This window comes from Streptomyces sp. NBC_00344 (genome assembly GCF_036088315.1).
Lineage (GTDB): Bacteria > Actinomycetota > Actinomycetes > Streptomycetales > Streptomycetaceae > Streptomyces.
Genome location: NZ_CP107996.1, coordinates 5147031 through 5204422, shown reverse-complemented (window position 1 = coordinate 5204422; position 57392 = coordinate 5147031). Strand labels below are relative to the sequence as shown.

Annotated in this window: 51 protein-coding genes (1 of these 51 only partly in view); 28 read left to right on the top strand and 23 right to left on the bottom strand. The window is 69.4% G+C overall.

Features of this window, described 5'->3' with window-relative positions; genetic code table 11:
- The 4 genes from qcrB to ctaE all read right to left on the bottom strand — a co-directional run.
- A protein-coding gene (gene qcrB / locus OHS16_RS23470) for a cytochrome bc1 complex cytochrome b subunit (RefSeq protein ID WP_328539215.1) crosses the window boundary here: on the bottom strand, window positions 1–876 show its 5' portion. 750 nt of this gene lie to the left of the window's left edge; 876 of the gene's 1626 nt are visible here — the first part of the coding sequence; it begins with the start codon at window positions 874–876; its stop codon lies beyond the left edge, outside the window.
- A complete protein-coding gene (qcrA, locus tag OHS16_RS23465) occupies window positions 873–1934 on the bottom strand; it encodes a cytochrome bc1 complex Rieske iron-sulfur subunit (RefSeq protein WP_328539214.1) in 1062 nt (353 codons plus the stop codon). The genes qcrB and qcrA overlap by 4 nt, the downstream gene beginning before the upstream one ends.
- Entirely contained in the window at window positions 1931–2740 is an 810-nt protein-coding gene (gene qcrC / locus OHS16_RS23460) for a cytochrome bc1 complex diheme cytochrome c subunit (protein ID WP_328539213.1), read from the bottom strand. Before qcrC ends, qcrA begins: the two co-directional genes overlap by 4 nt.
- 65 nt (window positions 2741–2805) lie before the next feature.
- Complete coding sequence (ctaE, locus tag OHS16_RS23455) at window positions 2806–3426, bottom strand: aa3-type cytochrome oxidase subunit III (protein WP_328539212.1); 621 nt, start codon at window positions 3424–3426, stop codon at window positions 2806–2808.
- Between the two features lie 186 nt (window positions 3427–3612).
- Here ctaE and OHS16_RS23450 point away from each other — a divergent pair, with 186 nt between their 5' ends.
- Entirely contained in the window at window positions 3613–4029 is a 417-nt protein-coding gene (locus OHS16_RS23450; RefSeq protein WP_328539211.1) for a hypothetical protein, read from the top strand.
- 64 nt (window positions 4030–4093) lie between these two features.
- Here the strand turns inward: OHS16_RS23450 and OHS16_RS23445 are convergent, their stop codons facing one another.
- The 4 genes from OHS16_RS23445 to ctaC form a co-directional block, all read right to left on the bottom strand.
- A complete protein-coding gene (locus tag OHS16_RS23445; RefSeq protein ID WP_328539210.1) occupies window positions 4094–5353 on the bottom strand; it encodes a L,D-transpeptidase in 1260 nt (419 codons plus the stop codon).
- A 110-nt stretch (window positions 5354–5463) separates the two neighbouring features.
- The gene (locus OHS16_RS23440; RefSeq protein WP_328539209.1) at window positions 5464–5862 is read right to left on the bottom strand and encodes a cytochrome c oxidase subunit 4; all 399 of its coding nucleotides are present in this window, start codon (window positions 5860–5862) and stop codon (window positions 5464–5466) included.
- A complete protein-coding gene (gene ctaD, locus OHS16_RS23435; protein WP_328539208.1) occupies window positions 5859–7595 on the bottom strand; it encodes an aa3-type cytochrome oxidase subunit I in 1737 nt (578 codons plus the stop codon). Before ctaD ends, OHS16_RS23440 begins: the two co-directional genes overlap by 4 nt.
- A complete protein-coding gene (gene ctaC, locus OHS16_RS23430; protein WP_328539207.1) occupies window positions 7592–8557 on the bottom strand; it encodes an aa3-type cytochrome oxidase subunit II in 966 nt (321 codons plus the stop codon). The genes ctaD and ctaC overlap by 4 nt, the downstream gene beginning before the upstream one ends.
- Before the next feature lie 261 nt (window positions 8558–8818).
- Here ctaC and OHS16_RS23425 point away from each other — a divergent pair, with 261 nt between their 5' ends.
- Entirely contained in the window at window positions 8819–10222 is a 1404-nt protein-coding gene (locus tag OHS16_RS23425; protein ID WP_328539206.1) for a cysteine desulfurase/sulfurtransferase TusA family protein, read from the top strand.
- Window positions 10223–10373: 151 nt separating this feature from the next.
- Here OHS16_RS23425 and OHS16_RS23420 read toward each other — a convergent pair whose 3' ends face one another.
- The gene (locus tag OHS16_RS23420; protein WP_328539205.1) at window positions 10374–11348 is read right to left on the bottom strand and encodes a carbohydrate kinase family protein; all 975 of its coding nucleotides are present in this window, start codon (window positions 11346–11348) and stop codon (window positions 10374–10376) included.
- Window positions 11349–11477: 129 nt separating this feature from the next.
- Here OHS16_RS23420 and OHS16_RS23415 point away from each other — a divergent pair, with 129 nt between their 5' ends.
- Both OHS16_RS23415 and OHS16_RS23410 read left to right on the top strand, forming a co-directional pair.
- The gene (locus OHS16_RS23415) at window positions 11478–11675 is read left to right on the top strand and encodes a hypothetical protein (RefSeq protein ID WP_328539204.1); all 198 of its coding nucleotides are present in this window, start codon (window positions 11478–11480) and stop codon (window positions 11673–11675) included.
- A 130-nt stretch (window positions 11676–11805) separates the two neighbouring features.
- Window positions 11806–13272, top strand: coding sequence for a hypothetical protein (locus tag OHS16_RS23410; protein ID WP_328539203.1), 1467 nt, complete (start codon window positions 11806–11808; stop codon window positions 13270–13272).
- A gap of 130 nt (window positions 13273–13402) precedes the next feature.
- Here OHS16_RS23410 and OHS16_RS23405 read toward each other — a convergent pair whose 3' ends face one another.
- Complete coding sequence (locus tag OHS16_RS23405; RefSeq protein WP_328539202.1) at window positions 13403–13759, bottom strand: HesB/IscA family protein; 357 nt, start codon at window positions 13757–13759, stop codon at window positions 13403–13405.
- A gap of 312 nt (window positions 13760–14071) precedes the next feature.
- Here OHS16_RS23405 and nadA point away from each other — a divergent pair, with 312 nt between their 5' ends.
- Entirely contained in the window at window positions 14072–15253 is a 1182-nt protein-coding gene (gene nadA, locus OHS16_RS23400) for a quinolinate synthase NadA (RefSeq protein ID WP_328539201.1), read from the top strand.
- Window positions 15254–15336: 83 nt separating this feature from the next.
- Here the strand turns inward: nadA and OHS16_RS23395 are convergent, their stop codons facing one another.
- The 5 genes from OHS16_RS23395 to OHS16_RS23375 all read right to left on the bottom strand — a co-directional run bounded on the left by OHS16_RS23395 (window position 15337) and on the right by OHS16_RS23375 (window position 21819).
- Window positions 15337–18495 carry an efflux RND transporter permease subunit gene (locus OHS16_RS23395; protein ID WP_328539200.1) on the bottom strand — a complete coding sequence of 1053 codons (3159 nt, stop codon included), beginning with the start codon at window positions 18493–18495 and terminating at the stop codon, window positions 15337–15339.
- Between the two features lie 156 nt (window positions 18496–18651).
- Complete coding sequence (locus OHS16_RS23390) at window positions 18652–19332, bottom strand: response regulator transcription factor (protein ID WP_328539199.1); 681 nt, start codon at window positions 19330–19332, stop codon at window positions 18652–18654.
- Window positions 19329–20630 (bottom strand): sensor histidine kinase, encoded by a 1302-nt coding sequence (locus tag OHS16_RS23385; RefSeq protein ID WP_328539198.1) that lies wholly within the window; start codon window positions 20628–20630, stop codon window positions 19329–19331. Before OHS16_RS23385 ends, OHS16_RS23390 begins: the two co-directional genes overlap by 4 nt.
- Window positions 20631–20751: 121 nt before the next feature.
- Window positions 20752–21030, bottom strand: coding sequence for a PspA-associated protein PspAA (gene pspAA, locus OHS16_RS23380; protein WP_328539197.1), 279 nt, complete (start codon window positions 21028–21030; stop codon window positions 20752–20754).
- Between the two features lie 9 nt (window positions 21031–21039).
- Window positions 21040–21819 (bottom strand): PspA/IM30 family protein, encoded by a 780-nt coding sequence (locus OHS16_RS23375; RefSeq protein WP_328539196.1) that lies wholly within the window; start codon window positions 21817–21819, stop codon window positions 21040–21042.
- A gap of 232 nt (window positions 21820–22051) precedes the next feature.
- On the opposite strand from OHS16_RS23375, the gene OHS16_RS23370 reads away from it, so the two are divergent.
- Together OHS16_RS23370 and OHS16_RS23365 are read left to right on the top strand one after the other, a co-directional pair.
- The gene (locus OHS16_RS23370) at window positions 22052–22648 is read left to right on the top strand and encodes a DUF3043 domain-containing protein (protein ID WP_328539195.1); all 597 of its coding nucleotides are present in this window, start codon (window positions 22052–22054) and stop codon (window positions 22646–22648) included.
- A gap of 41 nt (window positions 22649–22689) precedes the next feature.
- A complete protein-coding gene (locus tag OHS16_RS23365; protein WP_328540957.1) occupies window positions 22690–23442 on the top strand; it encodes a methyltransferase domain-containing protein in 753 nt (250 codons plus the stop codon).
- A 55-nt stretch (window positions 23443–23497) separates the two neighbouring features.
- On the opposite strand, the gene OHS16_RS23360 is transcribed toward OHS16_RS23365, so the two are convergent.
- A complete protein-coding gene (locus tag OHS16_RS23360; protein ID WP_328539194.1) occupies window positions 23498–23728 on the bottom strand; it encodes a hypothetical protein in 231 nt (76 codons plus the stop codon).
- An 84-nt stretch (window positions 23729–23812) separates the two neighbouring features.
- On the opposite strand from OHS16_RS23360, the gene OHS16_RS23355 reads away from it, so the two are divergent.
- The 11 genes from OHS16_RS23355 to OHS16_RS23305 all read left to right on the top strand — a co-directional run bounded on the left by OHS16_RS23355 (window position 23813) and on the right by OHS16_RS23305 (window position 40726).
- Window positions 23813–25015 carry a bifunctional adenosylcobinamide kinase/adenosylcobinamide-phosphate guanylyltransferase gene (locus OHS16_RS23355; protein ID WP_328539193.1) on the top strand — a complete coding sequence of 401 codons (1203 nt, stop codon included), beginning with the start codon at window positions 23813–23815 and terminating at the stop codon, window positions 25013–25015.
- Between the two features lie 70 nt (window positions 25016–25085).
- A complete protein-coding gene (gene cobT, locus OHS16_RS23350) occupies window positions 25086–26225 on the top strand; it encodes a nicotinate-nucleotide--dimethylbenzimidazole phosphoribosyltransferase (protein ID WP_328539192.1) in 1140 nt (379 codons plus the stop codon).
- 192 nt (window positions 26226–26417) lie between these two features.
- Window positions 26418–27182, top strand: coding sequence for an adenosylcobinamide-GDP ribazoletransferase (locus tag OHS16_RS23345; RefSeq protein WP_443042680.1), 765 nt, complete (start codon window positions 26418–26420; stop codon window positions 27180–27182).
- Window positions 27183–27513: 331 nt separating this feature from the next.
- Window positions 27514–29025 (top strand): leucyl aminopeptidase, encoded by a 1512-nt coding sequence (locus OHS16_RS23340; RefSeq protein WP_328539191.1) that lies wholly within the window; start codon window positions 27514–27516, stop codon window positions 29023–29025.
- Window positions 29026–29338: 313 nt separating this feature from the next.
- Window positions 29339–30727: a dihydrolipoyl dehydrogenase gene (gene lpdA / locus OHS16_RS23335; RefSeq protein ID WP_328539190.1), complete on the top strand. Its 1389-nt coding sequence runs from the start codon at window positions 29339–29341 to the stop codon at window positions 30725–30727.
- A 54-nt stretch (window positions 30728–30781) separates the two neighbouring features.
- Window positions 30782–32464 carry a 2-oxoglutarate dehydrogenase, E2 component, dihydrolipoamide succinyltransferase gene (sucB, locus tag OHS16_RS23330; protein ID WP_328539189.1) on the top strand — a complete coding sequence of 561 codons (1683 nt, stop codon included), beginning with the start codon at window positions 30782–30784 and terminating at the stop codon, window positions 32462–32464.
- 357 nt (window positions 32465–32821) lie between these two features.
- Entirely contained in the window at window positions 32822–33511 is a 690-nt protein-coding gene (locus OHS16_RS23325) for an ABC transporter ATP-binding protein (RefSeq protein ID WP_328539188.1), read from the top strand.
- A complete protein-coding gene (locus OHS16_RS23320; protein ID WP_328539187.1) occupies window positions 33508–35850 on the top strand; it encodes a hypothetical protein in 2343 nt (780 codons plus the stop codon). The genes OHS16_RS23325 and OHS16_RS23320 overlap by 4 nt, the downstream gene beginning before the upstream one ends.
- A 369-nt stretch (window positions 35851–36219) precedes the next feature.
- Window positions 36220–36843 carry a GntR family transcriptional regulator gene (locus OHS16_RS23315; RefSeq protein ID WP_328539186.1) on the top strand — a complete coding sequence of 208 codons (624 nt, stop codon included), beginning with the start codon at window positions 36220–36222 and terminating at the stop codon, window positions 36841–36843.
- 206 nt (window positions 36844–37049) lie between these two features.
- A complete protein-coding gene (gene aceE / locus OHS16_RS23310; RefSeq protein ID WP_328539185.1) occupies window positions 37050–39713 on the top strand; it encodes a pyruvate dehydrogenase (acetyl-transferring), homodimeric type in 2664 nt (887 codons plus the stop codon).
- A gap of 41 nt (window positions 39714–39754) precedes the next feature.
- Window positions 39755–40726, top strand: coding sequence for a helix-turn-helix transcriptional regulator (locus OHS16_RS23305; RefSeq protein WP_328539184.1), 972 nt, complete (start codon window positions 39755–39757; stop codon window positions 40724–40726).
- A 13-nt stretch (window positions 40727–40739) separates the two neighbouring features.
- Here the strand turns inward: OHS16_RS23305 and OHS16_RS23300 are convergent, their stop codons facing one another.
- Complete coding sequence (locus OHS16_RS23300; RefSeq protein ID WP_328539183.1) at window positions 40740–42251, bottom strand: sodium:solute symporter family protein; 1512 nt, start codon at window positions 42249–42251, stop codon at window positions 40740–40742.
- Window positions 42248–42448, bottom strand: coding sequence for a DUF3311 domain-containing protein (locus OHS16_RS23295; protein ID WP_328539182.1), 201 nt, complete (start codon window positions 42446–42448; stop codon window positions 42248–42250). Before OHS16_RS23295 ends, OHS16_RS23300 begins: the two co-directional genes overlap by 4 nt.
- A 200-nt stretch (window positions 42449–42648) precedes the next feature.
- Here OHS16_RS23295 and OHS16_RS23290 point away from each other — a divergent pair, with 200 nt between their 5' ends.
- Window positions 42649–42795 (top strand): hypothetical protein, encoded by a 147-nt coding sequence (locus OHS16_RS23290; RefSeq protein WP_328539181.1) that lies wholly within the window; start codon window positions 42649–42651, stop codon window positions 42793–42795.
- Here the strand turns inward: OHS16_RS23290 and OHS16_RS23285 are convergent, their stop codons facing one another.
- Window positions 42796–43719, bottom strand: a complete 924-nt coding sequence (locus OHS16_RS23285) for an SDR family oxidoreductase (RefSeq protein ID WP_328539180.1) — start codon at window positions 43717–43719, stop codon at window positions 42796–42798. It abuts the gene before it with no gap.
- Window positions 43720–43762: 43 nt separating this feature from the next.
- On the bottom strand, window positions 43763–45748 hold the full coding sequence (locus OHS16_RS23280; protein ID WP_443042788.1) for a hypothetical protein: 1986 nt from the start codon (window positions 45746–45748) through the stop codon (window positions 43763–43765).
- 156 nt (window positions 45749–45904) lie between these two features.
- On the opposite strand from OHS16_RS23280, the gene OHS16_RS23275 reads away from it, so the two are divergent.
- Window positions 45905–46423 (top strand): DUF4240 domain-containing protein, encoded by a 519-nt coding sequence (locus tag OHS16_RS23275; RefSeq protein WP_328539178.1) that lies wholly within the window; start codon window positions 45905–45907, stop codon window positions 46421–46423.
- 61 nt (window positions 46424–46484) lie between these two features.
- Here OHS16_RS23275 and OHS16_RS23270 read toward each other — a convergent pair whose 3' ends face one another.
- On the bottom strand, window positions 46485–46982 hold the full coding sequence (locus OHS16_RS23270; RefSeq protein ID WP_328539177.1) for a GNAT family N-acetyltransferase: 498 nt from the start codon (window positions 46980–46982) through the stop codon (window positions 46485–46487).
- Between the two features lie 62 nt (window positions 46983–47044).
- Between OHS16_RS23270 and OHS16_RS23265 the strand changes: the two genes are divergently transcribed.
- Together OHS16_RS23265 and OHS16_RS23260 are read left to right on the top strand one after the other, a co-directional pair.
- Window positions 47045–47935 (top strand): TIGR01777 family oxidoreductase, encoded by an 891-nt coding sequence (locus tag OHS16_RS23265; protein ID WP_328539176.1) that lies wholly within the window; start codon window positions 47045–47047, stop codon window positions 47933–47935.
- A gap of 209 nt (window positions 47936–48144) precedes the next feature.
- The gene (locus OHS16_RS23260; RefSeq protein WP_328539175.1) at window positions 48145–49455 is read left to right on the top strand and encodes an NAD(P)/FAD-dependent oxidoreductase; all 1311 of its coding nucleotides are present in this window, start codon (window positions 48145–48147) and stop codon (window positions 49453–49455) included.
- Window positions 49456–49559: 104 nt separating this feature from the next.
- Here OHS16_RS23260 and OHS16_RS23255 read toward each other — a convergent pair whose 3' ends face one another.
- A complete protein-coding gene (locus OHS16_RS23255) occupies window positions 49560–51056 on the bottom strand; it encodes a regulator (protein WP_328539174.1) in 1497 nt (498 codons plus the stop codon).
- A 221-nt stretch (window positions 51057–51277) separates the two neighbouring features.
- On the opposite strand from OHS16_RS23255, the gene lipB reads away from it, so the two are divergent.
- The 4 genes from lipB (at window position 51278) to OHS16_RS23235 (ending at window position 54330) form a co-directional block, all read left to right on the top strand.
- The gene (gene lipB, locus OHS16_RS23250; protein ID WP_328539173.1) at window positions 51278–52075 is read left to right on the top strand and encodes a lipoyl(octanoyl) transferase LipB; all 798 of its coding nucleotides are present in this window, start codon (window positions 51278–51280) and stop codon (window positions 52073–52075) included.
- A gap of 121 nt (window positions 52076–52196) precedes the next feature.
- Complete coding sequence (gene lipA / locus OHS16_RS23245; protein ID WP_328539172.1) at window positions 52197–53150, top strand: lipoyl synthase; 954 nt, start codon at window positions 52197–52199, stop codon at window positions 53148–53150.
- Window positions 53151–53408: 258 nt separating this feature from the next.
- Window positions 53409–53615, top strand: coding sequence for an SCO2195 family GlnR-regulated protein (locus tag OHS16_RS23240; RefSeq protein WP_328539171.1), 207 nt, complete (start codon window positions 53409–53411; stop codon window positions 53613–53615).
- Between the two features lie 19 nt (window positions 53616–53634).
- A complete protein-coding gene (locus OHS16_RS23235) occupies window positions 53635–54330 on the top strand; it encodes a DUF4191 domain-containing protein (protein WP_328539170.1) in 696 nt (231 codons plus the stop codon).
- 195 nt (window positions 54331–54525) lie between these two features.
- Here OHS16_RS23235 and OHS16_RS23230 read toward each other — a convergent pair whose 3' ends face one another.
- Window positions 54526–54993, bottom strand: coding sequence for an RDD family protein (locus OHS16_RS23230; protein WP_328539169.1), 468 nt, complete (start codon window positions 54991–54993; stop codon window positions 54526–54528).
- 217 nt (window positions 54994–55210) lie between these two features.
- Here OHS16_RS23230 and glnA point away from each other — a divergent pair, with 217 nt between their 5' ends.
- Both glnA and OHS16_RS23220 read left to right on the top strand, forming a co-directional pair.
- Window positions 55211–56620 carry a type I glutamate--ammonia ligase gene (gene glnA / locus OHS16_RS23225; protein WP_328539168.1) on the top strand — a complete coding sequence of 470 codons (1410 nt, stop codon included), beginning with the start codon at window positions 55211–55213 and terminating at the stop codon, window positions 56618–56620.
- A 449-nt stretch (window positions 56621–57069) separates the two neighbouring features.
- Entirely contained in the window at window positions 57070–57390 is a 321-nt protein-coding gene (locus OHS16_RS23220; RefSeq protein ID WP_328539167.1) for a GYD domain-containing protein, read from the top strand.
- Window positions 57391–57392 lie beyond the last annotated feature (2 nt).

The following is a 57392-nucleotide window of genomic DNA, read 5'->3' as shown; positions in this document are numbered from 1 at the left end:
GCCCATCTCCCAGATCGGGTTGATGGAGGCGATTCCCGCGATGATCGCGATGACACCGAAGACCAGGAAGAAGAAGCCTCCGGCCTTCGCCATGTAGACCGGCAGCAGCGGCATGCCGACGACGTTCTTGTTCGTCTTGCCGGGGCCCGCGAACTGCGTGTGCTTGTGGTAGAAGACCAGGATCAGGTGTCCCACCAGCAGCCCCAGCATGATCCCGGGCAGCAGCAGCACGTGCACCGAGTAGAACCGGGCGACGAAGTCGCCGCCGGGGAACTCACCGCCGTACAGGAACATCGAGGCGTAGGAGCCGACCACCGGGATGGAGAGCATGACGCCCTCCATGAACCGCACACCCGTACCGGAGAGCAGGTCGTCCGGCAGCGAGTAACCGGTGAACCCGGTGAACATGCCGAGCACCAGCAGCAGGAAGCCGAACAGCCAGTTGACCTCGCGCGGCTTGCGGAACGCGCCCGTAAAGAACACGCGCATCATGTGCACGAGCATGCCGGCCAGGAAGACCAGGGCGGCCCAGTGGTGGATCTGCCGGATGAGCAGACCGCCGCGGACCTCGAAGCTGATGTGCATGGTCGAGGCGTAGGCCTCGGACATCCGCACACCCTGCAGCGGTACGTACGGGCCGTCGTAGACGACCTCGTTCATGCTCGGGTGGAAGAACAGCGTCAGATACACACCCGTGAGGATGATGATGATGAAGCTGTAGAGGCAGATCTCGCCCAGCATGAAGGACCAGTGGTCCGGGAAGATCTTGCGCATGTTGGACTTGGCCAGGCCGTAGATGCCCAGGCGGCCGTCCGCCCAGTCGGCCATCCGCTCGCCGGCGGGCGCTTTGCGCTGTGTATCCGTCACGGTGCTCATCCGCGCTCCCAGAAGGCAGGACCGACGGGCTCTGCGAAGTCGCCGAGCGCTTCGAGGTTACCCTCGCCGTTCACACCGATCCGCAGCTGCGGAAGGGCGTGGCCGGCCGGGCCGAAGATGACGCGGGCGCCGTCGGACAGGTCGAAGGTGGACTGGTGGCACGGGCAGAGCACGTGATGCGTCTGCTGCTCGTACAGGCTGATCGGGCAGCCGACATGGGTGCAGATCTTCGAGAACGCGACGATGCCCTCGTGGGCCCACTCGCGCTCCTTCTTGTCCTTGATGTTCTCCGGCTGGATACGGACGATCATCAGGGCGGCCTTGGCGATCTGCGTCTGGAAGTCCTCCGCGCTCTCTTCCAGACCCTCGGGCATGGCGAACGTCAGCGAACCGACGGCGACGTCCTCAGGACGCAGCGGCTCGTTGGTGTTCATGTTGATGAGGACCTTGCCCTTGGCCCACAGCGTCTTGCGGAGCTTCTTCTCGGGCAGCGGACCGAGGTCGCGGAGCAGCACCACGCCGGCGAGCGGCACCATGGCCATCGCACCGAACAGTGTGTTGCGGATCAGCTTGCGCCGGCCGAAGCCGGACTCCGCCGCACCTTCCGCGAAGTCGGCCATGACCTGGGCCCTGACTTCGGGCTCGGCCTCGATCGGGTGACGTTCGGCCGCCGTTTCGACGTCCGACATCAGGGTGCGGGCCCAGTGGACCGCGCCCGCGCCGATGGTGAAGAGCGCGACGCCGAGGGTCAGACCCAGGGAGAAGTTGAGCGCACTCACGTGACCGAACGGGAAGATGAAGACGATCTTGTCGACCGGGAAGATCACGTAGGACGCGATGAACGCGATCGTCGCCAGCATCGAGAGCGTGAACAGGAAGGCGACCGCACGCTCGGAGCGCCTGGCTGCCCGTTCGTCGATGTCCTGGACGCGCTGCCGGTGGGCCGGCAGGCCCGGGTCGGCGAACGGATCGTCCGCACGCTCCACCGCACCGGCGTCGGCCTGGTCGGTGGCCTGCTCACTCGGCAGGGTCTCTTCGGAATTCTTATTGCTACTCATGACTTCTTGGCCTTAGCGGTGTGGGCCGCGACCCAGATGGCAACTGCGATCAGCGCACCGAGTCCGAAGACCCAGCCGAAGAGACCCTCACTGACCGGACCGAGGCCGCCCAGCTTGAGGCCGCCCGCGCTTGCGGAGTTGTCGCCGTTGACGGTCTTGATGTACGCGATGATGTCCTGCTTGTTCTGCTGGGGCATCGTCGTGTCGGGGAAGTTCGGCATGTTCTGCGGGCCGGTCTGCATGGCCTCGTAGATGTGCTTCTGGCTCACGCCTTCCAGGCTCGGGGCGTACTTGCCGTGTGTGAGCGCACCGCCCTCACCCGAGAAGTTGTGGCACTGCGCGCAGTTGGTGCGGAACAGTTCGCCACCCTTGGCGATGTTCGCGCCGTCCATGCTGTACTGCTGCGCGGTCGGCATGGTGGGGCCGGCGCCGAGGGAGGCCACGTACGCCGCGAGCTTGTCGATCTCGGCCTGGCTGTAGATGACCTTTTTCTTCTCGATCTGCGGGCCCGGCTGCTGGGCCGGCATCCGGCCACTGCCGACCTGGAAGTCGACTGCGGCCGCGCCGACGCCCGTCAGGGCCGGCCCGTCGGATGAGCCCTGGCCACCGGTGCCGTGGCAGCTTGCGCAGCCCACGGAGTACAGCTTCTTGCCCTCGTTGATCGAGAGGGACTGGGCGGTGTCGTCGGCCTGTGCCTTGCCCGCGGGTGCGAACGCGGCATACAGCCCCCCGGTGGCCGCCAGCGCGAGGAGTAGGACGACGACCGCCGCCAACGGGTGGCGTCGTCGTGCGGAGAGCTTTTTCACGGATTACCCCGGTGTCAGGATCTTCTGCGTCGGTGCTTGCTGGATGAGTGGGGCTTCGGGCCCGATTACTGGATCAAGTAGATCGTCGCGAAGAGGCCGATCCAGACGACATCGACGAAGTGCCAGTAATAGGACACGACGATGGCGGCGGTTGCCTGCTCGTGGGTGAATCTCTTGGCTGCGTACGTCCTGCCGAGGACGAACAGGAAGGCGATCAGCCCACCTGTCACATGCATGCCGTGGAAGCCGGTCGTCAGGTAGAACACGGAGCCGTACGGGTCGGAAGACAGCGAAAGGCCGTCGTTCTTCACCAGCTCGGTGTACTCGAAGATCTGGCCGCCGATGAAGATCGCACCCATCACGAACGTGATCATGAACCACGAGCGCAACTTCTTCACGTCGCCCCGCTCGGCGGCGAAGACGCCGAGCTGGCACGTGAGAGAAGAGAGCACAAGGACGGTGGTGTTCGTCGCCGAGAACGGAACGTTCAGCGAGTCGGCCATATCCTTCCAGTGCGCGGCTCCCGTTACCGATCGCAGGGTGAAGTACATCGCGAAGAGGGCCGCGAAGAACATCAGCTCGGAACTCAACCAGATGATGGTTCCGACGCTGGTGAGGTTCGGCCGATTGACCGACGGGTGCGCGTGCCCGGTTTCTACTGTCGTTGCTGTCGCCACGACCGACATTATGTCGGTCGCTTATCCCGCCCTCACCTCGGGGGGTGCAGTTCGGTGTGTCAGTAGCTCATGTCCTGCCCGAACAGCCCATCGGAAGGCGCTCCGCAACGGTGTTGACGAGGTGTGGGACGGAGTAGCATCCGCGCCAAGGTTCAAGCACTCAGACCCCGAAGACACAGCCGTCACGGAGGAACAATGCAGCCGAGCGCCACGGTCCTGGTCTACAGCGACGACGCGAACACCCGGGAGCAGGTGAGGCTCGCTGCGGGCCGCAGGCCCGCTGCGGACGTGCCGCCGGTGGAGTACCTGGAGTGCGCGACGCTGGACGGCCTTCTCACGGCTCTGGACAACGGCGGCATCGATGTCTGCGTGCTGGACGGCGAGGCGGTCCCCGCGGGCGGCATGGGCATCTGCAGGCAGATCAAGGACGAGATCTTCCGGTGCCCGCCCGTCCTGCTGCTGATCGGCCGCCCGCAGGACGCCTGGCTGGCCACCTGGAGCCGCGCGGACAGCGCGGTGACGCTTCCGGTCGAGCCGGTGGAGTTCGCGGACGCACTGGCCGCCCTGCTCCGCACCCGGCTGGCGGGTACGGCCCTCACCGCACGGTCCTGACCCGGTCTCCGGGGGAACACCCCCCGGAGAACACGGCGTCGTCCGTGTGCGGGCCGGCGGCGGGTCAGAAGGCGGCGGGCTGCAGCCGGGCCGTTTCGGCCGGTGTGCTGTCCGCCTGCTTCCCGGCGGACAGCGCGCTGCCCTTGCGCCACTTGTCCCAGGACAGGTTCCAGTCGCCGAAGCCGTTGTCGAACGGCGTCATCGTGGCGCCTTCGCTTCCTGTGACGTTGACGATGTCACCCTTGCGGAAGTGGTTGAAGAACCAGGTCGCGTTGTCCATGCTCATGCCGGTGCAGCCATGACTGGTGTTGGCGTACCCCTGCGAACCCACGGACCAGGGCGCCGCGTGGACGTACTCACCGCTCCAGGTGACCTGTGTGGCGAAGTACACCGGGAGGTCGTAGGAGTCCGAACTGCCGGCGGCTATCCCGATGCTGGAACTGGTCATCCGTACGTAGCGCGTCTTGCCGAGCACGACCTTGACGCCGTTCCGGGTGGAGAAGCCGGGCTTGCCCATGGTGATCGGGATGGTGTTGATCACTTTCCCGTTGCGCTTGACGACCATTTGGTCCGAACCGGCGTTGGCGAGGGCTTCGAGGCGGTCGCCCGTGGTGATCGTGAGGGGCTTTGCGTCACCGCCGTAGAGCTTGCCGGCGATCTTTATCCCGTTGAGGTTGCTGCGCACCTTGATGGTGGCGTGCGCGGGCCAGTACTCCTTCGGGCGGAAGTGCAGCGTCTTGCTGTCCACCCAGTACCAGGCACCGTCGGCGGCGGGTACTGATGTGACCTTGAGGGCCCGCTCGACCTTGGCCCGGTCCGCCTTCGCCTTTACCGGGGCACTGAGCTGGGCGGTGATCGGCTGCCCCACGCCGTACACGCCCTTCTCGGGGCCGAAGGTGGCGTTGAGCCGGTTCGAGGACGACTTGGTGTCGAAGCGGAACATCCGGGTGCCCGGCTGGCCCCGGCCGTCCTCGGTGGACACCCGCACCGTGTAGTGCGCGCCTGCCGCCAGCGAGGCGGTGCTGTGCCACCTGCTGCCGTCGGCGGACAGTTCGCCCGCCAGCTGGCGCCCAGTGGCGTCCGTGGCCGTCACGTCGGTGATACGGCCCGACCCGTTCTTGATGGTGACTTCGAGCGGCTTGTTCGGGTCGGCGGCCTTACCGCTGCCCTTGGGGCCGCTGAAGGATATCTGGCCCGCTGCGTCGAACGGTGTCGAGGATAGCGGGCTGCTGTCGGGCCCTCCGCATGCGGCGACTCCTGCCCCCAGGGAGGCGAGCAGTAGTGAGCAGCTCAGGACCGTACGGAATCGAGGTGCTTGGCTCATGAGCACACGCTATGAAGCTCCGTCAACAGCGGCACGCCGGATGACTGCAAACGAGGGGTCCGGACACCTGAATGGCGTCCGAACCCCTCGTTCGATGTGTGAACCGCGTGCTACTGGTTCTGGTTCTCTCCGCGGTAGAACTCGAAGACCCAGCCCCACAGACCGACCAGGATCAGCGGCGCCGAGAAGTACAGCAGCCACCAGCCCATGGCGATCGCCAGGAAGGCCAGCGCACCACCGATGGCCAGCGAGAGCGGCTGCCAGCTGTGCGGGGCGAAGAAGCCGACCTCACCCGCCTCGTCGGCGACCTCGGCCTCCTTGTCGTCCTGCGCGATCGCGTCCATCCGCCGGGCCGTGAAGGCCAGGTAGAAGCCGATCATCACGCTCAGACCGAAGGCCATGAAGAGCGCCGTCGTACCGGCTGCTTCCTTCGACCACACGCCGTAGACGATTGCCACGGCGAGGATGAAGAAACTCAGCCAGAGGAACATCTTTCCCTGGACCTTCACTTGCCTGCCTCCTTGCCGCCGGCGAGGACCTTGTCACTGGAGCCGTGGTTCTCGAGCTGGTCGAGAGCCGCGATCTCCGGGTGGTGCAGGTCGAAGGCCGGGGACTCGGAACGGATCCGCGGCAGCGTGGTGAAGTTGTGCCGCGGCGGCGGGCACGATGTCGCCCATTCGAGTGAACGGCCGTAGCCCCAGGGGTCGTCGACCTCGACCTTCTTGCCGTACTTGGCGGTCTTCCAGACGTTGTAGAGGAACGGCAGGATCGACAGGCCGAGCAGGAAGGAGCTGATGGTCGAGACCGTGTTCAGAGCGGTGAAGCCGTCGGCCGCGAGGTAGTCCGCGTAACGCCGCGGCATGCCCTCGACACCGAGCCAGTGCTGCACCAGGAAGGTGCCGTGGAAGCCCACGAACAGCGTCCAGAAGGTGATCTTGCCCAGTCGCTCGTCCAGCATCTTCCCGGTGAACTTCGGCCACCAGAAGTGGAATCCGGAGAACATCGCGAAGACCACGGTGCCGAAGACCACGTAGTGGAAGTGCGCCACCACGAAGTAGGAGTCCGACACGTGGAAGTCCATCGGCGGCGAGGCCAGGATGACGCCGGTCAGACCACCGAAGGTGAAGGTGATCAGGAAGCCGACGGCCCAGAGCATCGGTGTCTCGAAGGACAGTGAGCCCTTCCACATCGTGCCGATCCAGTTGAAGAACTTCACCCCGGTCGGCACCGCGATCAGGAACGTCATGAAGGAGAAGAACGGCAGCAGCACACCTCCCGTGACGTACATGTGGTGGGCCCACACCGTCACGGACAGACCGGCGATCGAGATCGTGGCCGCGATGAGGCCGATGTAACCGAACATCGGCTTTCTGGAGAAGACCGGAATCACTTCGGAAATGATCCCGAAGAACGGCAGCGCGATGATGTACACCTCTGGATGGCCGAAGAACCAGAAGAGGTGTTGCCACAGCAACGCGCCACCGTTCGACGCATCGAACACATGAGCGCCGAACTTGCGGTCCGCCTCCAGCGCGAAGAGTGCGGCGGCGAGGACGGGGAAGGCCAGCAGGACCAGCACACCGGTCAGCAGGACGTTCCACACGAAGATCGGCATCCGGAACATCGTCATGCCGGGCGCGCGCATGCAGATGATCGTGGTGATGAAGTTGACCGAGCCGAGGATCGTACCGAAGCCCGAGAAGGCCAGACCCATGATCCACATGTCGGCGCCGACACCCGGCGAACGGACGGCGTCCGACAGCGGGGAGTAGGCGAACCAGCCGAAGTCGGCCGCGCCCTGCGGGGTGATGAAGCCACCGACCGCGATGAGCGAGCCGAAGAGGTACAGCCAGTACGCGAACATGTTCAGCCGCGGGAACGCCACGTCGGGCGCGCCGATCTGCAGCGGCATGATCCAGTTGGCGAATCCGGCGAAGAGCGGCGTCGCGAACATCAGCAGCATGATGGTGCCGTGCATCGTGAACGCCTGGTTGAACTGCTCGTTCGACACGATCTGGGTGCCGGGTCGGGCCAGCTCGGCCCGCATGACCAGTGCCAGCACACCGCCGATGCAGAAGAACGCAAACGACGTGACCAGATACATCGTGCCGATCGTCTTGTGGTCAGTGGTGGTCAGCCACTTGACGAGGACGTTTCCCGGCTCTTTGCGCCGTACCGGCAGCTCGGTCTCGTAGGACTCTGCTGCCGCCGCGGCACCCTGGGGTTCGTTGAGGATGCTCACAGGTTGTTCGTCTCCGCGTTCTTGGCGTGGCCAGTCTGCGCGATCCCGGCTGGGATGTAGCCGTTCTGGCCCTTCTTCGCCAGGTCCTTGAGGTGCTGCTGATAGCGCTCCGGGGAAACGACCTTCACGTTGAAGAGCATCCGGGAGTGGTCGACGCCGCAGAGCTCGGCGCACTTACCCCTGAAGGTGCCCTCCTGGGTCGGGGTGACCTCGAAGGAGTTGGTGTGGCCCGGAACGACGTCCTGCTTCATCAGGAACGGAATCACCCAGAAGTCGTGGATGACGTCCCGTGAGGTCAGAACGAAGCGGACCTTCTCGCCCTTCGCCAACCACAGGGTCGGGCCCGGGTTGCCGTTCTGCGGGTTACGCATCCCCGGGGTGCCGACGTCGTAGACGCCTTCGGCTCCCTTGGGGAAGTCCTCGGTGAAGCGGTCCGGGATGTCGGACAGCTGTGAGGTGCCGGCGGCGTTACCGGTGGCGGGGTTTCCGTCCACGTCCTCGACGTAGTTGAAACCCCAGCTCCACTGGAAGCCGACCACGTTGACCGTGTGTGCGGGCTTGGGAGAGAGATCGAGCAGCTTCGACTCATCACGCGCGGTGAAGTAGAACAGCACCGAGACGATGATGAGGGGAACCACGGTGTACAGCGCCTCGATGGGCATGTTGTACCGGGTCTGTGGAGGTACCTCCACCTTGGTGCGGCTGCGCCGGTGGAAGATCGCACTCCAGATGATCAGACCCCACACCAGCACACCCGTGGCGAGCGCTGCCGCCCACGAGCCCTGCCAGAGGGAGAGGATCCGAGGGGCCTCTTCCGTTACCGGGGTGGGCATACCAAGGCGGGGAAAGTCCTTGTATGAGCAACCGGTAGCGGTTACAAGGATCAGGCCCGCAGTCAGCACCTGCGGCAGCTTCCGCCGCATCGGGCGCCGCGACGAGCGGTCGGAGCCGTTGGGACTCACGTAGCGCCTTCCCGAGAGTCTCGCCCGTGCGGCCGGCTGCGGCCGCATCGAGGTCGGTCGCCGGTCCTGCTCCGGGCAGGGGTTTGGATGTTTATGCGGACCAAACCCTACTGGAGGCCATTTGGAGTCGCGCGGGGAGGGTGCCCAACGCGCCGCCCGACACCCCGAAGGGGTGGAATCCGGGCTTCCGGCGGGGATCTGACGGCCCCTCCCCTGCGGCTGCGGGACCGTCCGCGCGGGGGTGGCGGCTAGCGTGGCCGGGTGCCCTACTTCGATACCGCGTCCTCCGCCCCCCTGCACCCCGTCGCGCGGCAGGCCCTGCAAGCCTCGCTGGACGAGGGATGGGCGGATCCGGCCCGTCTCTACCGGGAGGGGCGGCGTGCCGGGCTGCTGCTCGACGCGGCGCGCGAGGCCGCGGCGGACGCCGTCGGGTGCCGGCCCGACGAGCTGACCTTCACCTCTTCCGGGACCCGCGCGGTCCACTCCGGAATTGCCGGAGCGCTTTCCGGCCGTCGGCGTGTCGGCGGACACCTCGTGGTGTCGGCCGTCGAACACTCCTCGGTCCTCCATGCGGCGCAGGCGCACCGGGCGGGGGGCGGATCGGTCACGGAGGTGCCGGTCGGCAGGACCGGAGCGGTGGCCCCCTCCGCCTACCGCGACGCGCTGCGGGCGGACACCGCACTGGCCTGTCTGCAGTCCGCCAACCACGAGGTGGGCACCGAACAGCCCGTCGCCGAGGTCGCCGACGCGTGCCGGGCGGCGGGGGTACCCCTGCTGGTGGACGCGGCACAGTCACTGGGGTGGGGACGGGTCGAGGGGGCCTGGTCGCTTCTCACCGCGAGTGCCCACAAATGGGGCGGCCCGGCGGGAACCGGGCTGCTGGTGGTGCGCAAGGGTGTGAGGTTCGCCCCCCAAGGCCCTGCCGACGAGCGGGAGTCCGGCCGGGCGGCCGGCTTCCAGAACATCCCGGCCATCGTGGCCGCCGCCGCCTCGCTGCGGGCGGTAAGGGCAGAAGCCGGCGCGGAGGCCGTACGGCTGCGGGCTCTGGTGGACCGGATCCGGACACGGGTGCCCGAACTGGTGCCCGACGTCGAGGTGGCCGGCGATCCGGTGCGGCGGCTCCCGCATCTGGTGACGTTCTCCTGTCTCTACGCCGATGGGGAGACTCTGCTGCACGAGCTGGACAAGGCCGGCTTCTCGGTGTCGTCCGGCTCCTCCTGCACGAGCAGCACGCTGACCCCCAGTCATGTGCTCCGGGCGATGGGCGTGCTGTCCGAGGGGAACATCCGGGTGTCTCTTCCCGCGGGGGTACCGGAAGAGGACGTGGAGCGATTCCTGTCGGTACTGCCGGTGGCCGTGCGGAGCGTACGGGAGCGACTGGGGGCGTCCGGGGCGGAGAGCGAGGACCCGCTCCGGGCTGCTCCGGTGGCGGGCGACCCGCGGGAGCTGGTGGTGGACTCACTCGGCAAGCGCTGCCCGATCCCGGTCATCGAGCTCGCCAAGGTGATCGGGAACGTGCCGGTGGGCGGGGTGGTGACGGTGCTGTCGGACGACGAGGCCGCCCGGCTGGACATCCCGGCCTGGTGCGATATGCGTTCCCAGGAGTACCTGGGTGCGCACCCGGTGGACGGGGGTACCGGCTACCGGGTGCGCCGGGTGTCCTGAGGCCGGGGCCGCATGGCCCGGCCTCAGGACACGTCCGGGAAGTGGCACCGCCCGCCCGGGGTGCGGGCGGGCGGGACGCGGGTCCGGGACAGCCTCAGGCGTCGCGAACCGGGCAGGTCCTCTCGAATACTCGGTACGTATCGGACACGGCCTAGCGCAGGTGGGTCGTGACCTCGGCGGCTGCCTCGTCGCCGTAGGCCTTGGTGAAGCGGGCCATGAAGTTGGCGCGGCGCAGGGTGTACTCCTGGGTACCCAGCGTCTCGATCACCAGGGTCGCCAGCATGCAGCCGACCTGGGCGGCACGCTCCAGGCCCACTCCCCAGGAGAGGCCGGACAGGAAGCCCGCACGGAACGCGTCGCCGACCCCGGTGGGGTCGACCTTGGCCTCCTCTTCCGCGCAGCCGACCTCGATCGGGTCCTCGCCGGTCCGCTCGATACGCACACCGCGCGCGCCGAGTGTGGTGACGCGGTGGCCGACCTTGCCCAGAATCTCCTCTTCCGTCCAGCCGGTCTTGGACTCGATGAGGCCCTTCTCGTACTCGTTGGAGAAGAGATACGTCGCGCCCTCGAGGAGGGTGCGGATGTCGTCGCCGCTCATCCGCGCGATCTGCTGGGAGAAGTCCGCGGCGAAGGGGATCGCGCGGGAACGGCACTCCTCGGTGTGGCGGAGCATCGCCTCGGGGTCGTCCGCGCCGATCAGCACCAGGTCGAGTCCGCCAACGCGTTCGGCGACCCGCTGGAGCTCGATCTGGCGGGCCTCGCTCATCGCCCCGGTGTAGAAGGAACCGATCTGGTTGTGGTCGGCGTCCGTGGTGCAGACGAAACGGGCGGTGTGCAGGACTTCCGAGATCCGTACGGAGCCGGTGTCCACGCCGTGGCGGTCGAGCCAGGCACGGTACTCGTCGAAGTCCGAGCCTGCCGCACCCACCAGCACCGGTCGGGTGCCGAGCAGCCCCATTCCGAAGCAGATGTTGGCGCCGACCCCGCCGCGCCGTACGTCGAGGTTGTCGACGAGGAACGAGAGGGAGACCGTGTGGAGCTGATCGGCGACCAACTGGTCGGCGAAGCGGCCGGGGAAGGTCATGAGGTGGTCGGTGGCGATGGAGCCGGTGACTGCGATGCGCACGCGAGGACGCTCCTGCGGAGGAGGGAGGCTGACACCTCACGCTATCGGGTCACGGTCCTGGTCACGAAGCGGCGAATCTACCCGATAGTAGGCCTTTCTTCGCGGGCCACCGCGTGCCTACGGTGCGGTATGCCGAACTTCATCGCTCCGCACGAGTCCGAAGCCAGCCTCATCGACCTGCGCGGCGACTGCGCCCGTATGGCACCCCATTGGGTCGTTCCCGCGGGGAAGGCGCCCATGCCCGTGCACCCGTCGCTGATTCACGGGGTCACGGTCCCGCCGGCATCGGCGCGGCTCATCGACCAGATGTCCGAATACGGCAACTGAGGGACTCCGGCGCGGCGCCCCGGGGACACCCCGGGGAACCGTGTGCTCTCCCGCTCCGTCACACCCGTGTCTCCCGTAGGCCCGTCCTACGGGAAGAGGCATTACGGCAGCGGAGTCGAAGGAGCATGCGGTGAGCAGCGAGCGACCCGAGAACGACACGGCGGTTCCCCATCGGCGGCGGTCCCCTGCCGTCGTCACCTCGGTGGCCGCGGCGGTACTGCTGGCCGGGGGCGGCGGCGCGTACTGGGCCTCCGCCGCGTCATCAGGCGGCGGGCACACCGGCAGTGCGGACAAGGACAGCAGTCCTCCCCCGCTTGCGCTGGACGGAACGGGACAGAGCGGCGGCACGGCAGGCATCGCCCCCGGGGAGCCGGACCCCCGGGGCACGGTCTACCGCGTCGACGGCGCCCTCCCTGACGGCCCCGCGAAGGCACCGGTGTACCGGGCGGAGGGCACCGTGACCGCGGGCGAGGTGGCGAAGCTCGCCGATGCGCTCGGTATGCCGGGCACACCGCGGCTCGACGGCACCTCCTGGACGGTCGGATCCGACCACGACGGCTCGGGCCCGGTGCTCCGGGTCACGAAGCAGGCCCCCGGCACCTGGACGTTCGCCCGCTTCGGTATCGGCGGCACCGACAACTGCCCCAAGGCCAAGCCCTGTTCCTCCGGAATCGCACCGGGCGGCGAGGGCCCCGCGGTGAGCGAGAAGGCCGCGAAGGCGGCTGCCGCTCCGGTGCTGAAGGCGCTGGGGCAGGATGACGCCAAGATCGACGCGGAGCAGGTGCTGGGTTCGGTACGCGTGGTGAACGCCGAACCGGCGATCGGCGGACTGCCCACCCACGGCTGGACGACCGGACTGCGGATCGGCCCGGACGGAAGTCTGGTCGGCGGCAGCGGAGAGGCCAAGGCCCCGGTCAAGGGGAGCGAGTATCCGCTGATCAGCGCCGGCGATGCGCTGAAGCAGCTGAACGCCCCCGCGGAGGGCGCGAGCCGCGCCGGGACCGGGGGCTGCGCCACCACCGAGCCGCTCACACCCGGCTCTTCCGGCAAGGGAGACACGGGCATCGCCGGCGACACCGGCAAGCGGAAGGGCTCCGCGCCCTGCCTGCCCTCGGCCAAGCCCCCGAAGGGCCCGCGGCAGGCGACCATCAGCCACGCGTCCCTGGGTCTCGCGATGCAGCTCGTCGGAGGCCGGCAGATGCTCGTACCGTCCTGGCTCTTCGAACTGAAGCCGGCCGACAACACCCGGCCCGAAACGGTGACCACGACCGCCGTGGACCCGAAGTACGTGGTGCGTCCGACGCCGCCCGGGGGCCGCAAGCACCCCGGGACCGCGGACAACAGGAAACTGCAGTCCTACAGTTCCGCGGGGCGGAACCTGACGGTGCACTTCTGGGGCGGAGTGTGCGGCACCTACCGGGCGACGGCGGACGAGGACTCCGGCACGGTCCGGGTCACGGTCGACGGGCCGAAGAAGAAGCCGGGCAAGATCTGCGTCGCCCTGGCCAAGGACCTCACCCAGACGGTGACCCTGGACAAGCCGCTGGGGAACCGGCAGGTCGTGGACGAGAGCGGAGATGTCGTCCCCCGCTCATGAGCGTGCGGGGACACGGCAGAAGGCGGCGGCCCCGGATTCCGGGGCCGCCGCCTTCTGGTCCTGCTGCTGGGCCGTGTCGGAGAAGTCCCGGCCGCCCTGCGGGCGGACGCCGCTACTTCTCGGTCGCGGCTTAGCTGAACGAGTCGCCGCAGGCGCAGGAGCCGGTGGCGTTCGGGTTGTCGATGGTGAAGCCCTGCTTCTCGATGGTGTCGACGAAGTCGACGGAGGCGCCGCCCAGGTACGGGGCGCTCATCCGGTCGGTGACGACCTTGACTCCACCGAAGTCCTTGACCACATCTCCGTCGAGCGAGCGCTCATCGAAGAAAAGCTGATACCGGAGGCCTGAGCAGCCACCGGGCTGGACGGCGACGCGAAGAGCGAGGTCGTCCCGGCCTTCCTGGTCGAGCAGGGCCTTGACCTTGGATGCGGCGGCCTCGGACAGGAGGATGCCGTCGCTCACAGTGGTCTTCTCGTCCGATACGGACATCTGCTTCACTCCCGGGATGGGGTTTCCCCGCCTGTGGCAGGGGAGGTGCGGACTGCTTGCCGACGTGTGCAACCGGCGGGGCCGCGGATTCATTCCGGGCCTGGCGCGTTCTTCTTCCCCTTCATGCTCGCACATCCCCTTCGCGGCAGCACAGATCCGGCATCCGGGGATACGTCACATCGACGCGATCCCCATCGTCAAGGTGACGTAAAGCGGTTATGATAGATAACGTCATTTCGACGAGAAGCCATCGGTGCGAGCACCTGCTCCACCGGAGCGGCACAAGCCGCGCGTATTTCGTGAGAAGAAAGGGTGCGTGTCGTGACCACCGCCCAGTCCCTTGATGTCCAGCCGTCGCCCCTGGCCCTGCTGCTCCTCGGCCGCGAGGCCGACCCGAGGAGCGAGCGCGGCGTCGAGTGTCCGGGCGACCTGCCGTCCCCCTCCGACCCGGACCTGGTGGAGCGCGCCCGCGCGGCCAAGGAGAAGCTCGGGGACAAGGTCTTCGTGCTCGGCCACCACTACCAGCGTGACGAGGTCATCCAGTTCGCCGACGTCACCGGTGACTCCTTCAAGCTCGCCCGGGACGCGGCCGCCAGGCCGGAAGCCGAGTACATCGTCTTCTGCGGCGTGCACTTCATGGCCGAATCGGCGGACATCCTCACCTCGGACGGCCAGAAGGTCGTGCTGCCCGACCTGGCCGCCGGCTGCTCGATGGCCGACATGGCCACCGCCGAGCAGGTCGCCGAGTGCTGGGACGTGCTGACCGAGGCCGGTGTGGCCGAGCAGGTCGTCCCGGTCTCGTACATGAACTCCTCCGCCGACATCAAGGCCTTCACCGGCCGGCACGGTGGCACGATCTGCACGTCCTCCAACGCCGAGAAGGCCCTGAACTGGGCCTTCGAGCAGGGCGAGAAGGTCCTCTTCCTGCCGGACCAGCACCTGGGCCGCAACACCGCGGTCCGGGATCTGGGACTGTCGCTCGACGACTGCGTCCTCTACAACCCCCACAAGCCCAACGGCGGCCTCACCGTCGAACAGCTGCGGGACGCGAAGATGATCCTCTGGCGCGGACACTGCTCGGTGCACGGCCGCTTCTCGCTGGACTCGGTCAACGACGTGCGGGAGCGGATCCCCGGAGTACGCGTGCTGGTCCACCCCGAGTGCAAGCACGAGGTCGTGACGGCGGCGGACGAGGTCGGCTCGACCGAGTACATCATCAAGGCCCTCGACGCAGCCCCGGCCGGCTCGAAATGGGCGATCGGCACCGAACTGAACCTGGTCCAGCGGGTGGCCAACGCCCACCCGGACAAGGAGATCGTCTTCCTCGACAGGACGGTGTGCTTCTGCTCGACGATGAACCGTATCGACCTGCCGCATCTGGTGTGGACGCTGGAGTCGCTCGCCGAGGGGAAGCTGGTCAACCGGATCGAGGTCGACCCGGAGACGGAGAAGTACGCCAAGCAGGCCTTGGAGCAGATGCTGGCGCTGCCGTAGCAGACGCCCCGGGTGATACGGAGGCCCCCGCACCGTTCGACATGTTCGGCGGTGCGGGGGCCTTCGTCATACGGGGCGTGCGGTCAGACGTTCACCGGCTCCGGCTCGTCCGAGGACGAGTCCGCGCCGGGCTGACCGGCGATCCCCGCCTTCTTCGCCCGCTTCGCCGCCTTCTTGTCCGCCCGGCGCTCCTTGCGCAGCTCGACCAGCGCATAGAGCGTCGGCACCAGAAGCAGCGTCAGCAGCGTCGATGTGATCAGACCGCCGATCACCACCACGGCGAGGGGCTGCGAGATGAAGCCGCCTTCGCCGGTGACACCGAGTGCCATCGGCAGCAACGCGAAGATCGTCGCCAGTGCGGTCATCAGGATCGGCCGCAAACGGTGCCTGCCGCCCTCGACCACTGCCTCGACCACGCCCAGTCCCTGCGAGCGGTACTGGTTGATCAGGTCGATCAGCACGATGGCGTTGGTGACCACGATGCCGATCAGCATCAGCATGCCGATCATCGCCGGAACGCCCATCGGGGTACCGGTGACCAGCAGCAGTCCGATCGCGCCGGTGGCCGCGAAGGGGATCGAGACCAGCAGGATCAGCGGCTGGACCAACGAGCGGAAGGTGCCCACCAGCAGCATGAAGACGATCGCGACGGCCGCCAGCATGGCCAGCGCCAGGTTCTTGAACGCGTCGCTCTGGTCCGACGAGACACCGCCGATCTCGACGGTGGCGCCCGCCGGGAGCGCCTTCTTCACCGTGCTGATCCTGCTCTGCAGAGCGGTGGAGACCGCGCCGGTGTTGTCCCCGGTCGGCGTCGCCTTGATCGTCGCGGCGCGGGCGCCGTCGATCCGGGTCATCGAGACCGGTCCCGGCACCAGCTTCACCGTGGCGATGTCGCCGAGCCTGACCGCTCCGAGATTCAGCTTCTTCAGCTCGGCGAGCGTGGTGGCCGGGTGCGCCGACTTCACCACGACATCACGCTCGGTGTCGTCGAGGATCGCCTTGCCCGATGTGGTGCCGCGCACCGCCTGGCCCACGGCGGCACCGAGGGTGGTCTCGTTGAAGCCCGCCGCTGCGGCCCTGGCGTTGGCCTTCACCGAGATCCGGGGGACGCTCTGCGACAGGTCGCTCTGCACGTCCTTTACGTGGTCGAGCCCGGCCACCGCGGCGCGTACCTGCTCGGACGCCTTTTTCAGGGTGTCACCGTCGCCGGCCTTGACCACCACGCTCAGATCCTGGCTGCCGAAGCCGCCGCCACTGCCGATGGAAGCCTCGCCGATACCGTCGAGCCCGGCCAGGCCCTTTTCGATGCGGTCCTGGGTGGCGTCGTAGTCCGACGCGTCCTTCAGCGTCACCTGGTACGAGGCCTGGTTGGCGCCCGTGCCACCGCCGAAGGCTGCGGCGAATCCGGAGGAGCCGACCGTGACCTGGTAGTCCTTGACCGTGTCGATGCCGTCCAGCATCGTCTCGACCTTCTTGGCCGCGGTGTCCGCCGCCTCGAGGCTGGTGCCGGGGGACAGCTTCTGGGTCAGCGACAGGGTGTCCTGGTCGCCCTGGTCGAAGAAGTTGGTCTTGAGCAGCGGAGCCATAGCGAACGTGCCGATCAGCACCGCGGCGGCGATCACCAGGCTGGTGACGCGGCGCCGGGTCGCGAAGCGGAGCACCGGGACGTAGGCGCGCTGGAGGCGGCTGCGTTCCTCCTTCGCCTCGGCCCTGCGGCGCAGTTCCGCCGGGTCGGCGCCCGCCGAGCCCTTGGGGGCGCGCAGGAACCAGTACGAGAAGACCGGGACCACGGTGAGTGACACCAGCAGCGATGCGAGCAGCGCCGCGGTGACCGTGATGGAGAACGAACCGAACAGCTGGCCCACCATGCCGCCGACCAGGCCGATCGGCAGGAAGACCGCGACGGTGGTGAGGGTCGACGAGGTGACCGCTCCGGCGACCTCCTTGACCGCCGTGGTGATCGCCGCGTGACGTTCCTCCCCGTAGCCCAGATGCCGCTTGATGTTCTCGAGCACCACGATCGAGTCGTCGACGACCCGGCCGATCGCGATGGTCAGCGCGCCGAGGGTGAGGATGTTCAGCGACAGATCACGGGTCCACAGCACGATCAGCGCGAGCAGCACCGAGAGCGGGATGGAGAGCGCCGTGACCAGGGTGGAGCGGAGCGAGGCCAGGAAGACCAGGATGATGATCACGGCGAAGAGCAGGCCGAGCGCACCCTCGGTGGTGAGTCCCGAGATCGACTTCGACACGGAGGGGCCCTGGTCGAAGATGACCTTGAGGTCGCTGCCCGAGCCGAGGGTCTTGCGCAGACCGGGAAGCTTGTCCTCCACCGCGTTCGACACGGCGACCGCGCTGCCGTCCTGATCCATCGTCAGGGCGACGGAGAGGCTGGGCCTGCCGTCGGTCCGGGTGATGGAGACCGCGGTGGAGGGCTGCTCGGCGACCTTGGCGATGTCGCCGAGACGAACCGGCTTCGCCGCGGGCTTGCCCGGCGCGGCCTGGCCGGTGACCCGCAGGTCCTCGATCTGCTTGAGCGAGGTGTAGCCGCCTCCGACCTGGATCGTGCGGCTCCTGCCGTTCTCGGAGAACGAACCGGCGGGCAGGGTGGCGCCGTTCGCCTGCAGGGCCTGGCCGAGGGAGGCCGCGTTCAGCCCGGCGGCGGCCAGCTTCCCGTCGTCGGGGGTGACGGTGACCTGAAGGTCCTGCACACCGTCGACGCTGACCCGGCCGACGCCGTCGATGTCCTGGAGGACGGGGACGACCGAGCGGTCGAGCTGGTCGGCGAGTGCCTGCTGGTCCTTGTCCGATGTGACGGCGAGTACGACGGTCGGGATGTCGTCCGTCGAGCCGGCCACGACCTGCGGGTCGACCTCGTCGGGGAGATTGACCCTGGCCCGGTTCACGGCCTGCTGCACGTCGGCGACCAGCTGCTTGGAGCCGTTGCCGTAGTCGAACTGGGCCATGATGACGGCGTTGCCCTCACTCGCCGTCGAGGTCACCCCCTTGATGCCGTCGACAGCCTTGATGGTGTCCTCGAGCGGCTCGACGACCTGCTTCTCGACCACATCGGGGGACGCTCCCTGATAGGGGGCGAGCACCGACACCATCGGCAGTTCGATGGTGGGCAGCAGCTGCTGCTTGAGCTGCGGGATGGCAATCGCGCCGAAGACGACGGCGACGATCGATATCAGCCCGATCAGGGCCCGTTGCGCGAGGCTGAATCTGGACAGCCAGGACATGGGGTCTCTCTTCTGTGGCGTACGAAGCAGGTGTGGCATGCGGGAATGACGGGCACATGTGCCCCACCTATACCTTCGGCCACCGGTGGACCCGGATTCCTCGCTCCCAGGTGCCTTTCCTTATCCGGCACATACAGCAGGTGGAGTACGCCGCCACTACGCCCTTGGGTGGACCAGGCCCGATTCATAGGCGATTACCACCAATTGGGACCGGTCGCGGGCACCGAGCTTCGCCATCGCCCTGTTCACATGCGTCTTGACGGTGAGCGGGCTGACCGTCAGCAGTTCCGCGATCTCGTCGTTGGAGTGACCGCCGCCGACCTGGACGAGCACCTCGCGCTCCCGCACCGTCAGGGCGTCGAGCCGCCCCGCGTACGCCTCCGGGTCTCCCGGGTCCGCACTGCCGCCCTGGGCGAGGAACCGGGCGATGAGGCCCTTGGTGGCGACCGGGGAGAGCAGCGCTTCACCTGCCGCCGCGATGCGGATGGCATTGAGCAGTTCGTCCGGTTCGGCACCCTTGCCGAGGAAACCCGACGCCCCCGCCCGCAGGGACTGGACCACGTACTCGTCCACCTCGAAGGTGGTGAGCATGACCACCCGCACACCGGCGAGTTCCGGGTCGGCGCTGATCATTCTGGTGGCCGCGAGGCCGTCGGTACCGGGCATCCTGATGTCCATCAGGACGACGTCGGCCGCCTCGGACCGGGCGAGCGCCACCGCCTGCGCGCCGTCGGCCGCCTCCCCCACGACCTCCATGTCGGGCTCGGAGTCCACCAGAACCCGGAACGCGCTGCGCAGCAGCGTCTGATCATCGGCGAGCAAAACCCTGATCGTCATGCGTCCTCCCCCGTGCCTGCCGTGACCGGAAGTATCGCCTGGACCCGGAAACCACCGCCGTATCGGGGCCCTGCCGTGCACGAACCCCGCAGGGCCGTGGCACGCTCGCGCATGCCGATGAGCCCGTGGCCCCCGCCGTCGATTCCCTCCCGCGCGCCGCCTGCGGACGGTGGCGTATCACCGCTGCCCGCGGCTCTGCCGTTGTCGAGGACGGTGACCTCGACGGCCGGTCCGACGCGTACCACGCTCACCTCGGCCTTGGCATCCGGTCCCGCGTGCTTCTGCACATTGGTCAGCGCCTCCTGGATGATCCGGTACGCGGCCAGGTCCACGGCCGCCGGCATCCCCGTGCCCTCGTTGTTGCAGGCGACCTCCACCGGCAGCCCCGCGTTGCGGAAGGTGTCGACCAGATCGTTGAGCACGGCGAGGCCGGGGGCCGGTTCGGTGGGCGCCTCCGGGTCGCCGGACTGGCGCAACAGGCCCACGGTGGCGCGCAGTTCGTTCAGGGCGGAGCGACTGGCCTCCCGGACGTGCCCGAGCGCCTCCTTGGCCTGATCGGGGCGTTTGTCCATGACATGGGCCGCCACCCCTGCCTGGACGTTCACCAGCGCGATGTGGTGGGCGACCACGTCATGGAGGTCACGGGCGATCCGCAGCCGCTCCTCCGCGACCCTGCGTCTGGCCTCCTCGTCCCGGCTGCGCTCGGCACGCTCGGCGCGCTCGCGGATGGCGTCGACGAAGGCCCGCCGGCTGCGTACGGCGTCGCCCGCCGCGGCGGCCATGCCGGTCCAGGCGAAGATCCCGACGTTCTCCTGGGAGTACCAGGGGGTGTCGCTGAAGCACATCGCGAACGCCGTCAGCAGACCCATGGTCAGCAGCCCGACCCGCCACGTGGTGGGCCGGTCGGTACGGGCGGCGACCGTGAAGAGAGCGATGACCGCGCTCATCGCCACCGGAGCGGGAGGCTCACCGAAGACGAGCTCGATGATGGTGACCGCGCCCGTGACGGCGAGTACCTCCATGGGCCGGCGCCGTCTGAGGATGAGAGCCGCCGCGCCGAGCAGCATCAGGAGGAGGCTGCGGAGATCCGGGGACCTGGTGCCGAAGGTGGGCCCGGCGGGGCCGCTGGTGTCCGCGAACGAACCGGCGACCATGCAGATCAGCACGCCGAGGGCCAGGCCGGCGTCGAACGCCGGCGGATGGGCGCGCAGCCAGGCGACGGTGCGCACGTAGCCGGTACCGGCCTTCGACGGGTCACTCACGTCGAGCAACGGTACGGCGTGCCGGGGCGTGGTCATACCGCTCGGCATGTTCCCGGTACAGGAGGAGTCCTGGAACACACAGCACGGCGCCCCGCACCCGGAGGGATGCGGGGCGCCGAAGCGACCGGAACGGGCCTGCGACCAGCCGGAAAAAGCTTCAGCCGGGGATCAGGCCGTCCTCGTTGAGCATGGCCCTGACTTCCTCGAGAGTGGCGTCCACCGGGGGCAGGATCAGCTCCGACGGGGCCAGGGAGTCGTCCGGCACCGGAGCTCCGAGCTCCCGCACCTTGTCGAGCAGGGCATGAAAAGTGCGGCGGAAGCCGTCCTCGTCACCGTTCTGCATTACGGCGAGCAGCTCGTCGTCCAGCTTGTTGAGCTCCGTGAAGTGGCTGTCGGCCAGCTCCATCTGGCCTTCACCCATGATCCGTACGATCATGACGCTTCCCTACTGCTTGTCGAACTTCGGGTGGGCCTGGTCCTGCGGCTGACCGCCCTCGATGGCCTGCTGCGACGACGACGATCCGCCGGCCAGTTCGGCCTTCATGCGCTGCAGCTCCAGCTCCACATCGGTACCACCGGAGATGCGGTCCAGCTCAGCGGAGATGTCGTCCTTGCCCATCCCGGACTGGTCGTCCAGGGCACCCGACGCAAGCAGTTCGTCGATCGCACCGGCCCTGGCCTGCAGCTGGGCGGTCTTGTCCTCGGCCCGCGCGATCGCCTGACCGACGTCACCCATCTCCTCGGAGATTCCCGAGAAGGATTCGGCGATCCGGGTCTGCGCCTGGGCCGCCGTGTAGGTGGCCTTGATGGTCTCCTTCTTCGTACGGAAGGCGTCGACCTTGGCCTGCAGACGCTGGGCGGCGAGGGTGAGCTTCTCCTCCTCGCCCTGCAGCGTCTGGTGCTGCGTCTCCAGGTCCGTGACCTGCTGCTGCAGCGCGGCGCGGCGCGAGAGCGCCTCGCGGGCCAGATCCTCACGCCCCAGCGCGAGGGCCTTGCGGCCCTGGTCCTCCAGCTTCGAGGACTGGCCCTGCAACTGGTTCAGCTGCAGTTCGAGACGCTTGCGCGAGGTCGCCACGTCGGCGACCCCACGGCGTACCTTCTGGAGCAGCTCAAGCTGCTTCTGGTACGAGTAATCGAGAGTCTCGCGCGGATCCTCGGCCCGGTCCAGGGCCTTGTTGGCCTTCGCGCGGAAGATCATCCCCATACGCTTCATGACACCGCTCATGGGCTTCGCGCGCCCCCTTCTGACGGACTACGGCTCCAGCACTTGAACCCAGACTACGGGCCCTGCATCCATTACCGCACTGTTCCGGAGCGGATGCGCTCCTCCTCCAGGACGACCTGCACCGGAATCCACTCCCGCGCAGGGAGTAGGTGACTCTAGGGGAAGCCGTCGTTGCCGGATCGTTCCCCCTGGGGCTGGGACCCGTGGGCGGTACCCCTTACCCTTGGGTTTTGTGTTCCGTAGCCGCGCCAATGAAGAGAAGGCCGCCACCTCCAAGGTGACGTCGGACCTCTCCCAGCAGACCCGCGACCCGCAGGCCCCCAAAGGTCGCCCCACCCCCAAGCGGAGTGAGGCGCAGTCCCAGCGACGCCGCGCGGTCACTCCGACGACCGACCGCAAGGAGGCCGCCAAGCGTCAGCGCGAGGTCCGGCGTGCGGACATGGCCAAGCAGCGGGAGGCTCTCGCCAGTGGCGACGAGCGCTACCTGCCGGCCAGGGACAAGGGACAGGCGCGCCGGTTCGCCCGCGACTTCGTCGACTCCCGCTGGTGCCTCGCCGAGTTCTTCCTGCCGCTCGCGGTGATCATTCTGGTACTCAGCATCGTCCGGATCCCCGGCGTCCAGAACATCGCGCTGCTGCTCTGGCTCGTCGTCATCGTGCTGATCGTCATCGACTCGATCGGTATCTGGTTCCGGCTGAAGAAGCAGCTGAACCAGCGCTTCCCCAACGAGCCCAAGCGTGGCGCCGTCGCCTACGGCCTGATGCGCACCCTCCAGATGCGCCGGATGCGTCTGCCGAAGCCGCAGGTCAAGCGGGGAGAGCGGCCCTGAGCACGGGCTACCCGGGGTTCGCCGGCGCTTCGTCCGCGTGGCTGAAGGGCCTGGGCGGGCTTCGCAACACCGTCCGCCAGGAGCTGGTCGCCCGCCAGCTGGATGAGCAGCTGGGCGCCCGGTTCCCGGTCGGACAGCGGCTGCGGATACTCGACGTCGGTACGGGCCAGGGCACCCAGGCCCTGCGCCTGGCCCGGGCCGGGCACACGGTCACCGGTCTGGAATCCGACCCGGAGATGCTCAGGGTGGCCCGCGATGCCCTGGCCACCGAGCCGGAAGGCATCCGTGAACGGATGCGGCTGATGGACGGCGACGGCCGGGAGACCGGCGCGCACTTCCTGCCCGGCAGCTTCGATGTGGTGCTCTGCCACGGTGTGCTGATGTACGTGGAGGAACCGGACGCGATGCTGGCGGGTCTGGCCAGAATGCTGGCGCCCGGGGGTCTGCTCTCGCTGCTGGTACGGAACGCGAACGCGCTCGCCATGCGGCCCGGCCTGGCCGGTGACTGGCCGGAGACGCTGGCCGCCTTCGACACGGACACCTACACCAACCGTCTCGGTCTCACCGTGCGCGCCGACCGCCTGGAGGCGGTGACGGCCACGCTGGCCGGGATCGCGGCCCCGTTGCACGCCTGGTACGGCGTGCGGGTCTTCACCGACGGTGTGGCAAACGAGGTGGAGCTGCCGTCGGCCCAGGAACTCGACCGGCTGCTCGCCGCTGAGGACCGGGCCGGCCGGACCGAGCCGTACAAGGCGGTCGCCGCGCTCCTGCATCTGTGCGGTGTGCGCGGCTGACGCTGTCCGCGAGCGGGGGGTCCGGGGGCCTCGCCCCCGGACAGCAGGCCTGGCCTCAGGCCGACTCCGGCTCCTCCTCCGGCTGCTCCGCGTGCAGACTCATCGGACCATAGATCTTGGTCGCGTCCTCGAACAGCGTCACCTGGTCCGCGCCGCCCTCGAGCAGCTCTTTCCAGGCCTCGCCGATCCAGGACTCCGCGTCACCCTGCGTGGTGAACTCCTCGGGGACCACCGCCGGCTGTGTCTCCGTACCGTCCGACTTCTCGAACCGCCACGTCCACGCCATGTCCGCCTCCTGGATGCCAATCCGATGCTGCTGGCAGCGTAGCCGGGCGAGCACCGGCAGCGGCGACGCGGGAGGATCGTATTCGTGGAACTCACTCTCCTCGGTACCGGCGCCCCCGACGGCCTGCCCCGTCCCGAGTGCCCCTGTGCCGTCTGCGCCTGTGCCCGCGGCGACCGGGCGCGCGCCGCGACGGCGCTGCTCCTGGACGGCGCGCTGCTGCTCGATCTGACCCCGGGGGCCGCGCTGGCGGCCGCGCGCGCCGGACATTCGCTGGCGGGGGTGCGCCAGGTGCTGCTCACCCACCCGCACGACGGTCCAGCGGTGGAACTGCCCGCCGGGCTCCCGTCGGCCGGCCGGGTGCCCGACGGGCGGGTGCTCACCCTGATGAGCGGCCACCGGGTGCGGGCGGTGCCGATGGACTCCCCCGGCACCGGGTACGAGGTCACGTCGCCCGGCGGCGAGCGGCTGCTCTATCTGCCCCCCGGGGGGTCTCCCGCCGGGCTCTCGGCGAACAGCTCAGGCCCGTACGAGATGGTCGTCGCCGATGTCGTCGGACGGCCCGACGCACTGGCCGCGCTGCGGGCGGCGGGCGCCGCCGGTCCCACCACGGATGTCATCGCCGCCCATCTCGGCCACGACGCCCCACCGGGTCCTGAACTCGACCGCCGGCTGGCCGCCGCGGGTGCGCGGACGGTGCCGGACGGCACGACACTGATCGTCGGCGAGTACCACGCGGTCCCGGATCTCCCGCGCCGCACCCTGGTACTGGGCGGGGCACGTTCCGGCAAGTCCCTGGAGGCCGAACGGAGGCTGGAGTCCTTTCCCGGGGTCGTGTACGTCGCGACGGGCGGCAGCCGCGAAGGTGACACCGAATGGGCTTCCCGGGTGGGGCTGCACCGTGAGCGCAGGCCAGGCTCCTGGCGCACCGACGAGACCTGCGACCTGGTGCCGCTTCTCGCCGCGGCCGGGCCGCCTCTGCTGATCGACTGCCTTTCGCTGTGGCTGACCGATGCGATGGACCGGGCCGGTGCCTGGGACGACGACCGCTGGGCCGCCGGCGGCGAACGTGCGCTGCGCGCGCGGGTCGCCGAACTCGTCGCCGCGGTGCGGGCCACGGGCCGCACCCTCGTCGCGGTGAGCAACGAGGTCGGCTCCGGGGTGGTGCCCGCGACCGCGTCCGGGCGGCGCTTCCGCGATGAACTGGGCCGGCTGAACGCGGCGTTCGCCGATGAATGCGAGCATGTGCTGCTGGTCGTCGCCGGGCAGGCGGTCGTGCTGCGCGGCTGAACCGGCGGCCGGCCGGAAGTCCGCCGACTCGGCGCACGGTTCGGGGGCTGCTGCCGGTACTGTTCGGCGAATGAGCTCGCTGAATCTCGACGACTTCTCCGATCTGATCGAACGCCCCGACAGCGGCGTACGTCGCGACGCCGAGGAACGCCGGGAGCGGCTGAACGTGCCGCCCGGCGCACTCGGCCGGCTCGACGAACTCGGCGAGTGGCTCTCGGCCGCGCAGTCCGCGGTACCGGTCAAGCCCGTCGAGAACGTGCGTATGGTGCTGGTCGCCGGCGACCACGGGGTGGCCACGCTGGGTGTCTCGGCCCGTCCCGCGGGAGGCGCCCACCACCTCGTGAGGGCCGTGCTCGACGGCGTGAGCAGCTCCGCGGTACTCGCCCGCAGACTCGGCGTGCCGGTCCGGATCATCGACGCGGGGCTCGACTGCGACCCCGCTCTGCTGCCCGACGAAGTGGTACGCCACCGGGTGCGGCGCTCCAGCGGCCGGATCGACATCGAGGACGCGCTCACCGCCGAGGAGGCGGAGCAGGCCGTACGGCTGGGCATGGCGATCGCCGACGAGGAGGCGGACTCGGGCACCGACCTGGTCGTCCTGGGCGATCTCAGCGTCGGCGGCACCACGGCCGCCGCCACCCTGATCGCCGCACTGTGCGGCACCGACGCGTCGGTGGTCACCGGCCGCGGTGGCGCAGTCATCGACGATCTCGCCTGGATGCGGAAATGTGCCGCCGTCCGCGACGCCCTGCGCCGGGCCCGCCCGGTCCTCGGCGACCAGCTGGAGCTGCTGGCTGTGGTCGGCGGCGCCGACCTGGCGGCGATGACCGGATTCCTGCTGCAGGCCGCGGTGCGCAGGATGCCGGTGATCCTCGACGGAGTGGTCTCCGCTGCCTGCGCGCTGGTCGGCCAGCGGGCGGCTTTCCGCGCCCCCGACTCCTGGCTGGCGGGCCAGCTCAGCGGCGAGCCCGCCCAGGCGAAGGCGCTGGACCGGATGGCACTCACCCCGCTGCTCGACCTCGGAGTGACGGTCGGCGAGGGCAGCGGGGCGCTGCTCGCGCTCCCGCTCGTCCAGTCGGCCGCCGCGCTCGCGGCCGAGCTTCCGGAGCGTCCTGCCGAGGACGCGGAGGACGGCGCGGACGCGAAGGACAACGCGGACGCCGTGGAGACGGCCACCGGAGTCGCCGCGGAGCAGTCACCGGTGGAGTGAGGGCCTCCCGTAGTCCCGGTGGAGTGCGGGCCGTCCCGTAGTCCCGGCGCGCACGACGACCGCCGCGGAGCTCGCCGAGCGTGCCTGCCGGCGGATCCGGGGCCGGTCCCCCCGGGACGGGCTCCGCCGCCCCGCGCAGCAGGTCGCACGCCCCGCACCGGGGTACAAGCGCCGGCGGATAACCTGCGCGCCATGGACGGCATACGTTTCGCCTTCGGCACGCTCACGGTCCTCCCGGTCCGGGTGACCCGCTGGGACCGCGCCGCGGCGCGCTCCGGGATGCTCTGCGCACCGCTGGCCGGTCTCGTGGTGGGGCTGTGCGCCGGGGTGCTCGGCGCCGTTCTGCTGCTGGCCGGCTCGGGCCCGCTGCTCGCGGCCGTGGCGAGCGCGGCGGTACCGGCCGTTCTCACCCGGGGCCTGCATCTGGACGGCCTGGCCGACGTCGCCGACGGTCTGGGAAGTGCGAAGCCCGCCGAGGACGCGCTGCGGATCATGAAGCAGTCCGACATCGGCCCGTTCGGTGTCATCACCCTGCTGTTCGTGCTGCTCGCCCAGGTGGCGGCCCTCGACCGGCTCTACGCAGCGGGCTGGGCACACGGTGCGTCCGCTGCGGCGGTCTCCGCGCTGGCGGCCAGGCTGGCGCTGACCCTGGCCTGCCGCACGGGCGTGCCGGCGGCCCGCCCCGACGGCCTGGGAGCCGCGGTGGCCGGAGCGGTGCCGACTCCCGCCGCGCTGGGCGCAGTTGTGCTGGTGACCGCCTGCTGCGCCGGCCTCGGTGCCGGCCTCCAGCCGTACGGCGCGCTGCGCGGCGGTCTTGCGGTACTGGGCGGGCTGCTCGCTGCGCACTTCCTGCTCGGGCACTGTGTGCGACGTTTCGGCGGGGTCACGGGCGATGTCTTCGGCGCTGTCGCCGAAACGGCGGCGACGGCGTCGGTGGTCGTCCTGGCGCTGGGGTAGGCCGTGTCCGGGACGTGGCGGCGTCCGCCCGGAGGGCGGGCCCAGCGGCGTCACGCACGCCCCGGGGACTCCCGTCCGGATCCTGCCCGGTCCGCGCGCCCCGGTGCCGTGGACGGGTCCGCCCGTGGAGGTGCACGTGCGTGCGTGCCGGGCCTCGCGACGCGGCGGACGCCGCCTGCCACGGCATCAGGACGACCAGGCCACCGTATCCCCGGACAATCGGGGCCGGATCCCGCGTGGGGGGTATTCCGTCACCGAGCGTAGGCTCTGCGACGGGGCGGCCCCATCCACCGGCCACCAACGAACTCAACGAAAGCGAGAATTCACTACCGTGACTGCTCTCACTCTCAGTACGGCGGGCGCCGCGACGCTGCGCGCCGACGCCGTCGTCGTAGGCGTGGCGAAGGGCGCCAAGGGCCCCGTGGTCGCATCCGGCGCCGAGGCCGTGGACAAGGCGTTCGACGGAAAGCTCGCCGCCGTTCTGGAGACCCTGGGCGCCACCGGCGGTGAGGGTGAGGCGACGAAGGTCCCCGCCCCCGCCGGTCTCAAGGCCCCGCTCGTGCTGGCCGTCGGTCTGGGCCCCGTCCCGGACGAGGACGAGGCGTATGCCGAGGAGACACTGCGCCGCGCGGCGGGCGTCGCCGCCCGCACACTGTCCGGCGTCAAGAAGGCCGCCTTCGTGCTGCCCGTCGAGGCCGCCGAGGACATCCAGGCCATCGGAGAGGGCGCGCTGCTCGGTTCGTACGCCTTCACCGCCTTCCAGGAGAAGGGCAAGGACGCCAAGGGCCCGCTGGGCGAGGCGACCGTGCTCGGCGCCAAGCCGCGGGACAAGGCTCACAAGGCTGCCGTGGAGCGCGCGGTCGCCGTGGCCGAGGAGATCAACCGGGCCCGCGACCTGGTCAACACCCCGCCCAACGAGCTGGACCCCGAGGCCTTCGCCGCGGTCGCCGCTGCGGCCGGCAAGGAACACGGCATCAAGGTGCAGGTGCTCGACGAGAAGGCGCTCGCCAAGGGCGGCTACGGCGGCATCCTCGGCGTAGGCGTCGGCTCGGAGGCCCCGCCGCGGCTGGTGAAGCTGTCCTACACGCACTCCAAGGCGGAGAAGTCGCTGGCCTTCGTCGGCAAGGGCATCACCTACGACTCGGGCGGCATCTCGCTGAAGCCGGCCGGCCACAACGAGACGATGAAGTGCGACATGGCAGGCGCGGCCGCGGTGTTCGCGGCCGTCGTCGCCGCCGCGCGGCTCGGTCTGCAGGTCAATGTCACCGGCTGGCTCGCGCTCGCCGAGAACATGCCTTCCGGCTCCGCCACCCGCCCCGGTGACGTGCTGCGGATGTACAGCGGCAAGACCGTCGAGGTGCTGAACACCGACGCCGAGGGCCGCCTCGTCCTGGCCGACGCCCTGGCGAAGGCGTCCGAGGAGACCCCCGACGCGATCGTCGACGTGGCGACCCTGACCGGCGCGATGGTGCTCGCCCTCGGCAACCGCACCTTCGGCATCATGGCCAACGACGACGCCTTCCGTACCTCGCTGCACGAGATCGCGGAGGAGGTCGGCGAGCCGTCCTGGCCCATGCCGCTCCCCGCGGACCTGCGCAAGGGCATGGACTCCCCGACCGCCGACATCGCCAACATGGGCGAGCGGATGGGCGGCGGCCTGGTGGCCGGCCTGTTCCTGAAGGAGTTCGTCGGCGAGGGCATCACCTGGGCCCACCTGGACATCGCCGGGCCGGCCTTCAACGAGGCCGGTCCGTTCGGCTACACGCCCAAGGGCGGCACCGGCTCGGCCATCCGCACCCTGGTGCGGCTGGCGGAGCGCACCGCCGAGGGCGAGCTCGGCTGAGCCGGCGCCCCGGTCTGATTCTGTGTGATTCCGTGCGGCCCCGGGTCTCCCGGGGCCGTACGGTTTTGCCATGGCTTTACCCCTGTTCGCCTTGAACGAAATCAATCCCTCTGAACACCTGGACAACCGTGCGGAACGGCGGGTGGGACGAACAGCACTCCGGCCCGGCGTCTCGTCCGCGCCCGACAAGTGCGAAGATGGGTTCTCGGCAGGACAGGGCCCCACCACAGGGCCGAAAAAAAAGCGGCCGTACACCCGCCGCCGCCCGGTCAGGGAAGACCGGCACCGGCGCACCATGCATGGAGGACGTGACGTGGCGAACGACGCCAGCACCGTTTTCGACCTAGTGATTCTCGGCGGCGGTAGCGGCGGTTACGCCGCGGCGCTGCGCGGAGCGCAGCTTGGTCTCGACGTCGCCCTGATCGAGAAGAACAAGCTCGGCGGCACCTGCCTGCACAACGGCTGCATCCCCACCAAGGCCCTGCTGCACGCCGGCGAGATCGCCGACCAGGCGCGCGAGAGCGAGCAGTTCGGGGTCAAGACCACCTTCGAGGGCATCGACATCGCGGGCGTCCACAAGTACAAGGACGACGTGATCGCGGGCCTCTACAAGGGCCTTCAGGGCCTGGTCGCCTCCCGCAAGGTGACCTACATCGAGGGTGAGGGCCGTCTCTCCTCCCCCACCTCGGTCGATGTGAACGGCCAGCGTGTCCAGGGCCGCCACATCCTGCTCGCCACCGGCTCCGTACCGAAGTCGCTGCCGAGCCTGGAGATCGACGGCAACCGCATCATCTCCTCGGACCACGCCCTGACGCTGGACCGGGTCCCCGAGTCCGCGATCATCCTGGGCGGCGGCGTCATCGGCGTCGAGTTCGCCTCGGCGTGGAAGTCCTTCGGCACCGACGTGACCATCGTCGAGGGCCTGAAGCACCTCGTCCCGATCGAGGACGAGAACAGCTCCAAGCTGCTCGAGCGCGCGTTCCGCAAGCGGGGCATCAAGTTCAACCTGGGCACCTTCTTCCAGAAGGCCGAGTACACCCAGAACGGTGTCAAGGTCACCCTGGCCGACGGCAAGGAGTTCGAGGCCGAGCTGCTGCTCGTGGCCATCGGCCGCGGACCGGTCTCGCAGGGCCTCGGTTACGAGGAACAGGGCGTCGCGATGGACCGCGGCTACGTCCTGGTCGACGAGTACATGCGTACCAACGTCGAGACGATCTCCGCCGTCGGTGACCTGGTCCCCACCCTGCAGCTGGCGCACGTCGGCTTCGCCGAGGGCATCCTGGTCGCGGAGCGTCTCGCCGGTCTCAAGACCGTGCCGATCGACTACGACGGTGTGCCGAAGGTGACCTACTGCCACCCGGAGGTCGCGTCCGTGGGCATCTCCGAGGCGAAGGCCAAGGAGATCTACGGGGCGGACAAGGTCGTCGCTCTGAAGTACAACCTGGCGGGCAACGGCAAGAGCAAGATCCTCAAGACCGCGGGTGAGATCAAGCTCGTGCAGGTCAAGGATGGCGCCGTGGTCGGCGTCCACATGGTCGGTGACCGTATGGGCGAGCAGGTGGGCGAAGCCCAGCTGATCTACAACTGGGAGGCTCTGCCGGCCGAGGTCGCGCAGCTCATCCACGCGCACCCGACACAGAGCGAGGCGCTCGGCGAGGCCCACCTGGCCCTGGCCGGCAAGCCTCTGCACTCCCACGACTGATCATGACCGGGCGCGACGACCACTTCCGCACATTCGTAAGGAGCAACTGAAACCATGTCGGTTTCCGTAACCCTGCCGGCGCTCGGCGAGAGCGTCACCGAGGGCACTGTCACCCGCTGGCTGAAGGCCGAGGGTGAGCGCGTCGAGGCCGACGAGCCGCTGCTCGAGGTCTCGACCGACAAGGTCGACACCGAGATCCCGGCCCCGGCTTCCGGCGTTCTGTCAGCCATCAAGGTCGCCGAGGACGAGACCGTCGAGGTCGGCGCCGAGCTGGCCGTCATCGACGACGGCACCGGCGCACCTGCCGCCGATTCCGCCCCGGCCGCGGCCGAGGCGCCTGCCGAGGCCCCCGCGGCCCCGGAACCGGCTGCCGCGGCTCCTGCCGCCGAGCCGCAGGCCGAGGCCCCGGCCCCCGCCTCCGGCGGTTCCGCCGAGGGCACCGACGTGGTCCTGCCCGCGCTCGGTGAGAGCGTGAGCGAGGGCACCGTCACCCGCTGGCTGAAGGAGGTCGGGGACGAGGTCGCGGAGGACGAGCCGCTGCTCGAGGTCTCGACCGACAAGGTCGACACCGAGATCCCCTCGCCCGTCGCCGGCACCCTGCTGCAGATCCTGGTCGGCGAGGACGAGACCGCCGAGGTCGGCGCCAAGCTCGCGGTGGTCGGCGCGAAGGGTGCGGCTCCCGCCGCTGCTCCCGCTCCGGCCCAGCAGGCACCGGCTCCGGCCGCGCCTGCCACCCCGGCCCCCGCAGCTCCGGCCGCTCCGGCACCGGCCGCCGCGGCCCCGGCACCCGCTCCGGCTGCGACCGCAGGCGACGACGGCGCCTACGTGACCCCCCTGGTCCGTAAGCTCGCCGCCGAGAACAGCGTCGACCTGGGCCAGGTCAAGGGCACCGGTGTCGGTGGCCGTATCCGCAAGCAGGACGTCATCACCGCCGCGGAGACCGCCAAGGCCGCCGCTCCGGCGCCGTCCGCCGCTCCCGCCGCCGCTTCCAAGGCGCCGAAGCTGGAGTCGTCACCGCTGCGCGGACAGACCGTCAAGATGACCCGGATGCGCAAGGTCATCGGCGACAACATGATGAAGGCCCTGCACAGCCAGGCTCAGCTGACCTCCGTGGTCGAGGTGGACATCACCAAGCTGATGAAGCTGCGCAACCAGGCGAAGGACGGCTTCGCCGCCCGCGAGGGCGTCAAGCTGTCCCCGATGCCGTTCTTCGTCAAGGCTGCCGCCCAGGCTCTGAAGGCCCACCCGGTGGTCAACGCCCGAATCAACGAGGACGAGGGCACGATCACCTACTTCGACACCGAGAACATCGGTATCGCGGTGGACTCCGAGAAGGGTCTGATGACCCCGGTCATCAAGGATGCGGGCGGCCTCAACCTCGCGGGCATCTCGAAGAAGACCGCGGAGCTGGCCGGCAAGGTCCGTTCCAGCAAGATCAGCCCCGACGAGCTGTCCGGGGCGACCTTCACGGTCAGCAACACCGGCTCGCGCGGTGCGCTGTTCGACACGGTCATCGTCCCGCCGAACCAGGCAGCCATCCTGGGTGTCGGCGCCACCGTCAAGCGTCCGGCGGTCATCGAGACCGCCGAGGGCACCGTCATCGGCATCCGTGACATGACCTACCTGGCTCTCTCCTACGACCACCGCCTGGTGGACGGCGCCGACGCGGCCCGTTACCTGTCGACGGTCAAGGCGATCCTGGAGGCCGGCGAGTTCGAGGTCGAGCTCGGCCTGTAACCACCGGTCCCAACTGCCGCGCCCCTGTCCGGATCTCTTCCGGTCGGGGGCGCGGCTGCGTTGTGTCGCGGCGAAAAACGCTGCCCCAAGTACCGTGACATGCCGGGCAGTTAACGGCCGATACGGTCGACGGGACGGCCACCACAGTTACGGACCATTTGCCTGGTTTTGAAGATCGATGCGCAGTAAGCAAAGCCATAAGACTTCAAGGTGTGCCGTGACGTGAACAACTGGCCGGACGACTGCGGAAGTACCAAGACCTGGGACCTCAACTGATCGTTGACCTACCGGTCCATCGTCTGTGCCGCCGGGATACCGCATCCCTGCGGCACAGACGCGTCCAGGCACGGCAGTAACATGAGCAAGAGGGTGAACAGGTTGCTCACGGGAGAAGATCTCCGGCTTACCTACGGATCGGACCACGCGCTGGCGGGTGCGTCTCTGACAGTCCAGCCGGGGGAAAGCATCGGTGTCGTCGGACGCAGCGGGTCCGGCAAGACCTCATTGCTGCTGTGCCTTGCCGGAATCGTCCGGCCATCCGGTGGGAGGGTCGCCTTCCGCGGGACGCGAATTGATGATGGTTCGGACGAGGAACGGAGCGCACTGCGCCGGACCTCGTTCGGCTTCGTCTTCCAGTTCGGTGAATTGGCCCCAGAATTGAGCCTGTTGGAGAACGTCTCCATGCCGCTGCGGTTCGCAGGCGTACGCCGAGCGCCTGCGGAACGTCGAGCCCGTGAGGCCATGGGTGACGTAGGAATCGCCGAGCTGGCCCAGCGTCGCCCCGGTCAGGTCTCCGGGGGGCAGGTGCAGCGTGCAGCAGTAGCCCGCGCGCTGGTCCACGAGCCAGCAGTGATCTTCGCGGACGAACCGACCGGGGCCCTGGACGCCGACAGCGGACAGAAAGTACTGGCGCTGCTACTGGACCAGGCACGGGTACGCGGCAGTTCAGTCCTGTTGGTCACTCATGACAGCACCGTCGCGTCTGCCGCGGACCGTACGGTTGTCGTCACCGACGGACGGACCGGGGCCCAGGGAGTCACGCTGTGAGACTTCTGCTCATGGGGGCTCGCAGCGCTCTGGTCGAAGGCCGTGCCTCCCGCGCCCGGCTACTGCTCGCGGTGTGTGGCATGGCTGCCGTGGTGCTGGTCCTGCTGGCGGCGGCCGGGGCCCACTCCGTCGTAGACCACCGCGCTGACGCGTCCGTCGCGCGATCTCCGGTCACAGCTGATATCAGGGGCGGCGATGCGGCGACCGGCATCTATGTATTGACAGCGCAGGACACCTGGCACGGCCGACCGGTGACCCGGGTCCTTGTGGACTTCCAGGCGGCCTCCGTCCATCCTGTGCCGACACCGCCGGGCCTGAAAAAGCTGCCGGGCCCCGGCCGTTGCGCTGTTTCACCGGCTCTGCGGGACTTGCTGACCGCAAGGCCTGATTCCGCGTCGCTGCGTGAACGCTACTGCGGGGGGAGTGACAGCCGGTCCGAAGTCATCTCGGCAGATGGGCTCCTGGAGCCGGGCGAACTCATGGCGTACGTGGGGACCCGCGGTCTGGCCGGTGATCCGGACGCCGATCAGATCACCGCATTCGGTGCCGGGCGGATCGCTACGCAGGTAGCGGACGCCGACACGTCGGCAGCCGACCGGGTCCTGCTCGCGGTCGTCGGCGTCCTGACCATTCCGCTGATCCTGATGGTCACCACCAGTACCCGCCTGGCAGGCCGGGCCCGCGCTCGGAGACTTGCGGCGTTGCGGCTGGCAGGCGCATCGGAGCGCCAGGCCGCCACAGTCCTCTCAGGAGAGATCCTCGCGGTGGCACTGGCGGGAGTACTGCTCGCCTGGGTGGCGTTCTCGTGCCTGCGGGTGCTCTCCACAGGGTGGACGGTCGCGGATTACGGCTGGTATCCGGGGGCGGCTCAGCCCGGCCTGACCGGCATTCTCGTCAGCGTGCTCGTGCCGTGGCTCGCTGTGCGCATCGCCCGCCGCGAGGCCCGGAGTGCGCTTCGGGACCCGTACAGCGCACGCCGCGCGGACAAAGTCCGCACGCCGCGCTTCTGGGCCATGATTCCGCTGCTGACGGGCATGGCATTGCTCGGCTATCTCATCGGCTTCGGCGGACCGCGCTACGACACGTTCGTCTCACCGGCGCAGATGACGGTTCTCTATACCGCTCTGGTGCTGAGCCTGGCTGGGTTGGCCTGGTTCATCCCAGCACTCACCCGCGGTGTCGCCAGGCCCTTCGCCAGGCGGGCCGACCGCGTGTGGATGCAACTCGCGGGGCGCCAGATCCGGGCGGGCGCCGGCCCTGTCACCCGAAGTGTGGCCGCACTCGCCATCGTCATGGTGACAGCCGGATCCGCTCAGCTGGCAGTGGGCACACTGCGCCAGTCCGAGGGGTACTGGCTCGAAGAGCAGCTCGCGACCCCGGCGGGCCGTGCCGTCTCGGTGGAGCACCCGTCCAAGGCAGTGCTCGCCGCAGCGAAAGGCCATGTTCCCGGGGCCCGAGCGGCGCTCACGGTACGCAGATACCAGGCGGCAGCGACCGCATCCGGTGCGCCGTCGCTGAACGCGGTGCTGGTGGCCGACTGCCACTGGATCGACACCTGGCTCGGACGTCATGTCCCGGCCTGTCGGCAGGGCGCTGCGATGAGGATCACACAAAGCGGGCTGGATCCCGATCTCCACGCCGGAGCCAGCACCGTGTTCACTGACAGCTCGGCCGGCACCCAGGGCACCACTTTCACCGTGGTCGCCCCGCGGGCGGTTCTGGACCTTCCGGCGGTCGACGGCGCAGCGCGGCTGGACGCCACGCTGCTCCTGCCCCCGGATTCGCCCGCCCTGCGCGACCTGCCGCAAAGTACTCCTGGTCTGCTGCTGGTGTTCCCCGAGAAACGCTCCACTGCCGAGGACTCGGTGCGCGGCGGGTTGCTCGCGGCCGATCCACACGCGCAGTTGGACAGTACATCTGCCCAACTCCATCAGATCCGAGCCGAGATCACTCCACTGGTGGTGGCCACGACGGGTACCACTGTGGCCGTGTGCGTGCTGCTGCTGGGAGTCCTGATCATCGCTGCCTTCGATGCGGCCCTCTCCCGTGCGAGGACGACCGGCTTGCTGGTCGCGACCGGCGCCCCCGCCCGTACTCTGCGCCTCGCGCAGGCGTTCCAACTGCTGTTGCCCACGGCTGCGGCGGCCTGCTGCGCGCTGTCCCTTCATGTGCTGGTGAATCTCGCGATCACTCAGGTCACCCGTGGAGGCGTCGGATTCAGCTTCGCCGCTGTGGGCGTCCTGGGAGGCGTCGGGCTCGCCGGCCTGGTGGTGGCCGTCGTGCCGGCGCTCGTCGTGAACGGCGCCAAGGGAGACACCGAGTTGCTACGCGCCGGCTGACGAGACTTCCCCGCGTCCGGCGAGGTTGTCGGAGGCCTCTACCCACGCGCGGCGTCACATGGCATCTCCGACTGGCATCCGCAGCACGGTTTCGTTCATCACGCCGCTCAGTTCGGGCCTGGTTGGGAGATCGATACGCCTGGCCCGTTCGAGCGTGCTGCGACCGGCTGATCCACCGGTTCATCCGGCACAAAACAGAGCGATTGACGTATCCGGCCACCCATCACAGTCGCTTCAGGTCACCGTACGGATACGAATGGTCAATTCGCTCCGCCCGGATCGCCTCCCGTGCCAGGCCGGTCACACCCATCACTGCGACGGGATAATCGCCGGTAACCTCGTGCACACCCCCGCTAAGGAGTACCCGCCATGACCGTGCCCGTCATCCACTCCCTGCGCGAGCAGATCCGCGAGCACATCGTGGAGGGCATCGTCAGCGGGCGCTGGAAGCCGGGTGAGCGGATCGTGGAGCGGCGGATCGCCGTGGAACTGGAGGTCAGTCAGACGCCGGTGCGGGAGGCGCTGCGCGAGCTGGAGACTCTGCGGCTCATCGAGTCGGCCCCCAACAAGGGTGTACGCGTGCGGAATCTGACCGCCGCGGACCTGGAGGAGAGCTATCCGGTCCGGGCCGGTCTCGAACAGATCGCGGCCGAACTGGCCGTGGACCGGCTGGCCGCCGATGTCTCGGTGCTCGAACCGCCGGTCGCCGCGCTCTACGCGGCGGACCGGGTGGCCGACAGCGCCGCGCAGGTGAGGCACACGGTGGCCTTCCACAGGGAACTCGTGCGGGCCGCCGGGAACAGCGTCCTGCTGCACACCTGGGAGTCGCTCGGCATCGAGGTGTTCACCGCGTTGTCGATCCGGTGGCTGGGAACGGTGCAGAAGTCATACGCGGAGGAGCACGAGGCACTCGTCGAGGCATTCAGGCGACGGGACCCGCAGATCGGTCCGCTGGTCAAGGACCATGTGCTCGGATGTGCGCCCCGCGCCTAGTTTGGGCGTGCGTTCCAGGCACTGCGTGCCCCACTTCGTGGCACCGCATGCCGACTTTTTACTTTCCGGAAAGATTTTCCCTCGAACCCTTTGATCGATCATCGATCAGCGACTTAAAGTCGACGGCGGGCTTCACCCAGCCCGTCGCCCTGTCCTGCCAGACCGGGCCTTTTCTTCACCCCTGTTCTGTCCGGAAGGCGGCGATCATGACCGACCCCGTAGGCAAGCTTCCGAGCGAGCTGGACCAGCTCCCGGACCGCGACCCGGAGGAGACTGCCGAATGGGCGGCTTCCCTCGACGCCGTAACCAAGGCCGCAGGCCCCCACCGTGCCGCATATCTGATGCGCCGCACGCTGGAGCGGGCCGACGGCGCCGGTCTCGCGCTGCCCAAGCTGCTGGAGACCGACTACGTCAACACCATCCCGACTTCCGCCGAGCCCGTCTTCGACGGTGACGAGGCGATGGAGAGCCGGATCACCGCCTGGAACCGCTGGAACGCGGCCGCGATGGTCACCCGCGGCTCGCGCTTCGGCGTCGGCGGCCATATAGCCACCTTCGCCTCCGCCGCCTGGCTGTACGAAACCGGCTTCAACCACTTCTTCCGCGGCAAGGAGGGTGGGTCGGGCGACCAGCTCTACATCCAGGGCCATGCGTCCCCCGGTATCTACGCCCGCGCCTTCCTCGACGGACGCCTGAGCGAGCAGCAGCTCGACAACTTCCGCCAGGAGGCGGGCGGCGAGGGACTGCCGTCCTACCCGCACCCGCGCCGGCTGCCCTGGCTGTGGGAGTTCCCCACCGTCTCCATGGGCCTCGGCCCGATCTCCTCGATCTACCAGGCGCGGTTCAACCGCTATCTGGCAGGCCGGGGAATCAAGGACACCTCGAACTCGCATGTCTGGGCGTTCCTCGGCGACGGCGAGATGGACGAGCCCGAGTCGACCACGGCACTGACGCTCGCGGCCCGCGAGAAGCTCGACAACCTGACCTTCGTCATCAACTGCAACCTGCAGCGCCTCGACGGCCCGGTACGCGCCAACTTCCGTGTGGTGCAGGAGCTGGAAGCCCAGTTCCGCGGGGCCGGCTGGAACGTCATCAAGACGCTCTGGGGCTCCGCCTGGGACGAGCTGTTCCAGCTCGACACGAAGGGCGCACTGGTGCGCCGCCTGCGCGAGGTGCCGGACGCGCAGTTCCAGACGTACGCCACGCGCGATGTGGCCTACATCCGTGAGCACTTCTTCGGAGCCGAGCCCGCGCTGGCCGAGCTGGCCAAGGTGCTCACCGACGCCAAGATCGCCGAGTGCTTCCACTCCTCGCGCGGTGGCCACGAGGCCCGCAAGGTGTACGCGGCGTACAGGGCGGCCGTCGAGTTCAAGGGCGCGCCGACCGTGATCCTGGCGCAGACGGTGAAGGGCCACACTCTCGGTGAGGGCTTCGAGTCGCGCAATGCCAACCACCAGATGAAGAAGCTCGACGGCAAGCAGTTCCGCGTGATGCGCGACCTGCTGGACCTGCCGATCCCGGACGCCAGGCTCGACGAGGGCCTGGTGCCCTACGGCCACCCCGGTGCCGACTCCCCCGAAGTCCGCTACCTCCAGGAGCGCCGCGCGGAGCTCGGCGGCCCCGCCCCGGCCCGCCGGGTGCACCAGGTGGTCCTTCCGGAGCCCGAGGAGCGGGCGTTCAAGGCCCTCATCAAGGGTTCGGGTCAGCAGGAGATGGCCACCACCATGGCCTTCGTCCGGCTGATGAAGGATCTGATGCGGGACAAGGAGACCGGCAAACGCTGGGTGCCGATCGTCCCCGACGAGGCCCGTACCTTCGGTATGGAGTCGCTGTTCCCCTCGGCAGGCATCTATTCGCCGCTCGGGCAGACGTACGACCCGGTCGACCGCGACCAGCTGATGTACTACAAGGAAGCCACGAACGGCCAGATCCTCAACGAGGGGATCACCGAGGCCGGCGCCATGGCCGACTTCATCGCCGCCGCCACGTCGTACGCCACGCACGGCGAGCCGATGATTCCCTTCTACATCTTCTACTCGATGTTCGGCTGGCAGCGCACCGCCGACCAGATGTGGCAGCTCGCCGACCAGCTCGGCCGCGGCTTCATCGTCGGTGCGACCGCCGGGCGCACCACCCTGACCGGTGAGGGACTGCAGCACGCGGACGGCCATTCGCATCTGATCGCCGCCACCAACCCCGCGGCGCTCAACTACGACCCGGCCTTCGCCTTCGAGATCGCGGTGATCGTCAAGGACGGTCTGCGCCGGATGTACGGGCCCGACGCCGAGAACGTCTTCTACTACCTGACGGTCTACAACGAGCCGAAGCAGCAGCCCGCGATGCCCGAGGGAGCCGAGGAGGGCATCGTCCGCGGTCTGTACCGCTTCAAGGACGGCGCGGCCGCCGAGGGCGCCCCGCACATCCAGTTGCTCGCCTCTGGTACGGCGATCCACTGGGCCCTCGAGGCGCAGCAGCTTCTCGCCGACGACTGGGGTGTCACCGGTGACGTCTGGTCCGCGACCTCCTGGGGTGAGCTGCGCCGCGACGCGATGGCCGCGGACGAGGCACTGCTCAACGGCGAGCAGCGCACGCCGTACGTCACCCAGGCGCTGGCCGGTGCCCCCGGACCGGTGCTCGCGGTGAGCGACTGGATGCGGCAGGTGCCGGACCAGATCAGCCAGTGGGTCGAGCAGGACTACTCCTCGCTCGGCACCGACGGCTTCGGCCTCTCCGACACCCGGGAGGCCGCCCGCAGGCACTTCGGTGTCGACGCGCAGTCGATCGTGGTCGCCGCTCTCGCCGCACTCGCCAAGCGGGGCGAGGTCCCGGTCTCGGCCGTGAAGGAGGCAAGGGCCCGCTACGGCGTCTGATCGCCGGGTCCGATGTCAGTGGCGGCGTGCATGCTGTGAGCATGCGCGCCGCCCGCCTGATCAAGATGGTGCTCCTGCTCCAGTCCCGGCCGATGATGACGGCAGCCGAGCTGGCGCAGGAGCTCGAGGTGTCCGAGCGCACCGTCACCCGTGATGCGCTGTCGCTCTCCGAAGCCGGGATCCCGGTGTACGCGGAGCGTGGCCGGTCCGGTGGGTACCGCCTGACCGCCGGCTACCGCACCAGGCTCACCGGTCTCGCGCGTCCCGAGGCCGAAGCCCTCTTCCTCTCCGGGGTTCCGGGCGCGCTGCGGCAGATGGGCCTCGCCGACGCCGCTTCGGCCGCACGCCTGAAGGTCTCGGCGGCTCTCCTCCCCTCTCTTCGCGACGCGTCGTCGTCCGCGTCCCAGCGCTTCCACCTGGACGCACCCGGCTGGTATCAGGAGCCGGAGACACCGGAGCTGCTTCCGCCGCTCGCCGACGCGGTCTGGTCCGACCGCCGGGTCCGCGCCCGGTACGACCGCCGGGACGGATCCGGTGTGCAGCGCGTTCTCGATCCGTACGGCCTCGTGCTGAAGGCCGGTGTCTGGTATCTCTGTGCCCGCGCGGACGAGGACTTCCGGGTCTACCGTGTCGAGCGCTTCAGCACGGTGGAGGTCTCCGGCGACGACCGGTTCGTGCGCGACGACAGCTTCGATCTCCCCGCCTTCTGGGAGCGGCAGGCGGCCGCGTTCGCCCGGTCGATCCTCCGTGCGGAGGTCGAGGTCCGGCTCTCGGCGGCTGGAGCCGCCAGGCTCCCGTACGCCGTGGACGGCGAGGCCGCGCGCGAGGCGCTGGCGTCCGCCGCAGCCGCGGACTCGCTGGGCAGGGTGACCGTCGCCCTGCCCGTCGAGTCGCTGGATGTGGCGTACGGCCAGCTGCTCGCGCTGGGCCCGGATGCGGAGATCCTCGGACCGGCGGAGCTGCGCGATCGCTTCGCCGGTGCGACGGCGAGAGCCGCGGCCCTGTACCGCTGAGCGGTCCGGGTGCTCAGCGCAGATCCGCGCCTGCCTCGAGGGCCGCGGTGCCCGGTCCGGGTTCCGCCGGAACCGAGTGGGCCGGCTCCCGCTCGCGGGTGGCGGCCGACACCGCGATCGTCACCACGCAGTTCAGCAGCAGCGCGATGATTCCGACGTTGAGGTCCTTGACCGCCTGGGGCAGTGCGGGCGTCAGGCTCCCCACCGTGGCGCCGGAGATGGTGCTCCATGCGACGGTGGCCACGCCCACGACGATGCCCGCGGCCGCGCCCTGCCTGGTGACCTGCCGACGGCGGAACAGACTCGCCAGCACCGCCGGGAAGAGCTGCGTCACCAGGGCGTATCCCATGAGGAGCAGGGAGACCAGGGAGCTGCCCCCGTTGAAGGTGAAGTACAGGGAGACCAGGGCGAGTACCGGGACGAGCAGCTTGGCGAGCTGTGCGACCTGCGCGTCCGTCGTCCGGGGGCGGGCCAGCAGGTACACATTCTTCGCGAGGCAGGTCGCCGATGTCATCAGCAGCAGCGAGCCGGGGACCAGGGCGGTGAGCAGACCGGCTCCTCCGACGATGCCGACGATCCACGGGGGGAAGGACGCCGTGGAGATCCGCAAGAGTGACAGGTCCGCGTCCGCACCCTTCAGTCCTGGCACCACCAGGATGGCGGTGAAACCGGCGAAGAACACGAAGAGAAGGATCAGCTGGTACAGCGGCATGAAGATCGCGTTGCGCCGGAAGACCTTCTCGTTCTGAGCGGTGTAGGAAGCACTGAAGGAATGCGGCCACATGTAGAACCCGATCGCCGACAGCAGCACCGTGGAGGCGAACCACGCGGGGCTCATCCCGCTGGAGGGCAGCGTGAGGAAGTGCGGCTGAGCGGCGTCGACCGCGTGGAACATCCCGCCGATGCCTCCGAAGTAGTGCACCGGCAGATAGATGCCGATGGCCAGGACGACGAGCAGGATGGTGATGTCCTTGAGCAGCGCCGTCCACGCCGATCCGTGGATGCCGGAGATCGTCACGTACCCGGTCAGCACGACGGTGCCGATGATGACCGCCCAGTGCGACGGGATATGGCCGTACGAGGACACGGAGACGATGATCCCCAGCCCCTTCAGCTGCAGGACGAGATACGGGACCATCGCGACGACTCCCACCAGAGCCACCAGCGCCCCCAGCAGCGGACTCCGGTACTTGGCCACGAAGAAGTCCGACTGAGAGATCAGGCGGTGTTCCTTGGCGTAGCGCCAGATGGGCGGCAGCAGCCAGTACGACATGACGTACGCGAGCGAGCCGTAACACAGGATGTAGAGCGCCGGAGCGCCCTTGCCGTAGGCCCAGCCCGAGGCGCCGAGGAACGTGAACGTCGTGTAGATCTCGCCGGCGAGCAGCAGGAAGACGAAGGTGGTGCCGAACCCCCGGCCTCCGACAGACCACTGCTCCAGGTCCATGTCCTTGCCGCTCCGGGCGCGCAGCCCGAGTCCCATGGCCGCCGCGAGAAACACCAGGATGACTGCGAGGGCGGTCATGACGTGCGCTCCTCGCGGTTCGCCGGGTCCAGCCGGTAGACGACGGCCATCGACGCCGAGCTCAGTGCGACCCACATGACCAGCCAGAAAAGGATGAACGGCATCCCCAGGACGTAGGGCGTGACCCGGTTGGCGACGAAGATGCCGCCCAGAATCCCGATGAACGGGACCGCGCCGAGCGCGTGGATGGGTTTCATGGGGTGAAGAACCTCCTCAGGCAGCCGTGATCGACCGCGTGAACGGACAGCTCCGCCCGGCGACAGGGCAGTGGGCAGGACGGGACGGCCGCATGAACGGGTGGTGGAGGGGAAGAAGCCCTCGCACGTACGCGAGACAGCACTCAATTTCCACCATGTGGATTTTGATTTTCACTATGAGATATTCAATGGGTCTCTGCATGACCCTGTCAACGATTCCCGGCATATACGCAAATATTCAACTTTTTGTTGAACTAACCGACCCGATCGTGGCCGTGCCCGGCCCGGCCGTACCGCTGATCGCCGAGCGGACCGCAGGGCCGGTCCGCTCGGCTGATCAGCAGTGATCAGCGGTAGTCGCCGGCCGGAGCGTCCTTGTCGCCGAGCACCACGTCCGTGAAGTAGCCCCAGGCATCCGGCCGGCTCCCGTCCACGTCGGTGAAGCCGTACTCCTTCGCCAGCTGTCCGCTGGACAGCGACTGGCCGTTCCAGCGCGCCCGTTCGGCGTCCGCGGCGATCGCAGCCACCGCCCGCGCCACGAACACCGGGGACTCCGCGATCACGAATTCCGGCACCTCGGCGATCGCGTCACGCCAGTTCTCCTCGGTCACACCGAAGAGGTCGAGCATCGCCTCGGAGCGCAGAAAGCCGGGGGTGACAGAGACCGCCGTGCCATCCACCGCCTTCAGGTCGTGGGACAGGTTGAACGCCATCCTGATCGGTGCGTTCTTGGCGAGGTCGAAGTAGAAGTTCTCCCGGTAGGCACGATTGAACTCGGCCGTCCCGTCCGTCACTTCGACGACCAGTCCGCCGGGGTGACGCACCAGCAGAGGCAGTGCGTAACTGCTGGTGATGATGTGGCTCTTGACACCGAGCTCCAGCATGCGCAGCCCTCGCGCCAGCTCGATGTCCCACATCTTGGTTTCCTTGCCGAACTCGGTCAGGTGGTCACCACCCCAGATGTCGTTGACCAGGATGTCGAGCCGGCCCTGCTCCCGGTCGATCCGCTCGACCAGGGCACGCACCTGGCTCTCCTCCAGATGGTCGGTGGGTACGGCGATGCCGTGACCACCGGCCTCCGTCGCCAGTTCGGCGGTCTCCTCGATGGTCTCGGGCCGGCCCATCTCGCTGCGTTTTCCGCGGGTGGTCCGGCCGGTCGCGTACACCGTGGCGCCCGCGGCACCGAGTTGTACGGCGATGGCCCGGCCTGCGCCGCGCGTGGCCCCTGCGACCAGGGCGATGCGTCCCGTCAGTGGTGTGTCGGTCTCCATGCGTCTCACCGTCGCACGGTTACCCGACAACTTCTGTCCGGATTTATCCCAGGGCCTTCAGAGTCTCCCCGTTCGCCAGCCGTGCCGTCATGACGGCATGGCTGGCCTGCCCCGCCCGGACGGCAAGCGTCGGGCCGGCGGCGGTGCCGTGCACACCGCCGGTCACCTCGATCCTGCGGGTCTCCCGGCTGCCGGCTCCGAGCAGATACCAGTGCCCCGCCCTGGATCTCCACTTGGCGTCCGCGAGCACGTGCCGGCCGAAGCGGCTGCACACCGCGGTGTTCCGTTCCGTCGCGACGACCGCGTCGGGCGCCGAATCGGATGCGGCCGGCAGCTGGAGCTGCACCGACACGCGGCCGGGGCCCTGCCAGGTGTCGGCCCTGGCACACACCCAGGAGGCGCGGCCCGCGTGTTCGGGAAGCTGCTGGCGGGCGTACTCCCAGTTGTTCACCGCCCGCACTCCGGTGCCGCGTACCCCGTTCAGCGAGCAGGCCGTGTGCGCCCAGCTCAACAGCGCCTGGCTGCCGGTCGCTTCGCGCGGCTGCCCGGCCGGTGCCCCGCCGCCGGGTGGCGGGGTGTAGGTGAGATGGACGGGGGTGAGGTCTCCCAGATCCGTGAGGATGAAGGCGTGGTTCTCCGCGATCCTGCTCGACGAGCGCAGCTGGAGCGCAGGCCAGGAGTGGCAGTTGGCACTCCCCGCCGCCGGCCGCGCCAGGGGCGCGGTGACCCCCGCGCCGCCGACAGCGAGCCCGCGTGCCGGAGCATCCGGTTTCAGCAGGTCCCGGGTGGCCGACTCGGCGACCCAGGGAGCCAGCAGGAAGCGCGCGTTGTCGCCGGCGCGGGCGATGACGACCGCGGCCCCGGTGGTGACATCCGCGTCGTCCGTACGGGCGAAGTCCAGCGCGGGCGCGCCCCCGCCGTCGGTGGGCTCGGTGTATCTGACGATCCGGTCCCGGTCGGCGAACAGGGTCACCGCCGCCCCGTCCAGATTTCCCGCCCAGAGCAGCCGGGGCGGCTGGGCCGGCGGCACCGTCGCGGTGCTTGGCGTCGCGGTGACTCTCACCGTGCGGGCCGGATTCGCCCAGACCTTCAGGGCCCGGCCGAGCAGTCCCCTGTCGTCCTTGCGGCTGCCGCGCGCCGGCCAGACCGTGAAGTCGATCCGGGAAGTGTCCGACCACTCCTGGGCGGGCGCTCTCAGCAGCAGAGCGGGGTCGACGGCGCGTGCGCTCACCGAGCCGTCGCGGGTCCCGGTCGCGGCCACCGGTGCGGAGGAGCCGCCCCGGTCGGCCACCGCCAGGGCGACAGCCAGCACGGCGGCTACCGCGCCCGCCCCTCTGGCCAGCCTGATGCGCTGTCCGCGCCGGATCAGGTCCGTCGGCCGGGTGTGCACCAGGGTGGGATCGAACTCGTCGGAGCGGAGCAGCGCCCCGGCCCCCGCTGCCGCCGGCATCCGGGCGAGGCGGTGCGCGGTGCGCAGTGCGGACCCCGCGTCGGTGGCCCCTGCCCGGGTGAGCAGGGTGCGGGTCGCCTGCTCACCCAGGCCCTCGATCCGGTGCAGCACCAGTGCGGCACGGGCCGCCGCCGTGGTCCCGGACAGGGCCTGCTCCAGGGCGAGTTCGTCCGCCCCGCCGGAACGCGGGAAGAACCGCAGCCCCCAGACGGCGGGCAGCACCGGCCGCACCGTACGGGGTGCGGGCAGCCGCCGGGGCCACCAGCGGGGCCGCCTGCCGTACGCCAGAACAGCGGTCAGCACCTCGCGTCTGACCAGGGCGTAGGCGGGATCCTCCGCGCCGCCCCGCTGTGCGGGTACCCGTGGCTCCTCCCCGGGTTCGCCGCCGCGTACCCTGCGCAGCGCGCGCTGGACAGTGGCGTGTGCGGTGAGCACCCTGCGGTGGCGTCCGAGCGACGGCGGCAGGGTGACATAGGCGAGACGCACCAGGCTGGGGTAGTGCTCGACAAGGGCGGCTTCGGCCTGGTCCAGGCCCACCCGGGCGACGCCGGTCCGCGCTGTGTCCGGCTGTTGTGGCATGCGCATGACGGGGATGGCCCCTTCGGGGTGAGTGATCGGAATCGCTGTACCCGTCAAACGAGTGAATCATCGGACGGTCACACCACCCGGTAACGAGACGGCTGTCACCTCGGCGCTCCGCGTGCGCCGGACCCCGCCAACCATGATGCTGGACGCGTGAGGGACGAGACGGATTTCTGGGAGACCATCGACAGCACCCGCGCGGCCGCGGACGGCGACCCCGAGGACCATGCCGACCTGCTCACCGACCGGCTGCTGCAGCTCGACCCGGACTCCGTGCTGGAGTTCTCCAGGTACTTCGAGACCCGTTACAACCGTGCCTACCGATGGGATCTGTGGGGCGCGGCAGCCGTACTGCTCGGCGAGGCGGACGCCGACGCGTTCGACTACTTCCGCTGCTGGCTGATCGGCCAGGGCCGGGAGATCTTCGAGGGGGCGCTGCACGATCCGGACGCCCTCGCCGAGTTGCTCGACGACTTCGACACCGAGGTCGACGGGGACGGGGAGGAACTCGGCTACGCGGCCGACGAGGCATACGAACAGCTCACCGGCGCCGAGGCACCCGACCTCGGGATTCCTCCGCAGCCCGCCGAGCCGGAAGGAACACCGGCGGACTTCGACGACGAGGCGCTGGCCGAGCGGTTCCCGCGCCTCTGGGAGCGCTTCGGGTCCTGACCGCCCGACCGCCCGGCACGCCGGCCGGTCCACCGCAGGCCCGGGGCTGCCGCCTCCGGCTTCACCAGTCCGTGAGGCTCCGCCCCATCAGCACATCGTCGACGTAACGGCCCGCCAGCCTGAACTCGCCCGGCAGCACGCCCTCCACGGCGAACCCCTCGGAGGCGTACAGCGCGCGGGCCGGCGTGTTGTGACCCAGCACCCGCAGGGTGATCCGGGTCGCGCCCTGCCGGCCGGCCTCGGCGAGCGCGCCCCTGAGGAGTGCCCTGCCGACCCCCCGGCCCCGGGCGGGGAGGGCGACCGCCAGCCCCTGGATCTGGCGGACGTGCGCGTTGCAGATGAGCGGGGTGGCGGGCACCAGCCGTATGTAGCCCGCCAGGACGCCGTCCAGCTCGGCGACGAGATGGTCGCCGGGCGCGCTTCCGCCGTCGAAGAAGGGCGGATACGGCGGCCGGGGCCTGGGCTGGACGGCGTGCAGCGTCGACCAGGTCTCCCGGTCGAGAGCGGCGAGTGCCTCACCGTCGGCGAGCACGGCAACACGGACGTTCGACTCCGGCATGCGGGTCACTCTGCCACGCGAGGGCACGACGCCACAGGGCCCCCATGGGTGAGGATGGGGCCATGCGTATCGCGATCGCCGGGGCGTCAGGACTCATCGGTACGGCACTGGGGCAGTCCCTGCGTGCCGACGGCCACGAAGTGGTGCGGCTGGTCCGCCGCCCGCCACGGGCATCCGGCGAAGTGGAGTGGGATCCCGCGCGGGAGTACGTGGACACGGCCGGCCTGGCCGGCAGTGACGCCGTGGTCAATCTGGCCGGCGCCGGGGTGGGCGACCACCGCTGGACGGACGCCTACAAGAAAGAGCTCAGGGACAGCCGGATCCTGGGCACCGCGACCCTGGCGGATGCGGCCGCCTCGCTCGACGTGCCGCCGCGGGTCCTGCTGTGCGGCAGTGCGCTGGGTTTCTACGGCGATACGGGCGACCGGGTGACCGACGAGAGCGCGCCACCCGGCGACGGATTCCTGGCCTCGCTCTGCGTGGACTGGGAGGAGTCCGCCCGCCCCGCCGAAGAGGCGGGCATCCGCACGGTGTTCGCCCGCACCGGTCTGGTGGTCGCCAAGGAGGGCGGAGCATGGGGCAGGCTCTTCCCGCTCTTCAAGGCGTGCCTGGGCGGCCGGATCGGCGACGGCCGCCAGTACTGGAGCTTCATCGCGCTGCACGACCATGTCGCCGCCCTGCGCCACATCCTGGACACCGATGCGCTGTCAGGGCCGGTGAACCTCACCGCCCCTGAGCCGGTCACCAACCGCGAGGTCACCGCTGCGATGGGCCGCGTGCTGCACCGCCCCACTCCGTTCCCCGTGCCGGCACCGGCGCTGCGGCTGGCGCTCGGGGAGTTCGCGGGGGATGTGCTGATGAGTCAGCGGGTGGTGCCCGGGCGGTTGTTGGATTCGGGTTTCACCTTCGCGTTCCCCGGGATCGACGACGCCATCCGGGCGGCCCTGGGGTGAAGGCCGGCCGGGCGGCCCCGGGATGAGCTGAACCGGCCCCGGCCCCGCCGTGCGACCCCACGCCCCTGTGCTCCCGCCCCGCGCGCCTGCGCCGCGCGCCTCCCCCCTCCCTACTCTCGACCCGGACCAGGGCATTCCCGCGGCCGATGGGGGGAAGTAGCCCCCCGCATCACCACGCACCGCGCCGCGCCGACCTCGGGGAGGGGCACGTGCTCAACAGCGCACACCATGCCGACGTCGTCATCGTCGGGGCCGGAACGGCCGGCCTGTCAGCGGCTCACCGGCTGACCAGCGCCGGAGTCAGCGTCAGCGTCCTGGAGGCCGCTCCCGAGCCGGGCGGACGGATGTCCACCGAGCAGGTGGACGGTTTCCGCCTCGACCGCGCCTGGCAGCTGCTCAACACCTCGTACCCGGAACTGCTCCGCACCCCGTATCTGAGCGAGGTCGACCTCAGGCTCTTCTCCCCCGGTGTCCTGGTGCACAGTGACGGACGGCACCATCGCATGGGCGAATCAGGGAGCGCATGGGGCGCACTCTCCGCAGCGCGCGCCCTCAGGAGCGCCCCACGCGCCGCGGTGGGGGGCGCGTTGGGCCAGGCCCGTATCGGCACAGCGCTCGGCCGTCTGGCGGCAGTCCCGGTGGACCGTCTCCTGGCCCGGCCGGAACAGACCACCCGGGACGCCCTCAGCTCCCGGGGCCTGCCCGGGAGCGCCGTCAGCTGCTTCCTGAAGCCGCTGCTGTCCACGCTCCTGTGCGATCCCGACCTGACCACGTCGAGCCGCTGCGCCGATCTGGCGCTGCGCGGATTCGCTAGGGGCAGGCTGTGTCTGCCCGCGGGCGGCGCGGCCACGCTCCCCGAGCAGCTGGCCGCGACCCTGCCGGCCGGAACGGTGCACACCGGGGTGCGTGTCACATCGGCGTCCATCTCATCGGTCACCACCGATGAGATGGGCCGGATCGGCTGCCGCGCCCTGCTCATCGCCACCGACGCCGTCGAAGCGGCCCGGCTGCTGCCGGGTCTGCGGATACCCGCCTTCCACCCCGTGACGGTCCTCCATCACACGGCCCCCCGGAGCCCGCTCGCCGACCCGGCCCTGCTGCTGGACGCCGACCGCACGGGCCCGGTGGCGCACACCGCCGTCATCAGCGAGGTCGACCCCACCCGGGCGCCGCGTGGCAAGGTGCTGATCTCGTCCACCGTGCTCGGCCTGGCCACTCCTCCGCCCGGCCTGGACCGCATCGTCCGCGCCCAGCTGGCCACCCTCTACGGCACGCCGACCGACGACTGGGAACTGCTCGCCTGCCATCACGACCCCCGGGCCGTCCCCGCGATGCCGGCGCCGCACGACCTGCGCCGCCCGGTCCGGCTGCTGGCAGGCCTCTACGTCTGCGGCGACCACCGCGACACCAGCACCGTCCAGGGCGCGCTGTACTCCGGCCGCCGCGCGGCGGAGCAGGTCATGCGCGACTTCGGCATAAAGCCGGACATCACCACCGACCTGCTGCCGCTCGCCGCGTGACCGGGCGGCCCACCCGGGCCGGGTGGGGTGGGGTGGGGTGGGCCCGGCCGGGTGGGCCGGGCGACCTGCGGGACGACGGCACGCGCGGCCGGGCGCACGGCAGGTCAGCCGATCGCGGCGACCCGGTCGCGGTACCCGCGTACGGCGGCGGCGTCCCGGTACGGTTCAAGCCGCCGTTCGAAGTCCCGCACGTACTCAACGGCCCGCACCGAGCGCATCTCCCCAGCCTGCTGCGCCGCCTCGGCCCCCAGTGCGCACGCCTGCTCCAGCTCCCCGAGCCCCAGCCGGGCGGTGGCGAGCACCACCCGGGAGAAGAGCCGGGAGCGCGCGAAGCCCGGAGCGCGCAGCTGGAGGGATCGCTCGGCGTACTGCGCGGCGGGCCGGTACTGCTGGAGGTCCCGGTGGCTGTGGCCGAACTCGTCGGCCATCTGCGCCTCGTCGAAGTAGCGGGCCCAGTGCGGCACCTCGTCACCGGGCCGTGCGGCCTCCATCGCCTTCTCCGCCCGCAGCAGCGAAGCCGAGCAGGCCCGGGCCTCACCGAGTACGCCGTGTCCGCGTGCCTCGACCGAGTGCAGGAGCGCCTGGACGACCGGGGGCGCCGACGAGCCGACGCCCTGCTGGGCGACCCTGGCCAGCTGTACCGCCTCCCGGCCGTGGCCGAGATAGACCGCCTGCCGGCTCATGGTGACCAGGACGTACGAGCCGTACGCCCGGTCGCCTGCGGCCTGCGAGAGCCGCAGCGCCTGGACGAAGTAGCGCTGCGCGAGGCCGTGCGCCGCGATGTCGTACGACGTCCACCCGGCCAGCCGGGTCAGATCGGCCGCGGCCGCGAACAGCCTCCGCCCGATCGCCTCCCCGTAGGAACCGCGCAGCATCGGCTCGGCCTCGTGCTCCAGATAGCGCACCAGCGCCTGCCTTGCGTGCCCGCCGCCATACGCGTGGTCCAGGGTGCAGAAGAGTTCGCCGACCGCGCGCAGCGCCGCGATGTCGCCGGGGCCGACCCGCTGCCCCGGTGCGCGGTCGCTCTGCCGCTGCCTCGGTACCGACGGACGGGACACCTGCACCGGTGGACGGGACACCTGCGGCATCCGGGAGCCTCTGGTGAGCGGCTCGCCGCGGCCCGCCGCCGTCCCCGCTCCGGCCGCCGTGGAAACGCTCCAGTCGTCGGCGCGGCCGATCAGCCAGTCGCGACTCGGTACCACGAGCCCGGCCGGAGTGAATGCGATCTTGCGGAGTTCGGCATGGCTTCCGGAGTCCTTGCGCCAGAGCCCACTGACGATGTCGATGGCCTCATCCGGCGTACCGGCGAATTCCAGCCCGGCGTACACCGGCGCACACGCGTCGAGCCCCAGATCCTGTGCCGACAGCCGCCGGCCGAGCCGCCGGGTGAAGACCTCCGCGATCAGGGCGGGGGTGGTGCCGCGCGGCTGCTGGCCCCTCAGCCAGCGGGTCACCGAGGTCTTGTCGTACCGCAGGTCGAGACCGTGCTCGAGGCCGAGCTGATCCACCCTTCTGGCCAGACCCGCATGCGAGAAACCGGCTTCTGCGATGAGCGTGGCGAGCTGGCGGTTGGGCGTGCGCTGCGGGGTTCGTTCCGTCATCAGCTGTGCTGTCTCCTGCCTTCCGGGCCGGGAGCAGCCCTCATGGAACGGCGTGAATTTAGCTGGCCACGCCGCCCATACCGCCACCTACGCCCCGGATTCATCCGTTCGTGTGAGGAGGTTCCGTTTCTGCCCCCGCGAGGCTGTCGTTCAATGCGGTCGTACAGTGGCTGAGGGGTGTCACCCGGATGGGTGCGTTGTCCGTAAGCGAAGGAGCTGCCGTGAGTGAGCTGCGGTTTGTCCGTCTGGGATTCGGCGAGGAAGCCGTCGAGTACCGGGAGGCATGGCAGAAGCAGCGCGAGGTGCATGCCGCACGGTTCGCGGACGAGACTCCGGACACCGTGCTGCTGCTCGAGCACCCGCCCGTCTACACGGCAGGCCGGCGCACCGCGGACAACGAGCGCCCGCTCGACGGCACCCCGGTGGTGGACGTGGACCGCGGCGGCAAGATCACCTGGCACGGGTACGGGCAGCTGATCGGCTATCCGATCCAGAAGCTGCCCCGCCCGGTGGACGTCATCGCGCATCTGCGCCGCCTCGAGGACGCCCTGATCAGGGTCTGCGCGGAGTTCGGAGTCGAGACCAGCAGGGTCGAGGGCCGCGCCGGCGTCTGGGTGCTCGGTGACCCGGTGGAGCAGCGCCCCTCGGTCGGCGGCCTCTCGCTCGACCTGGATCCCCGGATGCAGGACGACGAGTTCGACCCCCGGATGAACGGTCCCGAGTACGCCCCGTCCAACGCGGGCCAGCGGCGCGAGGACCGGAAGATCGCCGCCATGGGCATCCGGGTCGCGAAGGGCGTGACCATGCACGGCTTCGCACTCAACTGCAATCCGGACACCACGTGGTTCGACCGGATCGTGCCCTGCGGCATCCGGGATGCCGGTGTGACCTCGCTCTCGTACGAACTGGGCCGTGAGGTCACGGTCGCCGAGGTGCTCCCGGTGGTGGAGAAGCATCTGCGGGACGTACTGGAGAACGCCGCCCTGGCCCCGCGTACCGTCGAGCCCGCCCCGGCGTAGACGGAGGCCGGCCGGGCGGGGGAATGCACCTGCGCGGCCATGGGTTGGCCTGAGGCAGGCCATACAAACAACGGGCGTACCCTGGTGTTCGCCGAAGAATCGAAGCTGTAGGGAGCCGGACGTGTCCGCTGTCGCACCCGACGGGCGCAAGATGTTGCGTCTGGAGGTCCGGAACAGCCAGACCCCCATCGAGCGCAAGCCCGAGTGGATCAAGACCCGGGCGAAGATGGGCCCCGAGTACACCAAGATGCAGGCCCTGGTGAAGGCTGAGGGTCTGCACACGGTCTGCCAGGAGGCGGGCTGCCCCAATATCTACGAATGCTGGGAGGATCGCGAGGCGACCTTCCTCATCGGTGGCGACCAGTGCACCCGCCGTTGCGACTTCTGCCAGATCGACACCGGCAAGCCGGCCGCCCTGGACCTGGACGAACCGCGCCGGGTGGGTGAGTCCGTCGTCACGATGGACCTGAACTACGCCACCATCACCGGCGTCGCACGCGACGACCTGGAGGACGGCGGGGCCTGGCTGTACGCGGAGACCGTGCGGCAGATCCACGCGATGACGGCCGACCGGGCCGAGGGCCGCACCAAGGTCGAGCTGCTCATCCCCGACTTCAACGCGGTGCCCGAGCAGCTGGCAGAGGTCTTCTCCTCCCGTCCCGAGGTGCTTGCGCACAACGTCGAGACGGTGCCCCGCATCTTCAAGCGGATCCGTCCCGGCTTCCGCTACGAGCGCTCGCTCGAGGTCATCACCAAGGCCCGCGAGGCCGGTCTCGTCACCAAGTCGAACCTCATCCTGGGCATGGGCGAGGAGCGCGAGGAGATCAGCCAGGCCCTGCACGACCTGCACGCCGCGGGCTGCGAGCTGATCACCATCACGCAGTACCTGCGCCCCTCTCCTCGCCATCACCCCGTCGAGCGGTGGGTGAAGCCCGCCGAGTTCGTGGAGCTCAAGGAGGAGGCCGACGAGATCGGCTACTCCGGCGTGATGTCCGGGCCGCTGGTCCGGTCCTCGTACCGCGCGGGCCGGCTTTTCCAGCAGGCGATGGACCGGCGCGGCGCCGCCGCCGTGTGAATCTGCGCACAAGCAACTACTGTGCAGTAATGGCCGAGATGACGCGGTCCGTATGATCCCCGCAGGTCAGGGGGTCCTGCGGGCCGCGTCGGGCGTTTCCGGAGCCACACCGAGACTTCACGGGTGTTTGACCACCTCGACATGCCTTGGTAACACCAATCAGTGACCCTGGGATTACACACCGCTTCAGATGCGTCACCCGGTGTCTCTGTTCCACTCCACGCATGTATCCGCTGCCGTCCCGAGGGGACCCCCATCATGCAGGCCGCGCCCCAGACCGTACGCGCCAACACCATCCCGTCCGTCGGCGGCGCCCTCCGCGCCGTCGAGTCACTTCTGCTGAGCAACGGCCAGCGCACTGCCCGCCGAAACGCCTGGACATCGGTCCTGGAGGACCGCCGCCGGGCCAAGGACCGGGTCGAGGCGCAGCACGTACTGGAGGCCGTGGCCACCCGCACGTCGTAGTCCGCGTAAACTTCTGGCCATGGCGAGGCAGGCAAACGCAGACACTGAGAATTCCGGGCGACTGAAGCAGATCGCCCTGACCTACAAGATGACCCGCAAGGCCGATCCCAAGGTCGGTCTTGTCGTGGGTGGCCTGGGAATCGTCGTCTTCGGCGTCATTCTCGGCATCGGCTTCCTGATCGGTCATCCCATCTACCTGGGCATCCTGGGCTTCCTGCTGGCCTTCCTCGCGATGGCGATCGTCTTCGGGCGCCGCGCCGAGCGCGCAGCCTTCGGACAGATGGAAGGAAAGCCGGGCGCGGCGGCCGCCGTCCTCGAGAACGTGGGCCGCGGCTGGGCCACCACCCCGGCGGTCGCGATGAACCGCAGCCAGGACGTGGTGCACCGCGCGGTCGGCAAGGCCGGCGTGGTGCTGGTGGCCGAGGGCAACCCGAACCGGGTGAAGTCGCTGCTCGCGTCCGAGAAGAAGAAGATGGCGCGCATCGTGGTGGATGTGCCGGTGCACGACATCATCGTGGGCGACGGCGAGGGCCAGGTGCCGCTGAAGAAGGTGCGCACCACGCTGCTGAAGCTGCCGCGGGTCCTGACCGGCGCCCAGGTCACATCGGCCAACGACCGGCTGCGCGCGATGGGCGACCTGATGTCGAACATGCCGCTGCCGAAGGGCCCCATGCCCAAGGGCGCCCGCGCCCCGCGGGGCGGCAAGACTCGCTGACCGCTCGCCCCACGTCTCGACGAAGGCGGCCCGGACCTCTCAGGTCCGGGCCGCCTTCGTCGTTCTCCGTGCTTGCGCCGTCCCGCGTGCGCCGTCAGCCGTTCTCCGTACGGCGTCAGGTGTGCGGCCTCAGCTGTGCGCCATCGGTCCTGTGCCGTTCTCCGTGCGGCTCTCCCGCTCCGGGCTCGCCCGTTCTCAGATCCGCACCTGCACGGCGCGGGCCAGCCGGTCGTGCAGGCCGCGTCCGTCGCGGTCCCAGATGAGCGCGGGGATCGCCACGCAGAGCAGCAGACTGCGTACGAGGACACGTCCCGTACCCAGGCGGCCGCCGTTCTGCGACACCACCCGCAGCCGGAGCAGCCGCTTGCCCGGAGTGAAGCCCACCGTGGAGACGGTGAGCATGCTCAGAGCGAAGAAGACCAGCAGCGCCCAGTTCCCCGCCGCCTGCTGGTCACCGTGCGCGATCAGGCCGTATGCGATAAGCATGCAGAGTGCCCAGTCGATGAAAACGGCCCCGAAACGACGGCCGAGCGGCGCGATGGCGCCTGGTCCTGTCGCCGGCAGACCAAGCCTTTCGCCGCGGTGGCCGATATCGGCGCCCATCTCCTTGGCGGCCTCGCCCGGCCCGGAAAGCCACGATCCCACTGCTTGCCTGTTGTCCACCCGTCCACGGTACTGCGACCGCTTTGGCACCCATACGAGAGGGGTCTTCACGGCCTCCGCACGCCCGGCCCGGTTAACTTCTACGAAACAAATGGGTCATGCTTGAGAAATCCGGTATCCCTATGGTCGGGTCCAGCGTGTGCCACCGCTGCCACCGCACTGGCCTCACCACGAGCTGCAACCCCGCCCCTCCCGGGTCGGGAGTAGGAGGAGTTGGATGTTCCAGAACGCCGACGACGTGAAGAAGTTCATCGCCGACGAAGACGTCAAGTTCGTCGATGTCCGGTTCTGTGACCTGCCCGGTGTGATGCAGCACTTCACCATTCCGGCGGCGGCCTTCGACCCGGCCGAGGAGCTGGCGTTCGACGGCTCGTCGATCCGCGGCTTCCAGGCCATCCACGAGTCCGACATGGCGCTCCGCGCGGACCTGTCGACCGCCCGTGTCGACCCCTTCCGCCGCGACAAGACCGTCAACATCAACTTCTTCATCCACGACCCGATCACCGGTGAGCAGTACAGCCGCGACCCGCGGAACGTGGCCAAGAAGGCCGAGGCGTACCTCGCCTCCACCGGTTTCGCCGACACCGCGTACTTCGGTCCCGAGGCTGAGTTCTACGTCTTCGACAACGTCCGCTTCCAGACGTCGGCGAACGAGAGCTTCTACCACATCGACTCCGAGGCCGGCGCCTGGAACACCGGTTCCACGGAGAACAACCGCGGTTACAAGGTCCGCTACAAGGGCGGTTACTTCCCGACCCCGCCGGTGGACCACTTCGCCGACCTGCGTGCCGAGATCTCCATGGAGCTGGACAAGAACGGCCTCCAGGTCGAGCGTCAGCACCACGAGGTCGGCACGGCCGGCCAGGCCGAGATCAACTACAAGTTCAACACGCTGCTCGCCGCGGCCGACGACCTGATGCTCTTCAAGTACATCGTGAAGAACGTCGCCTGGCGCAACCAGAAGACCGCGACCTTCATGCCGAAGCCGATCTTCGGTGACAACGGCTCGGGCATGCACGTGCACCAGTCCCTGTGGAACGGCGGCGACCCGCTGTTCTACGACGAGCAGGGCTACGCGGGCCTCTCGGACATGGCGCGCTACTACATCGGCGGCATCCTCAAGCACGCCCCCTCGCTGCTCGCCTTCACCAACCCGACGGTGAACTCGTACCACCGCCTGGTCCCGGGCTTCGAGGCTCCGGTCAACATGGTGTACTCGCAGCGCAACCGCTCCGCCGCGATGCGCATCCCGATCACCGGCTCCAACCCGAAGGCCAAGCGCGTCGAGTTCCGCGCGCCCGACCCGTCCTCCAACCCGTACCTCGCCTTCTCGGCGCTGCTGATGGCGGGCCTGGACGGCGTCAAGAACAAGATCGAGCCGCCGGAGCCGATCGACAAGGACCTGTACGAGCTGGCTCCCGAAGAGCACGCCAACGTCCAGCAGGTTCCGACGTCGCTCCCGGCCGTGCTGGACGCGCTGGAGGCGGACAACGAGTACCTGCAGGCCGGCGGGGTCTTCACGTCCGACCTGATCGAGACGTGGATCGACTTCAAGCGCACCAAGGAGATCGCCCCGATCCAGCTGCGCCCGCACCCGCACGAGTTCGAGCTGTACTTCGACATCTAAGAACGCCGCAGGTCGGAGCGGGTTTCCCGCCCACCTGAGCCGTCTGTGGGCCGTCGGCCGTGCTCTCCCTCCACTGGGAGACACGGCCGACGGCCCTTTTTCGGTGGGGGCTCCGCCCTCGGCGAGTGCCGGCGGATTCGCGGTACGCGTGGGGAGGCTCCCGTCCGACCCGGGCAGAGCCGAGCAGGCACGGTGTACCGAGGGGAGCCGGGGGATGGTCACGGCCCAGCGTTTGCAGTGATCCACCTGATAGGGATGAGGCCAGGGGCCAAGCCCTGTGGCCGGCCGGCCTCGGCGGGGCAGCGCAGCACACCTCTGGCCCGACGCTCCGGGGCACGTAAGAGATCGGGCTTCAATCGAGTGAATCCGTCCCGGTGTGAGTGGCGGCGGGCGTGACAGCGGGAAGGTCACTCCGGATACCGGACAACCAAAGGGCAGGGAGCATCCCTATGCCAAAGTTCCTCATCCAGTCCACCTACACACCCGAGGGCACCAAAGGTCTGCTCAAGGAGGGCGCGAGTGGCCGCCGCGCCGTCGTCGAGCGAGTCGTCGCCGACCTCGGCGGCAAGGTCGAGGCCATGTACTTCGCCTTCGGGGAGGACGACCTCGTGTGCATCCTCGATCTCCCCGACCGGGTGTCGATGGCTGCCGTGAGCCTCACTGTCAAGGCCAGCGGCGCCCTCCACACCCGTGCCACGCCCCTTCTCACCATCGACGAGATCGACGAGGCCGCCCGTCGACAGGTCAGCTTCCGCATGCCCGGCGCGTGAAC

Bases quoted from the DNA above. Each gene is read 5' to 3' on its own strand.
- OHS16_RS23385 (WP_328539198.1), bottom strand. From the start codon at position 20,630: ATGACCACGCCCCGGCACGCCGTACCGTTGCTCGACGTGAGTGACCCG.
- OHS16_RS23270 (WP_328539177.1), bottom strand. From the start codon at position 46,982: ATGCCGGAGTCGAACGTCCGTGTTGCCGTGCTCGCCGACGGTGAGGCA.
- pspAA (WP_328539197.1), bottom strand. From the start codon at position 21,030: ATGATCGTACGGATCATGGGTGAAGGCCAGATGGAGCTGGCCGACAGC.
- OHS16_RS23300 (WP_328539183.1), bottom strand. From the start codon at position 42,251: ATGACCGCCCTCGCAGTCATCCTGGTGTTTCTCGCGGCGGCCATGGGA.
- OHS16_RS23450 (WP_328539211.1), top strand. From the start codon at position 3,613: ATGCAGCCGAGCGCCACGGTCCTGGTCTACAGCGACGACGCGAACACC.
- OHS16_RS23360 (WP_328539194.1), bottom strand. From the start codon at position 23,728: ATGGCGTGGACGTGGCGGTTCGAGAAGTCGGACGGTACGGAGACACAG.
- OHS16_RS23390 (WP_328539199.1), bottom strand. From the start codon at position 19,332: ATGACGATCAGGGTTTTGCTCGCCGATGATCAGACGCTGCTGCGCAGC.
- OHS16_RS23415 (WP_328539204.1), top strand. From the start codon at position 11,478: ATGCCGAACTTCATCGCTCCGCACGAGTCCGAAGCCAGCCTCATCGAC.
- glnA (WP_328539168.1), top strand. From the start codon at position 55,211: ATGTTCCAGAACGCCGACGACGTGAAGAAGTTCATCGCCGACGAAGAC.
- OHS16_RS23220 (WP_328539167.1), top strand. From the start codon at position 57,070: ATGCCAAAGTTCCTCATCCAGTCCACCTACACACCCGAGGGCACCAAA.
- sucB (WP_328539189.1), top strand. From the start codon at position 30,782: ATGTCGGTTTCCGTAACCCTGCCGGCGCTCGGCGAGAGCGTCACCGAG.
- OHS16_RS23235 (WP_328539170.1), top strand. From the start codon at position 53,635: ATGGCGAGGCAGGCAAACGCAGACACTGAGAATTCCGGGCGACTGAAG.
- OHS16_RS23345 (WP_443042680.1), top strand. From the start codon at position 26,418: ATGGACGGCATACGTTTCGCCTTCGGCACGCTCACGGTCCTCCCGGTC.
- aceE (WP_328539185.1), top strand. From the start codon at position 37,050: ATGACCGACCCCGTAGGCAAGCTTCCGAGCGAGCTGGACCAGCTCCCG.
- OHS16_RS23315 (WP_328539186.1), top strand. From the start codon at position 36,220: ATGACCGTGCCCGTCATCCACTCCCTGCGCGAGCAGATCCGCGAGCAC.
- ctaE (WP_328539212.1), bottom strand. From the start codon at position 3,426: ATGTCGGTCGTGGCGACAGCAACGACAGTAGAAACCGGGCACGCGCAC.
- OHS16_RS23395 (WP_328539200.1), bottom strand. From the start codon at position 18,495: ATGTCCTGGCTGTCCAGATTCAGCCTCGCGCAACGGGCCCTGATCGGG.
- OHS16_RS23290 (WP_328539181.1), top strand. From the start codon at position 42,649: ATGACCCTGTCAACGATTCCCGGCATATACGCAAATATTCAACTTTTT.
- OHS16_RS23240 (WP_328539171.1), top strand. From the start codon at position 53,409: ATGCAGGCCGCGCCCCAGACCGTACGCGCCAACACCATCCCGTCCGTC.
- OHS16_RS23375 (WP_328539196.1), bottom strand. From the start codon at position 21,819: ATGAGCGGTGTCATGAAGCGTATGGGGATGATCTTCCGCGCGAAGGCC.
- OHS16_RS23255 (WP_328539174.1), bottom strand. From the start codon at position 51,056: ATGACGGAACGAACCCCGCAGCGCACGCCCAACCGCCAGCTCGCCACG.
- OHS16_RS23280 (WP_443042788.1), bottom strand. From the start codon at position 45,748: ATGCCACAACAGCCGGACACAGCGCGGACCGGCGTCGCCCGGGTGGGC.
- OHS16_RS23285 (WP_328539180.1), bottom strand. From the start codon at position 43,719: ATGGAGACCGACACACCACTGACGGGACGCATCGCCCTGGTCGCAGGG.
- OHS16_RS23295 (WP_328539182.1), bottom strand. From the start codon at position 42,448: ATGAAACCCATCCACGCGCTCGGCGCGGTCCCGTTCATCGGGATTCTG.
- OHS16_RS23405 (WP_328539202.1), bottom strand. From the start codon at position 13,759: ATGTCCGTATCGGACGAGAAGACCACTGTGAGCGACGGCATCCTCCTG.
- OHS16_RS23305 (WP_328539184.1), top strand. From the start codon at position 39,755: ATGCGCGCCGCCCGCCTGATCAAGATGGTGCTCCTGCTCCAGTCCCGG.
- OHS16_RS23325 (WP_328539188.1), top strand. From the start codon at position 32,822: ATGAGCAAGAGGGTGAACAGGTTGCTCACGGGAGAAGATCTCCGGCTT.
- OHS16_RS23445 (WP_328539210.1), bottom strand. From the start codon at position 5,353: ATGAGCCAAGCACCTCGATTCCGTACGGTCCTGAGCTGCTCACTACTG.
- cobT (WP_328539192.1), top strand. From the start codon at position 25,086: ATGAGCTCGCTGAATCTCGACGACTTCTCCGATCTGATCGAACGCCCC.
- OHS16_RS23265 (WP_328539176.1), top strand. From the start codon at position 47,045: ATGCGTATCGCGATCGCCGGGGCGTCAGGACTCATCGGTACGGCACTG.
- qcrA (WP_328539214.1), bottom strand. From the start codon at position 1,934: ATGAGTAGCAATAAGAATTCCGAAGAGACCCTGCCGAGTGAGCAGGCC.